General features: G+C 35.3%; 59 protein-coding genes (2 of these 59 cut by a window edge). 45 read left to right on the forward strand and 14 right to left on the reverse strand.

The window, feature by feature from the left end; translation table 11 throughout:
• The 4 genes from J2S19_RS03570 to J2S19_RS03585 all read left to right on the forward strand — a co-directional run.
• A protein-coding gene (locus tag J2S19_RS03570) for a peptidoglycan D,D-transpeptidase FtsI family protein (RefSeq protein WP_307337545.1) crosses the window boundary here: on the forward strand, positions 1-465 show its end. It extends 1,584 nt beyond the left edge of the window; only the last 465 of its 2,049 coding nucleotides appear in the window; its start codon lies off the left edge, out of view; it ends in the stop codon at positions 463-465.
• Positions 466-698: 233 nt separating this feature from the next.
• A complete protein-coding gene (locus J2S19_RS03575; RefSeq protein WP_307337312.1) occupies positions 699-2,822 on the forward strand; it encodes a peptidoglycan D,D-transpeptidase FtsI family protein in 2,124 nt (707 codons plus the stop codon).
• 133 nt (positions 2,823-2,955) lie between these two features.
• The gene (locus J2S19_RS03580; protein ID WP_307337315.1) at positions 2,956-3,126 is read left to right on the forward strand and encodes a hypothetical protein; all 171 of its coding nucleotides are present in this window, start codon (positions 2,956-2,958) and stop codon (positions 3,124-3,126) included.
• A gap of 435 nt (positions 3,127-3,561) precedes the next feature.
• On the forward strand, positions 3,562-5,397 hold the full coding sequence (locus tag J2S19_RS03585; protein ID WP_307337318.1) for a PAS domain S-box protein: 1,836 nt from the start codon (positions 3,562-3,564) through the stop codon (positions 5,395-5,397).
• A 17-nt stretch (positions 5,398-5,414) separates the two neighbouring features.
• Here J2S19_RS03585 and J2S19_RS03590 read toward each other — a convergent pair whose 3' ends face one another.
• On the reverse strand, positions 5,415-6,566 hold the full coding sequence (locus J2S19_RS03590) for an aminotransferase A (RefSeq protein WP_307337321.1): 1,152 nt from the start codon (positions 6,564-6,566) through the stop codon (positions 5,415-5,417).
• 141 nt (positions 6,567-6,707) lie between these two features.
• Between J2S19_RS03590 and corA the strand changes: the two genes are divergently transcribed.
• From corA to J2S19_RS03605, 3 genes are all read left to right on the forward strand, one after another.
• On the forward strand, positions 6,708-7,676 hold the full coding sequence (gene corA, locus J2S19_RS03595; protein ID WP_307337324.1) for a magnesium/cobalt transporter CorA: 969 nt from the start codon (positions 6,708-6,710) through the stop codon (positions 7,674-7,676).
• Between the two features lie 79 nt (positions 7,677-7,755).
• A complete protein-coding gene (locus tag J2S19_RS03600) occupies positions 7,756-7,941 on the forward strand; it encodes a hypothetical protein (RefSeq protein WP_307337327.1) in 186 nt (61 codons plus the stop codon).
• A 200-nt stretch (positions 7,942-8,141) separates the two neighbouring features.
• Complete coding sequence (locus tag J2S19_RS03605) at positions 8,142-8,648, forward strand: DinB family protein (RefSeq protein ID WP_307337329.1); 507 nt, start codon at positions 8,142-8,144, stop codon at positions 8,646-8,648.
• 202 nt (positions 8,649-8,850) lie between these two features.
• Here the strand turns inward: J2S19_RS03605 and J2S19_RS03610 are convergent, their stop codons facing one another.
• The 3 genes from J2S19_RS03610 to J2S19_RS03620 form a co-directional block, all read right to left on the reverse strand.
• A complete protein-coding gene (locus tag J2S19_RS03610; RefSeq protein ID WP_307337548.1) occupies positions 8,851-9,327 on the reverse strand; it encodes a hypothetical protein in 477 nt (158 codons plus the stop codon).
• A gap of 261 nt (positions 9,328-9,588) precedes the next feature.
• Entirely contained in the window at positions 9,589-9,981 is a 393-nt protein-coding gene (locus tag J2S19_RS03615) for a hypothetical protein (protein WP_307337332.1), read from the reverse strand.
• 120 nt (positions 9,982-10,101) lie between these two features.
• Entirely contained in the window at positions 10,102-11,388 is a 1,287-nt protein-coding gene (locus J2S19_RS03620; protein WP_307337338.1) for an NCS2 family permease, read from the reverse strand.
• Between the two features lie 178 nt (positions 11,389-11,566).
• Between J2S19_RS03620 and J2S19_RS03625 the strand changes: the two genes are divergently transcribed.
• Together J2S19_RS03625 and J2S19_RS03630 are read left to right on the forward strand one after the other, a co-directional pair.
• Positions 11,567-12,217 (forward strand): glycoside hydrolase domain-containing protein, encoded by a 651-nt coding sequence (locus J2S19_RS03625; RefSeq protein ID WP_307337550.1) that lies wholly within the window; start codon positions 11,567-11,569, stop codon positions 12,215-12,217.
• A gap of 816 nt (positions 12,218-13,033) precedes the next feature.
• A complete protein-coding gene (locus J2S19_RS03630; protein ID WP_307337341.1) occupies positions 13,034-13,939 on the forward strand; it encodes a chemotaxis protein in 906 nt (301 codons plus the stop codon).
• Between the two features lie 137 nt (positions 13,940-14,076).
• Here J2S19_RS03630 and J2S19_RS03635 read toward each other — a convergent pair whose 3' ends face one another.
• From J2S19_RS03635 to J2S19_RS03645, 3 genes are all read right to left on the reverse strand, one after another.
• Positions 14,077-14,532: a YkyB family protein gene (locus J2S19_RS03635; protein WP_307337344.1), complete on the reverse strand. Its 456-nt coding sequence runs from the start codon at positions 14,530-14,532 to the stop codon at positions 14,077-14,079.
• Between the two features lie 317 nt (positions 14,533-14,849).
• Positions 14,850-16,142, reverse strand: a complete 1,293-nt coding sequence (locus J2S19_RS03640; protein ID WP_307337346.1) for a Mef(A)/Tet(V) family efflux MFS transporter — start codon at positions 16,140-16,142, stop codon at positions 14,850-14,852.
• A gap of 97 nt (positions 16,143-16,239) precedes the next feature.
• Positions 16,240-16,734 carry a L,D-transpeptidase family protein gene (locus J2S19_RS03645; RefSeq protein WP_307337349.1) on the reverse strand — a complete coding sequence of 165 codons (495 nt, stop codon included), beginning with the start codon at positions 16,732-16,734 and terminating at the stop codon, positions 16,240-16,242.
• A gap of 384 nt (positions 16,735-17,118) precedes the next feature.
• Here J2S19_RS03645 and ppx point away from each other — a divergent pair, with 384 nt between their 5' ends.
• The 4 genes from ppx to crcB all read left to right on the forward strand — a co-directional run bounded on the left by ppx (position 17,119) and on the right by crcB (position 21,933).
• Positions 17,119-18,648: an exopolyphosphatase gene (gene ppx, locus J2S19_RS03650; protein ID WP_307337352.1), complete on the forward strand. Its 1,530-nt coding sequence runs from the start codon at positions 17,119-17,121 to the stop codon at positions 18,646-18,648.
• A 260-nt stretch (positions 18,649-18,908) separates the two neighbouring features.
• Positions 18,909-21,023 (forward strand): RNA degradosome polyphosphate kinase, encoded by a 2,115-nt coding sequence (locus J2S19_RS03655; protein ID WP_307337355.1) that lies wholly within the window; start codon positions 18,909-18,911, stop codon positions 21,021-21,023.
• 198 nt (positions 21,024-21,221) lie between these two features.
• Entirely contained in the window at positions 21,222-21,593 is a 372-nt protein-coding gene (locus tag J2S19_RS03660; protein ID WP_307337358.1) for a fluoride efflux transporter FluC, read from the forward strand.
• Positions 21,586-21,933, forward strand: coding sequence for a fluoride efflux transporter CrcB (gene crcB, locus J2S19_RS03665; RefSeq protein ID WP_307337361.1), 348 nt, complete (start codon positions 21,586-21,588; stop codon positions 21,931-21,933). Before J2S19_RS03660 ends, crcB begins: the two co-directional genes overlap by 8 nt.
• Before the next feature lie 140 nt (positions 21,934-22,073).
• Here crcB and J2S19_RS03670 read toward each other — a convergent pair whose 3' ends face one another.
• A complete protein-coding gene (locus tag J2S19_RS03670; protein ID WP_307337363.1) occupies positions 22,074-22,940 on the reverse strand; it encodes a metallophosphoesterase in 867 nt (288 codons plus the stop codon).
• Positions 22,941-23,330: 390 nt separating this feature from the next.
• Between J2S19_RS03670 and fadH the strand changes: the two genes are divergently transcribed.
• From fadH to J2S19_RS03685, 3 genes are all read left to right on the forward strand, one after another.
• Positions 23,331-24,098 (forward strand): 2,4-dienoyl-CoA reductase, encoded by a 768-nt coding sequence (gene fadH / locus J2S19_RS03675; protein ID WP_307337365.1) that lies wholly within the window; start codon positions 23,331-23,333, stop codon positions 24,096-24,098.
• Between the two features lie 87 nt (positions 24,099-24,185).
• Positions 24,186-25,406, forward strand: a complete 1,221-nt coding sequence (locus J2S19_RS03680; RefSeq protein WP_307337367.1) for an EAL-associated domain-containing protein — start codon at positions 24,186-24,188, stop codon at positions 25,404-25,406.
• A gap of 604 nt (positions 25,407-26,010) precedes the next feature.
• Positions 26,011-26,250 (forward strand): hypothetical protein, encoded by a 240-nt coding sequence (locus J2S19_RS03685; RefSeq protein ID WP_307337369.1) that lies wholly within the window; start codon positions 26,011-26,013, stop codon positions 26,248-26,250.
• Positions 26,251-26,491: 241 nt separating this feature from the next.
• Here J2S19_RS03685 and J2S19_RS03690 read toward each other — a convergent pair whose 3' ends face one another.
• Entirely contained in the window at positions 26,492-26,728 is a 237-nt protein-coding gene (locus J2S19_RS03690) for a glutaredoxin family protein (protein WP_307337372.1), read from the reverse strand.
• Between the two features lie 344 nt (positions 26,729-27,072).
• Here J2S19_RS03690 and J2S19_RS03695 point away from each other — a divergent pair, with 344 nt between their 5' ends.
• From J2S19_RS03695 to J2S19_RS03740, 10 genes are all read left to right on the forward strand, one after another.
• Positions 27,073-27,309, forward strand: a complete 237-nt coding sequence (locus tag J2S19_RS03695; protein WP_307337375.1) for a YkuJ family protein — start codon at positions 27,073-27,075, stop codon at positions 27,307-27,309.
• A gap of 24 nt (positions 27,310-27,333) precedes the next feature.
• On the forward strand, positions 27,334-27,483 hold the full coding sequence (locus J2S19_RS03700) for a hypothetical protein (RefSeq protein ID WP_307337378.1): 150 nt from the start codon (positions 27,334-27,336) through the stop codon (positions 27,481-27,483).
• A 437-nt stretch (positions 27,484-27,920) separates the two neighbouring features.
• The gene (locus J2S19_RS03705) at positions 27,921-28,439 is read left to right on the forward strand and encodes a ribonuclease H-like YkuK family protein (RefSeq protein ID WP_307337381.1); all 519 of its coding nucleotides are present in this window, start codon (positions 27,921-27,923) and stop codon (positions 28,437-28,439) included.
• Between the two features lie 32 nt (positions 28,440-28,471).
• Positions 28,472-28,660 (forward strand): antirepressor AbbA, encoded by a 189-nt coding sequence (abbA, locus tag J2S19_RS03710; RefSeq protein ID WP_307337384.1) that lies wholly within the window; start codon positions 28,472-28,474, stop codon positions 28,658-28,660.
• A 643-nt stretch (positions 28,661-29,303) separates the two neighbouring features.
• Entirely contained in the window at positions 29,304-29,732 is a 429-nt protein-coding gene (cbpB, locus tag J2S19_RS03715) for a cyclic-di-AMP-binding protein CbpB (protein ID WP_307337387.1), read from the forward strand.
• A 59-nt stretch (positions 29,733-29,791) separates the two neighbouring features.
• Positions 29,792-31,291 (forward strand): MDR family MFS transporter, encoded by a 1,500-nt coding sequence (locus tag J2S19_RS03720; RefSeq protein ID WP_370875038.1) that lies wholly within the window; start codon positions 29,792-29,794, stop codon positions 31,289-31,291.
• Between the two features lie 216 nt (positions 31,292-31,507).
• Positions 31,508-32,377 carry a transcriptional regulator CcpC gene (ccpC, locus tag J2S19_RS03725; protein ID WP_307337390.1) on the forward strand — a complete coding sequence of 290 codons (870 nt, stop codon included), beginning with the start codon at positions 31,508-31,510 and terminating at the stop codon, positions 32,375-32,377.
• A gap of 115 nt (positions 32,378-32,492) precedes the next feature.
• Complete coding sequence (gene dapD, locus J2S19_RS03730) at positions 32,493-33,203, forward strand: 2,3,4,5-tetrahydropyridine-2,6-dicarboxylate N-acetyltransferase (RefSeq protein WP_307337393.1); 711 nt, start codon at positions 32,493-32,495, stop codon at positions 33,201-33,203.
• Positions 33,204-33,244: 41 nt separating this feature from the next.
• Complete coding sequence (locus J2S19_RS03735) at positions 33,245-34,384, forward strand: N-acetyldiaminopimelate deacetylase (RefSeq protein WP_307337396.1); 1,140 nt, start codon at positions 33,245-33,247, stop codon at positions 34,382-34,384.
• A 55-nt stretch (positions 34,385-34,439) separates the two neighbouring features.
• A complete protein-coding gene (locus tag J2S19_RS03740) occupies positions 34,440-34,685 on the forward strand; it encodes a YkuS family protein (protein WP_307337398.1) in 246 nt (81 codons plus the stop codon).
• Between the two features lie 297 nt (positions 34,686-34,982).
• On the opposite strand, the gene J2S19_RS03745 is transcribed toward J2S19_RS03740, so the two are convergent.
• Positions 34,983-35,834, reverse strand: a complete 852-nt coding sequence (locus J2S19_RS03745) for a mechanosensitive ion channel family protein (RefSeq protein ID WP_307337401.1) — start codon at positions 35,832-35,834, stop codon at positions 34,983-34,985.
• A gap of 284 nt (positions 35,835-36,118) precedes the next feature.
• On the opposite strand from J2S19_RS03745, the gene J2S19_RS03750 reads away from it, so the two are divergent.
• The 9 genes from J2S19_RS03750 to J2S19_RS03790 all read left to right on the forward strand — a co-directional run bounded on the left by J2S19_RS03750 (position 36,119) and on the right by J2S19_RS03790 (position 41,888).
• Entirely contained in the window at positions 36,119-36,571 is a 453-nt protein-coding gene (locus J2S19_RS03750; protein WP_307337403.1) for a redoxin domain-containing protein, read from the forward strand.
• Positions 36,572-36,748: 177 nt separating this feature from the next.
• On the forward strand, positions 36,749-37,348 hold the full coding sequence (locus J2S19_RS03755; RefSeq protein ID WP_307337406.1) for a molybdenum cofactor guanylyltransferase: 600 nt from the start codon (positions 36,749-36,751) through the stop codon (positions 37,346-37,348).
• Between the two features lie 31 nt (positions 37,349-37,379).
• Positions 37,380-38,660, forward strand: a complete 1,281-nt coding sequence (locus J2S19_RS03760) for a molybdopterin molybdotransferase MoeA (protein ID WP_307337409.1) — start codon at positions 37,380-37,382, stop codon at positions 38,658-38,660.
• Complete coding sequence (gene mobB / locus J2S19_RS03765) at positions 38,639-39,148, forward strand: molybdopterin-guanine dinucleotide biosynthesis protein B (protein ID WP_307337412.1); 510 nt, start codon at positions 38,639-38,641, stop codon at positions 39,146-39,148. Before J2S19_RS03760 ends, mobB begins: the two co-directional genes overlap by 22 nt.
• Complete coding sequence (locus J2S19_RS03770; protein ID WP_307337417.1) at positions 39,141-39,605, forward strand: molybdenum cofactor biosynthesis protein MoaE; 465 nt, start codon at positions 39,141-39,143, stop codon at positions 39,603-39,605. Before mobB ends, J2S19_RS03770 begins: the two co-directional genes overlap by 8 nt.
• A complete protein-coding gene (gene moaD, locus J2S19_RS03775) occupies positions 39,605-39,838 on the forward strand; it encodes a molybdopterin converting factor subunit 1 (protein ID WP_307337420.1) in 234 nt (77 codons plus the stop codon). Before J2S19_RS03770 ends, moaD begins: the two co-directional genes overlap by 1 nt.
• 2 nt (positions 39,839-39,840) lie before the next feature.
• Positions 39,841-40,602, forward strand: coding sequence for a molybdate ABC transporter substrate-binding protein (modA, locus tag J2S19_RS03780; RefSeq protein WP_307337422.1), 762 nt, complete (start codon positions 39,841-39,843; stop codon positions 40,600-40,602).
• Between the two features lie 9 nt (positions 40,603-40,611).
• Complete coding sequence (gene modB, locus J2S19_RS03785) at positions 40,612-41,280, forward strand: molybdate ABC transporter permease subunit (protein ID WP_307337425.1); 669 nt, start codon at positions 40,612-40,614, stop codon at positions 41,278-41,280.
• Positions 41,281-41,684: 404 nt separating this feature from the next.
• Positions 41,685-41,888: a cold-shock protein gene (locus J2S19_RS03790; protein ID WP_307337428.1), complete on the forward strand. Its 204-nt coding sequence runs from the start codon at positions 41,685-41,687 to the stop codon at positions 41,886-41,888.
• A gap of 165 nt (positions 41,889-42,053) precedes the next feature.
• Here J2S19_RS03790 and J2S19_RS03795 read toward each other — a convergent pair whose 3' ends face one another.
• Positions 42,054-42,359: a DUF6509 family protein gene (locus tag J2S19_RS03795; protein ID WP_307337431.1), complete on the reverse strand. Its 306-nt coding sequence runs from the start codon at positions 42,357-42,359 to the stop codon at positions 42,054-42,056.
• A 652-nt stretch (positions 42,360-43,011) separates the two neighbouring features.
• On the opposite strand from J2S19_RS03795, the gene J2S19_RS03800 reads away from it, so the two are divergent.
• The 6 genes from J2S19_RS03800 to J2S19_RS03825 all read left to right on the forward strand — a co-directional run bounded on the left by J2S19_RS03800 (position 43,012) and on the right by J2S19_RS03825 (position 52,234).
• Positions 43,012-44,277 (forward strand): ammonium transporter, encoded by a 1,266-nt coding sequence (locus J2S19_RS03800; protein WP_307337434.1) that lies wholly within the window; start codon positions 43,012-43,014, stop codon positions 44,275-44,277.
• A gap of 114 nt (positions 44,278-44,391) precedes the next feature.
• A complete protein-coding gene (locus tag J2S19_RS03805; protein WP_307337437.1) occupies positions 44,392-45,381 on the forward strand; it encodes a DUF294 nucleotidyltransferase-like domain-containing protein in 990 nt (329 codons plus the stop codon).
• Complete coding sequence (locus tag J2S19_RS03810; protein WP_307337440.1) at positions 45,378-46,082, forward strand: exonuclease domain-containing protein; 705 nt, start codon at positions 45,378-45,380, stop codon at positions 46,080-46,082. Before J2S19_RS03805 ends, J2S19_RS03810 begins: the two co-directional genes overlap by 4 nt.
• 220 nt (positions 46,083-46,302) lie before the next feature.
• Entirely contained in the window at positions 46,303-50,067 is a 3,765-nt protein-coding gene (locus J2S19_RS03815; RefSeq protein ID WP_307337442.1) for a bifunctional 2',3'-cyclic-nucleotide 2'-phosphodiesterase/3'-nucleotidase, read from the forward strand.
• 115 nt (positions 50,068-50,182) lie between these two features.
• Positions 50,183-50,605, forward strand: coding sequence for an OsmC family protein (locus tag J2S19_RS03820; protein WP_307337445.1), 423 nt, complete (start codon positions 50,183-50,185; stop codon positions 50,603-50,605).
• Between the two features lie 345 nt (positions 50,606-50,950).
• Positions 50,951-52,234: a methyl-accepting chemotaxis protein gene (locus J2S19_RS03825; RefSeq protein WP_307337448.1), complete on the forward strand. Its 1,284-nt coding sequence runs from the start codon at positions 50,951-50,953 to the stop codon at positions 52,232-52,234.
• A 21-nt stretch (positions 52,235-52,255) separates the two neighbouring features.
• Here J2S19_RS03825 and J2S19_RS03830 read toward each other — a convergent pair whose 3' ends face one another.
• Both J2S19_RS03830 and J2S19_RS03835 read right to left on the reverse strand, forming a co-directional pair.
• Positions 52,256-52,879 carry a nitroreductase family protein gene (locus J2S19_RS03830; protein ID WP_307337451.1) on the reverse strand — a complete coding sequence of 208 codons (624 nt, stop codon included), beginning with the start codon at positions 52,877-52,879 and terminating at the stop codon, positions 52,256-52,258.
• Between the two features lie 450 nt (positions 52,880-53,329).
• Positions 53,330-53,695 (reverse strand): carboxymuconolactone decarboxylase family protein, encoded by a 366-nt coding sequence (locus J2S19_RS03835; protein WP_307337554.1) that lies wholly within the window; start codon positions 53,693-53,695, stop codon positions 53,330-53,332.
• Between the two features lie 243 nt (positions 53,696-53,938).
• On the opposite strand from J2S19_RS03835, the gene J2S19_RS03840 reads away from it, so the two are divergent.
• Together J2S19_RS03840 and splB are read left to right on the forward strand one after the other, a co-directional pair.
• Complete coding sequence (locus J2S19_RS03840; protein WP_307337454.1) at positions 53,939-54,196, forward strand: transcriptional regulator SplA domain-containing protein; 258 nt, start codon at positions 53,939-53,941, stop codon at positions 54,194-54,196.
• A gap of 12 nt (positions 54,197-54,208) precedes the next feature.
• A complete protein-coding gene (gene splB / locus J2S19_RS03845; RefSeq protein ID WP_307337457.1) occupies positions 54,209-55,240 on the forward strand; it encodes a spore photoproduct lyase in 1,032 nt (343 codons plus the stop codon).
• A gap of 60 nt (positions 55,241-55,300) precedes the next feature.
• Here splB and J2S19_RS03850 read toward each other — a convergent pair whose 3' ends face one another.
• Entirely contained in the window at positions 55,301-56,161 is an 861-nt protein-coding gene (locus tag J2S19_RS03850; RefSeq protein WP_307337460.1) for a manganese catalase, read from the reverse strand.
• Positions 56,162-56,407: 246 nt separating this feature from the next.
• On the opposite strand from J2S19_RS03850, the gene J2S19_RS03855 reads away from it, so the two are divergent.
• Both J2S19_RS03855 and J2S19_RS03860 read left to right on the forward strand, forming a co-directional pair.
• Entirely contained in the window at positions 56,408-57,097 is a 690-nt protein-coding gene (locus tag J2S19_RS03855) for a 2-phosphosulfolactate phosphatase (RefSeq protein ID WP_307337463.1), read from the forward strand.
• Positions 57,094-57,671, forward strand: the 5' portion of a protein-coding gene (locus J2S19_RS03860; RefSeq protein ID WP_307337465.1) for a phosphosulfolactate synthase. It continues 211 nt past the right edge of the window; the window shows 578 of its 789 coding nt (coding positions 1-578); it begins with the start codon at positions 57,094-57,096; its stop codon lies beyond the right edge, outside the window. Before J2S19_RS03855 ends, J2S19_RS03860 begins: the two co-directional genes overlap by 4 nt.

Genomic DNA, 57,671 nt, shown 5'->3' on the forward strand with positions numbered 1-57,671 from the left:
TATCGTATCCAGCCTAGGGTAGTCACAAGTATTCATTCACCAGTTGAGGAGAATACTCTAGGACCTGTTGCAATTGAACAATTTCCTAAGGTATTAAATAAGGTTGATAATTCACAAGCAGATATTGAGTTAGTTAAACGTGGCTTTAAAATGGTGACATCTGCAGGAGGAACGGCAGCTACCCATTTTGAGTTAGATGTATCAGGTAAAACAGGTACATCTGAAACCCATTATTATGGACCGAAACGTTCGGCTTGGGGACGGAAAACAAATAATTTGAGTTTCGTTGGATATTTTCCTTCTGATAAACCTGAAATTTCCTTCAGTATCGTGGTTCCTTGGGCCGGAACCGAAGGCTATCCAGTGAATAAAAAAATAGGGAACAGAATAACAAAGGCTTATGCAGAGTTACAAAAGAAATACGCTTCATCTACAAATGGAAATGAAACAAACGAGGAGAACTAAACTCCTCGTTTTTCCTTTTTTACAATAAAATCCAGAACATTCAAAATAACCCCCATGTTTATCTCTCATTTTTTTATTTTGATTCATTTTAATCAATAACTATAACATCTTCACATAATTTTCAACTTGAAACACTATGAACGTGCACATGATAATGTTAAAATAAATGTTGTTCTAACATAATATAAATAAGTATCCAAAGGATAAAGATAGAATGAAAAGGAGGGGCCAAATTGACCGAGCAGGGTGCAAGCGCATCAGAGTTACGCAAATTGAAAAAGTCCAGATATTTACGGATTAACATCTTCTTTTTTCTTGTTTTTTTATTGTTCGTTGCCCTAATCGTCCGATTAGGTGTCGTCCAAATTGTACAAGGCGAGGAATTCTCAAAAGAAGTTTCCCGTACTGAATCGGATTATGCAAGTTTACCCGCACCACGAGGTAAAATGTATGACAGGTACAATCGGGTAGTAGTTGATAATGTAAGTGTGCCAGCCATTACGTATACAGTCGACAAAACGACTAAAACTTCAGATAAAATTGATGTGGCGAAGAAGCTGTCACAATATCTTACTTATGACATTAACTTCCTTAAAGAAGAATTAAAAGAACGAGATATTCGTGATTACTGGTTAGCTGCTAATCCAAAAGAAGCGAAGGAGTTACTAAAAGAAAAAGAACTTGAGCTTAAGCCTTCGGAAACGTATAAATTACAAGTCGACCGGGTACCTAATAGCGAAGTGAAAAAAATCGAAGCAAGCTCTGAGGAATTAGAATTAGCATATTTATATAAGCGTTTCTCTTCAGGGTATCAATATGAACCACAGGTCGTGAAGTCCAAAAATGTTCAAAATGACGAGTTAGCTTCGAACTTAACTGATGAAGAGGTTGCCGTTGTTTCAGAGCATTTAGAAGAATTGCCAGGGGTAGATGTTATTACCGATTGGGGTCGTGAATACCCTTATGATTCTCTACAAACAATATTTGGTGGCTTGACATCACCTGAACAAGGAATTTTGCAATCGAGAGAGGATTACTATACAGCTAGAGGATACTCCCGTAATGAGCGAGTTGGTAAGAGTTATATAGAGTACCAATATGAGGATTATTTAAATCCGCGCAAGGCAAAAATTGAATATACATCAGATAAAAGTGGCGGAATTGTCTCGAAAAATGTTGTTGATGAAGGTCAAAGAGGCTATGATTTAAAATTATCATTTGATATGGAACTTCAAATGAAAGTTGAGGAAATCGTCGAAGCTGAATTGCGTAAAGCAAGCGGAGGTCATCCATTAATGGACCGGGCATTCGCGGTCATTATGGATCCAATTAATGGTGATGTCTTGTCAATGGTTGGTAAGCAGTTGGACCCAAAAAACCGAAGTGGGGAAATGCTTGATTATACTTATGGCGCCTTTGCAACGCAATATGAAGCGGGTTCAACAGTAAAAGGAGCAACGGTGTTAGCAGGCTATCAAGACGGGATGCCGTTAGGACAAACATATAATGATACGAAGCTATTATTTAAAGGAAGTAAACCTAAAGGTTCTTATAAAAACTTAGGGATGATGAATGACTTAAGTGCACTAAAGTTATCATCGAATGTATATATGTTCCGTGTGGCGATGAGAATTGCCGATATCAACTATGTGCCAAATGGTTCTATTTATGCATCATCCGAAGATTTTCAAAAGCTAAGAAATTATTTTGCACAGTTCGGATTAGGTGTACCAACAGGAATAGACTTACCTCAAGAATCTGCAGGTCTCATTAGTGACCCAGACCAACCAGGTAAATTATTAGATATTGCGATTGGACAATTTGATACGTATACACCATTACAATTGGCACAGTATGTTTCTGTTATTGCGAATGGAGGCTATAGGGTACAGCCAAGAATCGTAACGAGTATTCATACACCTGTTGAAAGTAATGAATTAGGCCCAATTGCAATAAATAAAGAAACGGCGATACTAAATAAAGTAAACAATTCGAGTGAGGAAATCAAAAGAGTACAACAAGGATTTAGGTTAGTTGTTACCTCCGGGACAGCATCTAGATATATTAAAAGCGATTCAGCTGGAAAAACTGGTACATCGCAAACGAACTATTATGGTCCAAAACGTGATTATTGGGGTAAGCAAACAAATAATTTAAATTATGTTGGCTACTATCCATATGAAAATCCAGAAATAGCATTTAGCGTTGTTGTACCTTGGGCAAGCAATGACAAAGATGCAATCAATAAAAATATCGCAAACCAAATTATTGAAGCGTATAAAGACCTTCAAAAAAAATACATGACGACAACTGAAATAGGTGGCACTAATAGTGCTGATAAAAAAGAAGAGGAGTAAATGCTCTTCTTTTTTTATGTTCGTATAAGAAGGTGTCCCATATATAATAGTTTTGTTTCCACTAATGATTAAAAGAGCTTGCTAATAAAATATGCGAGGTTACACATGATAAGTATGAAAGGAGTGATGATAGATGGCAAAGAAAACGAAAAAGAATGACCCACAACAAAAAAATAAACAAGGTTTTGACTCAAGTGTAATGGATTCAGAGTTTGGCCATGAAATGGGTAGTGCAGATGCGAATAGACTTCATAAAGAAAAAGCTAAAAAGGCAAGGAAAGCAATGGACAAAAGTCAAAAATAAGGGGGCATACTTGCCTCTTATTTTTGATTAGCGCAAACTTCATGTTAGACCCCACTTCTTAATCGCAATAATATTCACCTATAATCACTTCTAGTCCCGAGGTTAACATCTTCTTACTAATCCACCAAACTTACTATGAATAAAGAGAAAATACTACAGTCTTGGAACTATTTTTCAAGTAAATTATTGACAAATAAAAGGAAGCACGTACACTTAATAATACATATAGATGTAAAAAGCACTTTCATGATAATTTTTATTGTTTTTCCCTCGAAAAAAGGATTTTCTCTTTTTAAAGAGAATAAATATCATAGATATTTAAAAACACTTTGTATAGTAAAAAATGGGGATGGTCCACATATATAATAAATAACCCTTGAATTTTTTCAATTTAGTGATATCAAGGTAGTGAAGCTATCGAAAAGGAGGGGAACTATGAATCGCCATGCAATAAATGTGAATCAAGTAATTCAAAATAAGATAGAGGTTTATGCAGTTGTATCTTCGAATGGACGCTTTCAATATATTTCCTCTAATTCAGTTGAACTTGTCGGTTATATGAATAGTGCGATAATTGGAAAATACATTAAAGATTTCATTCATAATGAAGATGTGTTTTTGCTTGAGAGTTATTTTTTTAATGAACATCATATTTATCCATGTACGTTTAGGTTTTTAACTGAGGACGGGCAATATATTTGGCTTGAAGCGTCTTTAGACTTCATACGTAGTACAGTAGGTAAACATGAACAAGAGATTGTCCTAAAAATGAAAGCGTTAGATACTGAATTCTCGGTCAATCAACTTCCAAATAGTAATAGCAAAAGCGACATAGGAGAGACTTTCGTTAATAACCATGTCGACACAATTCTTGAAGATTTGCCAAGTCCCTTATATATTTCATCATACGGAAAGATTCTTTATGTGAATCAAGCGTTCCAAAATCTTTTAGGTGTTACTTCTCGTGAACAATTAATAGGTAAACATACCTTTGATTTTATTGATAGTAGCTTTCACGATATAGTTTGGTATCGCACCCAAAAATTACATAATGGTGAGAAGGTCGGCATTATTGAACAAACATGGAGAACGCTAGAGGGCCATGAAATTAATGTAGAGGTTTCTGCCAGTCTTACAACATTTAATGGGCAACAAGTCGAATTAATTGTATTGACAGATATTTCTTCTAGAAGGAAATTTCAAAAAATTTTACAAAATAGTCGAGAAAGATATCAACGTTTAATTGATAGTTCAATAGACACGATAGCTGTTATTCATAAAGACCGATGGGTTTTTGTAAACGATTCAGGTGTTAAGTTATTTGAAACAGAGGATTATTCAGAGATGCTAGGAAGGAACATATACGAGCATCTCGACCGAAATGACCATGATCGCATGAGGAACTCACTTAACAAAATCCTGAACGGAGAAGAAGATGTATTAGTGACAAATCAATCTTGGAAGATTTCTGAAGAAAGAACAATTTATACAGAAATGGTTAGTATACCTACAACTTATTTAGGAGATGCTGCTGTACAAGTTATTTTACGAGATATTTCTGACCGTAAAAAAACGGAAGAGTTAATGCTCCGTTCTGAAAAGCTTTCGATTGCAGGTCAACTTGCGGCTGGTATTGCACATGAAATAAGAAACCCATTAACAGCTATTAAAGGATTTTTACAGATTATGCAACCAGAATATAAAAAACACCATCAATACTTTAACATTATCTTCTCTGAATTAGACCGTATTGAAGTAATTCTAAGTGAATTATTAATTTTAGCAAAGCCGCAAGAGAAAAAGTTTAAAGAAACAAATATGGTTACATTGCTTCAAGATGTTGCCATGTTGCTTGAAACACAAGCAAACTTAAATAGTGTTTATATTGAACAAATCCATGAGGCTAGTAATTTATTAATATATTGTGACCAAAATCAGTTAAAACAGGTATTTATTAATCTATTTAAAAATGCGATTGATGCAATGCCAAGAGGTGGAAATGTAACTGTACATACATATAAGAAGAATGAAAAAATTGTTATTGTTGTCAGTGATGAAGGTGAAGGTATCCCATCTGAATTATTGGAACGAATTGGAGAGCCTTTTTTAACAACAAAAGAAAAGGGAAATGGTTTAGGACTAATGATTACATACAAAATAATAGAAGACCATAACGGTACGATAGTTGTGAATAGTAAATTAGGAAAAGGTAGTACATTTACAGTAGAATTGCCATGTCTTCCGAGGGAAACTAAAACAACGGCTGAATAGCCGCTGTTTTAGTCATATTATGATAAATGATTTATGTAGTTTTCAATACGGTCCATAGCCTCTATTAGTTGTTCCATTGATGTGGCATAGGATAATCGAACATAACCTTCACCATATTCAGAAAATGCATCGCCAGGAACTAGTGCTACACCAGCATACTTTACGAGAGATAAAGCGAAATCAAAGGAAGATTTATTATACTTTTTTATTGATGGAAATAAGTAAAAGGCACCATCAGGTTTTACCACTTCAAATCCCATATTAACTAAGCGGTTATAGACATAGTTTAGTCTTTCTTCATACGCATTTTTCATGAAGTCAGCATCATTTATTCCTTCGGTTAATGCTTCCAATGCTGCCTTTTGAGCAATTGAAGTTGCACACGAAACATTGTATTGATGAACTTTTAGTAAATGCTTTGATACTTCCTCTGGAGCAAATAATAATCCAATTCTCCATCCTGTCATACTGTGTGATTTAGATAAACCGTTAATCACAATTGTTTGTTCACGCAAGAACCTAGCAATAGAATGGTGCCTCTTACCATACACAAGCTCACTATATATCTCATCTGACAGTATAAACATATCCCGTCCTCTTACTAAATCTGCAATTTCCTTTAATTCATGTTCTTCCAACGTTACACCCGTCGGATTTGAAGGATACGGCAGCACGATAGCTCGAGTTTTTTCTGTTAAATAAGGGGCAATTAAATCAGCCGTTAATTTAAAATAATTGTTCGTTGTATCTATATAAATTGGTTTTCCACCAGCAAGTTTAATAAGTGGCTCATAACCAGGGTAAACAGGACTTGGTAAGATTACCTCACATCCTTCATCAAGCAATGTACGAAACGTACAATCAATTGCTTGACTTGCTCCTACTGTTACAATGACTTCATTACTTGGCGAATAGGATAGACCATACTTTTCGTTCATAAAATTAGCTGCTGCTTCTCGCAATTCTAAAAAACCTGCATTATGTGTGTAAGTTGTGTAGTTGTTTTCTATAGCTGTAATTCCAGCATTTTTAACGTGTGCGGGTGTATCAAAATCTGGTTGACCAATCGTAAGAGAAATAACATCATCATAGTCAGCCACCAAGTTGAAAAATTTCCTAATTCCCGATAGTTCTATATGTTTTACTCTTTTATTGACTAAATGCTCCATCTTAAACCTCCATAAGCGAAATCATATATGAGTTATTTTACCATTTATTAAATGAATTTCATCCTTTCACACAAAAATTAAGTTTAATACTTATCATTAACGGGTATAGTGTATGGGACGATTAGAATGGGGAGTTTATTCGTGATACGAACATTAGCCATCACTTCGGAAAAAGAAGTAGTTTATAACCAACCTTTGAGAAAATTAAATAGAAAAAACTTTGAATGGTTCTGGGTTGATTTTCAAGAACCGACAGCTGAGGAGACTAAGGAATTATCACGGTTCTTCCGTTTCCATCCATTAGCGATTGAGGATTGTTTGGAGTTTGTGCAACGTCCTAAATTGGATTTTTATGATCAATATTTATTTATAGTTGTTCATTCAATCAATCAAGCTACATTAGAAGCAGATGAAGTAGATATCTTTGTCTCAGATAACTATATTGTTACGTTCCATAAAAAACCTGTTAGGGATATGAATAATTTATGGCATCGTGTCAAACAAGACCTCCTTTTACAAGAAAGCCCCTTGCAGATTATGTATCATATCATCGATCACCTTGTTGATGATTATTTCCCACCTGTTTACCGGTTAGAGGATTTAATTAATCAGGTTGAGGCGAATACAAGTGATCAAACAATTAGCGAATTAATGGAGCAAATTTTTGATATCCGATCTCAATTAAATAAACTTAGAAGAACAATCATTCCAATGAGAGATTTATTATATAGGATTATCTCTTCATCACGATTTAATTCATTTAAGGAAAAACACATTTATCTTCATGATATTTATGACCATTTACTAAAATTAGTCGAAATGATTGATGCTAATCGTGAATTATCGACTGATATTAGAGATAGTTATTTATCAATTAACTCAGACCGAATGAATAGAGTCATGATGACATTAACAGTAATATCTTCTATCTTTCTTCCGTTAACGTTTATTGCAGGTGTTTACGGGATGAACTTTGAATACATGCCGGAATTATCTGGGAAATACAGTTATTTTATTATACTAGGAGTGATGTTCGTAATAGGGATTGGAATGGTATTGTTTTTCCATCGAATGGGATGGTTCAGATTTCATAAAGGAACAAAATTATAATAACCGTCATAAAAAAGCCCTTCTTACGAATTATTTAGTGTTAAGACTTTTTGACTAATAAAGATATGAGGTGAAAAGGATGGTTGAGAAGGAGTTATTAACAAAAGAAGAGCAGAGGTTAGTTGATAAATTAGAATCTGAAATGTTTTATGCATCGACTAGGACACATATGAATTTTTATAAAAATGAAATTCAAACAATTCTATCTCAAGCAAAAAGGAGACATAAGCTATTAAAAAATCAATCTCATGTAGCTGCTTATTAATATATAAGTATAGATTTTAGTAAGAAGTTGACCTAAAAGCATTACGATTTCGTTAAATACTTTTACGTGAACTTCTTTTTATTATTTTTTTATTGAATAATAATTCTAAAGTAATCGATCACTATTGTTTTCAAATACATTTCATTTATAGTAACTTCCAATTATAATAAGCATAGTTATTGACAATTGGAGGGAATATGATGATAAATACCATTAATTCATTTGCGTATCATAAGTGGGCAACGTTAAGAATTTTAAATCATTTAAATAGCTATACAGATACTTTTTATCATCAACAAATAAATAGTGTTTTTCCATCAATATACCATACATGTAAGCATATGATTGAAGTAGATAAATTATGGCTTTCAAGACTTACAGGAGATAAACCGAGGCAAACAGAGATAGTGACACTTGAGCAACTATCTCAAGAATATAGTAAGGTCCTTCATGATTATGAGTGTTTTTTGGAGTTAAATAGTGATACAAAACAAATAGCATATACAAACTCAGAAGGTGAATATTTTATTAATACTGTTTCCGAATTAATTACTCATATTGCCAATCACGGTACATACCATCGTGGAAATTTATCTGCAATGTTTCGTCAACTAGGTAAACAATCCATTTCGACAGATTATATTTATTTTTTAAGAGAATGTAAAAATGTAAATGAGAAGAGCGAGACAAATAAACCTTTTAGGTGAAGCTTATCCTTTGTCCCGCACCATAATTGTTTTGCTTATATTAACTAGAAACAGAATTTATAGTGTCAACTTCACCAGTTACTAATGGCGATGATGTTCATTTGATTGGAGCGGGTATTTGACTCTTTCTATAAATCGGACTGTTCGCTTAAAGGAAGTGGCTCTCGCTCCAATCCAGAAACTCTTCAATAAAATGTTACGCTTAACGACAACTAAACGAACGAATACGATTTAAATCAATACCAAAATATTCCCAACGGAATTGATTTCTTCTCCAACGATATCCCGCAATTGAATTTCTGCCTACGAATGTCGGATAAAACCAGAAACCACGTCCGTTATTTAAACGAATGTAAGTGAAACGGTACAAACAACCGCGAATACCTCCGGGGTCTACTGCAAACACACCGAAGCCTGAATTTTGCTCAGCTGGAATCGTACTTGGTGGTGGGCCTGATGGTGGACCGCCTTGACCTCCACCAAAACCGGAACCTCCCCCGAATCCTGGTCCTCCACCAAATCCTGGTCCACCAAACCCGCCTTGACCTCCAAATCCACCTTGACCTACTCCTGGAGGCGGTCCGAATGGTGGTTGCCCTATTGGTTGATAACCAGCCTGTTCCCCAAATTGCGGAAATCCAGGGATTTGAATTGTAAATTGACGATTATAAGGGTTCATTTTCACTTAAATCTCCTCTCCCATCATGCTTCACGTTACGATATGCAACTGACAAGCAATAGGTGATTACCTAATAAAGATGAGTAGGGGATAAAAGAATGAACTCATTGGTTGATCGTTCAAACAGTCATCCTCTTCTACTAGAATTCATAAAAAGGTTCGATTTGGTTACAAACTTCAGTGAAATAACTTGTGTTTACCTTCTACACTTAACCAACAATCGATTTCCCCAATTATATACGTGTTTGCTTTAAGGTGAATCTATCTTTTTAAATGTTTTACCGTTCTTGTTTGCAGGTTGACTAAATACCAGCCTTCGCTTTTTTCATGAGATGCATTTGTCGAATATACATGTACAATGTAATCATTATCCTCGATATGGTCATATTGTACAAAAAGGTCGTCATCTTTTTTTATACCTAGTTTTTCTCGTACTAGTTCCTCCGCCTCTGCTTGATTAAGGCGATTACGGTCATTATCGTCATATGTTTCATCCTTGACTTCAACTAATATTTCATCGGTATTTTTTATATGGTCATCCCCAGTTTGGACAATACCACTATTTGTATCTTTATTTGCTTGGGCATCATTTTGATTTGTATTGTTACATGCTGTTAAAACAAAAAGTATCATTATCACTATTAGAAGTTTCATCTTTAACCTCACCTTAAATTCGATATAGTCTAACTATTAGGTATATTAGGATTGTTGAATATATGTTTAAAACTATTACTAGTTAGTATAAGGAAACAAAATTATATTATGCTTTAGCAGCTAATATTTAGCTGACTGGAATAATATGTTTATTAAAAATAACAGAGAGATGACATATAAAGTAGGCTTGACCTCTTTAAATTTCCCTACGGCAATTTTTAAAATTGGGTAAACAATAAAACCAAATGCCATCCCATCAATAATACTGTAAGTAAAAGGTATGAATGTAATAATTAAAAAAGCAGGGAAGCATTCACTGAAATCCTCCAAGTCGATATGTTTAATGTTTTGCAGCATCAAACTCCCGATAACAATTAGGATTGGTGCAATTGCACCATTTGGAATTAACTTAATCAATGGTATAAAAAATAAGGATAAAATAAAAAGCAGTCCTGTCGTGATTGAAGTTAATCCGGTTCTTCCACCAGCTGTTATACCTGCTGCTGTTTCTACAGTACTAACAGTTGGGCTTGAACCAAAGAGTGCTGAAGTAACCGTTGATAATGCATTAGCTTGAAAGGAACGTTTATAAGAATCAGGCCGATTTATCATATGTACTTGACCATACACTAATCCAATATTTTCAAAGACAATGACCATTGTTAATGAAAAAGTTGCTAGCCAAAATGATAAATCGGTAATCCTAGTAAAGGTTAAGGCTAGGAAAACTTCCTTAAAACTAGCAACGGAATTATTTTCTGTATATTCGACAGAAGGACCTTGTCCGATTAACCAAGCTATTACTGTTCCAAGAGAAATGCTAATTAAAAAATGACCCGGTACATTTTTTGAAAAAAGAATTATCGTAATAAGTAAACTTAAAATTGTAAGGATTACCTCTGGGTTACTAACATGACCAATTGTTAAAAATGTTGAAGCATCTTGAACTACAATTCCGCCCTTTTGAAGGCCAATAAATGTTAAAAATAGACCGATACCAACAGTTATTGCTTCTTTTAAAGAGTGAGGAATGGAGGACGAGATAAACGTTGCTAGTTTAGAGAATGAAATAATAATAAATAAGATACCTGAAATAAAGACAACAGCTAACCCCTCTTGCCAAGTTAGTCCTAAGCCATTCACAATCGTATATGTAAATAATGCATTAACACCCATACCAGGTACGAGGATTAAAGGTGTATTTGCATAAACTCCAACGATGAAGCATCCTGCAATCGATGTCAAAACAGTAGCAATAATTCCTGCCTCGATTGGTATTCCTGCATCTGCTAAAATTGACGCATTCACGATCACTATGTAAACAATTGTAAAAAAAGAAACTGTGCCAGCGAGTACTTCTTTTTTAATGGTTGATTCATACTTTCTAAGTCGAAATAATTTTTCCATAAGTCTTCCTTTCACTTAATCAATTAATGATAAATAATCCTTTTTAGGATGGCACAAATGAAATCAGTCATACATGTGTCAAACATTCAAAGTTATGAATATTGTCAAGTTATATGGTTTAGACAACCTGTTCATACATATAAATGAGAAGAGTATGGATAGAAAGGTTGTGAGGGCTCTGGCACGTAAAATCTGGGGAGTTGACTCAGCAAATCCAGTCGATCAGGAATTATATGAACGTGTAAAAAACCAATTGGGTCTACCAAAATATTGGGGAAGATATTTAACTGGAAAAACAAAAGTATCAACAGGGTTAACGAGAGAAGAAATCCAGTTTATTCGTAATAAAGGGGTAAAAGTTTTACCTATTTACAATGTAATGACAGAAACAATAGGGTATGAAGAAGCACAAGTAGCTGCTAGAAATGCCATTTTTCATGCGCGAAGACTAGGAATACCTAAAAATACAATGCTTTTTGCAAACATTGAAAATGATTATCAGGTTGATGTTAATTGGATTAAGGGTTGGGTTGAGACGATTAATCCTTCAGGTTATCGTTGTGGTTTTTTTCATGACCCGGTTAAAGGAGAGTTTACAAAGGCATATAGTCAGGCTGTAAAAGAAGATAATGAAGTTGCTAATCAATCAGTGCTCTGGAGTGCAGATCCGGAAACTGGTGCATCCTCAGAACGTAAGGCGCCGAGATTTAAACCAACTAAACCTAACTGCAAGGCAAACGTATGGATATGGAAATACGGGAGAGATGCTAAGAAGTGTCCAATTGATACAAATTTAGCTGATGAACGGGTTCTAACGTATTTATTTTAGGCTAATTCGTCAGCGTTTTTATTAATCAAAGTAGTCGTTTAGCGTTCATTTCACTATCAGTGCACTTAAGAAGCAAAAGTAGGAGGTGGGCCTCTCTAGCTATGGAAGCTAACAATTAATTAGCAAAACTGGAGGGGCATCTTCTTACTAAAGCATCAATGACTTTTCGAAGTGCTTTATCGTATTTCCTTTTTACACAGTCGTGAGCTCCCAGTTTGTACAATCGTTTTACCAGCATCCCACCTTAATATTCCTTCGCGAAAACTCCACGTTTCACGAATAATGCCAAAATCTCTCCAATTTACCGTTAGTTTCATTTGGTAGCGAAATAAAGTTCTTTTCTAAGAGTTTTGGTTTTGTACGATCTTTACTAGGGGGGAGCTGATTGCAAGCCTTCTGCAGGCGGTTGCGACGGGAATCGAAAAGCGAAGGCAGCTTGCCCATCGAATAAAGAGTTTAGGAATTACGCTAAGCTGTACAGCAAATCGTAATGATGACTTACCGTTTGGGAGACGACCTGATGTTTTCTTGTTACTGTCACCGGAGATAATCGTCTCACCACTCCTCGCAGAAAGCGTTTACTGCAAGAGGAGACAAAGCCTAAACGACAACTCAGTTAAAAGCGACAATTTTTATGAAAACAGCCTTACGAGTGAGCCCAAATTAAACCAAAGGTAAATCTTAGAACATTTTCAGTCCTAATTGCTCTTGTTGAAATTTTAGTACAGTATAAATATATAATAAAGGACTACTTTAAAAATAAAAAAAATAACCGATATAATAAATACGATAGAGTAACATGGAAGGAAGAAGAAAATGGACCAACAAAAAGGAATCTTACTTGAAAGTGGAACAAATGAATTAGAAATCGTAGAATTTTGTGTTGGAGATAATAAGTTTGGTATAAACGTTATAAAAGTGAAGGAAATCATCCAACCTGTAAAAGTTACGAAAATACCACATGCACATCAGAACGTTGAAGGGATTATAGAATTAAGAGGAGAAATCTTACCCGTTGTAAATGTTGCACAGGTCCTAGGATTTTCAACTAGTAACGACCCATTGGCTGAAAAATTTATTGTAACAGAATTTAATAAGACGAAAGTTGTCTTTCATGTCCATGCCGTTACTCAGATTCATCGTATTTCCTGGGAAAATATTGAAAAGCCATCTGGTATTTATCAAGGCTTGGAAAGTCAAATTACTGGAGTCGTCCAACTACATGGTGAGATGATATTATTATTAGATTTCGAAAAAATTGTTGTAGATATAAACCCTGAATCGGGTATTAATGTTGAGCAAGTGAAAAAGTTAGGGTTGAGAGAACGTTCGACAAAGAGAATTGTTGCTTGTGAGGACTCTCCGTTACTACGTAAGTTATTGCAAGAGACATTAACTGAAGCAGGATTCTCACAAATTGAATTTTTTGAAAATGGAAAAGATGGATTAATGTATTTGGAATCTATCGTTGAATCTGGACGAGCTATAGAGGATGAAGTACAAATCGTAGTTACAGATGTTGAAATGCCTCAAATGGATGGGCATCATTTAACGAAGCGGATTAAGGAACATTCAGGTTTAAGTAAACTTCCTGTCATCATCTTCTCATCGCTTATAACAGATGATTTACGTCATAAAGGAAATATTGTTGGTGCAAGTGCACAAATTAGTAAACCTGAAATAAGTGAACTAGTTGAAAATATTGACAAGTATATTTTATAACAATGAAATAATTTGAGTCTAACAAGTAGTCCCATAAACCAACACTGTCAAGTTGTGTTTATGGGGCTGTTTCGTTTCCTGTTTCTAAAGCCTATAGTCAATTAGTTAGAATATAGGTATTGTAAGTTGTTTGCAAATTAGCGATAACTTTCTCCCAGTTTTTTGAACACCGGTTTTTCGTATGTACGCTTATGTTTATTGTATGTTTTTGAATGTTGTGGGTCCTCATGCACGCCAACATAGTTTTGTAACAATATTTTTGCCTTTGATAAGGACATATGTGTTTTGGGGTTACGATATGTTTGATTCAAAGAGCCTAAGTGTGGAAGTTGGTTGAAGTCATCTTTTGTTGGAGGCATATGAAAGTAGTAGTCTCCAGCTGAAACGAGCACATCGGACTGTTGTTTACTGTATTTTGGATTGTTTGAAAAATGTAGTCCTTCTTTTTTTGCTTTTCCTTCGAGGACAAGCTTAAGTAAGGCTTTCTTTTTTAGAGAGTAAAGAAATTTGGGATTAGGTGCGGTTTTAGCGTGTCTGTTAACAACGTAAATAGCACGTGCGAGGTTTTCGGTAGTGAGTTTCTGGTCGTCCATTGTTTCTCTCCTTTTCAATGTTTCATACTTTTTCTAGTATTTCTGGCATAGGTTAATGTGTGATCAAAATCGACTTTACCTGAGAGTTCAACTTGCTTTTCACGATAGCGTCTCAAAAATCTGTGCCAATAGTATTAAAAACAATACTTACCTATATAAAGCCTTATATAAATTATAGCTCCTATAGATGAAAATGCAACATTTATTAGGAATATTCCTTTTCAATTAACAAAAGGCTATCCAATCATATGAACCATTATAAACAAACCTACAATAACCCTGAAAAAAAATAAAAGAAGAGTATTAGCACTCTTCTTCTAAACTGATTTTATATTGGGTTGGTTTTGTTCTTGTCGCTTTAGCTTTTTTTCTTTCAAATCAAATGCCTTGCTTAGTTTTGGTAACGTGAGTGCATAGAAAATAAAGACGAGTAGGATTATCGCGGCCATTCCGTAATATAAATAATCAATATCAACCACAAATTGTGGGAAAATAACAGCTATGATTCCTAATGTCAAAGATTGAGCTAACATCATTAATGGGTCAATCCATCCGCTAACCCGCCCCATTAATTTAGGGTGGACAATCTTAGGTAGCCATCCGCCAATGGCAATATTTATTGGACCTAGACACATTCCAATAATAAACACTACTGCTAAAAAGACCGCAACATTACTAGTAAAGCCTAGAAAGAAAATAAGCACTCCTGTTATTAAAATGGGGTAAATCATTAATTGATGTGGTTTAAACTTGGACGCTATTAGCGTTCCAATACCACTACCAGTTAGTAGTCCAAACCCTAATGAAATTGCAAAAAAGGATGCGTACCATTCATAGTTGTTTGGTGATAATTCATACTTCATAGTGAACATTGGTAAGACGGCAAAAGCTCCATTTACAATCCCGAAAATAAAAAAACCAAAGACTAAAACCGCTAATAAACGATTTTTAATAATATAGATAAAACCGTCCTTAAAATCCCTCAAAGAAGACTTAAAACTCATTTCGTTCCATTTGACCTTACCGTTTGGAAGTCTTGCTGAAGTTGGAATATTACATGATCGAATCAGGAAGGCTGAGATAATGAAGCTCAAAAAGTCTACGATAACGGCACCGTGTATACCAACAGTTTTGTAGATTGCAGCTCCAATTCCTACACCGAAAACCATAAAAATGCTAAATAACATCTGATTTAGACCAGCAGCTTGTGCATACTGTTCCTTCGTTAAAATGCCTTGTACAAGGCTATTTTCTGCCGGAAAGAAAAATTTCGTTACAGCACTTCGTAGAAACAGAATGAAAAAAATTAAAGGAATAGAATTTAAAAACAAAGAACCAAACAAAATGACGGTTAGACCGGCACGAATCCAATCACAATTTTCAGCAACTTTCTTACGGTCAAAACGGTCAGCAACAACTCCAACAAGAAAAAATACAAGTATTGTTGGTAATGAGTACATAAGCTCCGCAAAAGTTGCATAAGAGGGTTGATTGCTAAAATGGTCTAACAGATAAAAGGCAAAAGTCATATTTCCTATTGTCGTTCCCATTTGTGAAAATAAAGCTGCATAAAATAGCTTTACAAAATTTTTATTTTGAAAGATTTTCATTTGTACGCTCCTTAAATACTAGGTCCATTACTACATTTGTCATTATAAGGGATTTTATATATGATTTATACGTAATCAATGAAATCTTAATAAAATCTTAAGGTCTAATAAATACTCTAGTCCCATTAGGAACGAGTGCGGCTAAATCATTTACATCTTGATTATGCATTCTAATACAACCGTGTGATACAGCTTTTCCGATAGATGATGGATTGTTCGTACCATGAATGCCATAATGCAGTTTTGATAGGCTTAACCACATCGAACCATATGGACCACCGGGATTTGGTTGGCGATTGACAATTACAAAATCACCAATCGGGGTTGCTGTAACCATGCTGCCAACTGCAATAGGGTAATCTTTTATTACTTGTCCGCTATGTTGCAATACTAGGCGGCGGTTCGAGACAGAAATATGGATAGTATAAGGAATCATTTCCGGATCAGGTAATGTTGGAATGGTAATTTTTTGACCTACATATAACATGTTTAGATTTGAAAGCTGATTTGCTGCCACTAGTTGTTGTATTGGAATTCGATAATTTGCTGCAATAATCGTTAGCGTTTCACCTTGACTCACTGTATGAATCATTTGTTGACTCCTTTCTGGGAGTTTTTTTCTAAAAAATGTAGCTTTTTGCATTGACTTTATCAAAGGTTGGTTGGAGCTGATTGCGAGTTTCCTGCGGGATGCGTGCTATCAGGATGCTCACCATCCACCCCGCGGAAAGCGAGTACTGTAGCGGAAAAACCAACCCAATTACAACTAAGTAAAAAGCAACAATGTTTGCGAAAACAGCCTTGTAAAAAAACGTAATTAGATGCTACTAACTTATATATGAAAAACACAGTATATGTTATGTTGAATTGTGTTATAATGTACCTTATTTTGAAAGCAGATTTACTAAGGGTGCGAAAATAGTGATTATTAGAAGTGACAGTAATATTTGAAATTTTTTGTTAGGGTGTGGATGTTATGGAACAAGATAAATATGGAATCGTTGATATCGGCTCAAATACGATGCGTCTTGTCATATATTTACGGGAAAAAAGTGGCAGATTAAAGGAAATTGAAAATGTAAAAGCTGTTGCAAGGCTACGTAATTATTTAACAGATGACCGAGTATTAGAAGCAAAGGGTGTTAATTTATTAATTGAAACTCTTCAAACATTTCAAGAAGTGACAAGACATTACGAGCTTTCAGATGTTAAATGTGTTGCTACAGCAACAGTTCGTCAAGCAATTAATCAACAAGAGGTAATTAAGAGAGTAAGTGAAGAAACTGATTTTACTATTCGAGTTCTTTCTGAATATGAAGAAGCTTACTACGGATATTTAGCTGTTGTTAATTCGACTTCAATTGAAAGCGGAATCACGATCGATATAGGTGGCGGGAGTACAGAGATAACATTCTTCAAAAATCGGCAATTAGTAAATCATATAAGCTTTCCCTTTGGTGCACTGTCTTTACGAAAACAATTTGTTCAAGATGAAACTCCTACTGAAGAAGAGATTGAAGCTATACGATTGTTTTTAGATGAGCAATTTAAAACATTAGATTGGATCCGCAATAAATGTTTACCTGTAATCGGAATAGGTGGTAGTGCAAGGAATCTTGTTCAAGTACATCAAGAATACATAAATTATCCACTGTCTGGTGTTCACCAATATATGATGAATGCAGCTGATGTTCAGTTAATGAGTACATATTTACAATCACTCTCCTTTGATGATTTGCAACGCGTTGAGGGCCTTGCAAAAGATCGGGCAGATTTAATTATTCCGGCGATTGAAGTGTTTAAAATGATTATGGATATTGTTCAGACTGATAAGTTTGTCCTAAGTAGGAAAGGTTTAAGAGATGGTGTGTTTTACGAAGAAATAACAAAGGATTTTGGGTTTCCTTATTTTCCTAATGTTATTGAAGAAAGTTTTTATGAATTAGCAACAGATTATCAAATTAATGTCAATCAAGTATTCTATGTGACAAAATGTGCCTTAATTATTTACGAACATTTAAATAAGTTAGGTTTAGTAACTATTACTAGGGAGGACAAGCTTTTATTACGACGCGGTACATATGTGTTTAATATCGGTAATTATATCGACAGTGAGTCTAGTAGTAAGCATACATTTTATTTGTTAACGAACCGGACAATAGATGGGTTAATGCACCGTGAACGTATGATTATTGCATTAATTGCTTCTTTTACTAATAAATCATCATTTAAACAGAATGTTACATTATTTAGTCAATGGTTTACAAAGGATGAGTTAACGAAATATCGGTTATTAGGCTCCATCATCAAGTTTGCCTACAGTTTAAACGCAACAAATCGGAATATTATCGAAAGGATAAACCTTGAATTACAAGATGAAGAGACACTTATTTTTTCGATAAAATGTAGGAAGGATTGGAAGCCTGAACAGTATCAAGTTGAAAAGCAAAAAAAGCATTTAGAGAAGGTACTGAAGAAAACAATAACTGTAAAGTTTCACTTTTAATTATTTGAAAACTCAAACTAGTTTTTAGCTAGCCTATCTGATTTATATCCTGAAGGGGATTAATTTTCTTCACTTTTGTAACGCAACATTATATCTAAATCATCACAGTTTTGATAATAATCATTAAGGCTATGTTTTCGGAATATTCTTATTTACAAAAATATAACAAAAGATTTACAATAAATTTACAATTGGGAAAAAGGTAAATGTTAAAATAAATCTATTAATGTAAGATATTGTCGATAAAGGATGGCTAAAGGATGAATATAACAGAGATAAATAAAAAAACTGTAGAACTAAATAATCCATTGTATTATAACAACAGGGAACTCAGCTGGCTTGCTTTTAATGAACGTGTATTAGAAGAAGCACTTGATGAGCGCAACCCTTTGTTGGAACGATTCAAATTTTTAGCTATTTTTAGTTCGAATTTAGATGAGTTTTTTATGGTTCGTGTTGCGGGGTTAAAGGATCAAGTAAAAGCAGGCTTTAATAAACCAGAGAATAAAGCAGGCTTAACACCAAAAAGACAATTAAATGAGATTGGTAAGAAAACTCATAAACTCGTAAACTTACAATATAATACATTTAATCAAGTCCTTTTACCTAGGTTAAAAGAAGAACAAATCGAGTTTATTAGTATGAAAGAATTATCACGTGAAGAATTGGGAAATATCGAAACGTTTTTTGATGAGCATATCTTTCCAGTTTTAACACCGTTAGCTATCGATGCTTACCGTCCTTTCCCGATGTTATTAAATAAAAGTTTAAATTTAGCAATTGTGATTGAAGATAATTTATATGAAGAAAATCAGCTAAAAACTGCAATTGTTCAAGTGCCGGCTGTCTTAGAGCGGTTCGTGAAAATCGAGACAGGTAGCGGTAAAGTTCAATATTTACTCCTTGAAGATATCATTAGTCATTTTATTCATAAATTGTTTAAAGGATATAAAATCTTGTCTGTATCCATATTCCGTATCACAAGAAATGCCGATATGACAATTCATGAAGAAGGTGCCCGTGATTTATTAAAAGAAATAGAAAAAGAATTGAAAAAGCGTAAGTGGGGAGCAGCTGTACGATTAGAAATCCAAAGGCAAGGCTTCGATGACAGAATATTAAACTATTTAACACAAGAATTGGAAATTCATGAGGATGATGTTTACGAAATTGATGGTCCATTAGATTTAACATTATTATTTGGTTTCTATAAGGAAATAGCTAAGCAAAGAGATCATCTAATCTATGAAACACTCATCCCACAGCCACCGCGAGATATTGCTTCAGATGAAAATATCTTTGATAAAGTATCGGAACAGGATGTTTTTCTACACCACCCTTATGAATCATTTGAACCAGTTATTGATTTTGTGTCAGAAGCTGCCGATGACCCGGATGTATTAGCGATAAAACAGACACTGTATCGTGTTAGTGGCGATTCACCCGTCATTGAAGCATTAAAACGAGCAGCTGAAAAAGGGAAACAAGTAACCGTATTAGTTGAGTTAAAAGCAAGATTTGATGAAGAGAATAATGTACAGTGGGCGAAGGAACTAGAAAAGGCCGGTTGTCATGTTATATATGGAATGACCTATTTAAAAACACATAGTAAGATAACACTTGTCGTTAGAAGACGAAATAACCGGATTGAGCGCTATGTCCATTTAGGAACAGGTAATTACAATGATCAAACAGCTAAAATTTATACGGATATGGGATTGTTAACATCAAAACGAAAATTTGGAATTGATGCTACAAACTTTTTTAATTATTTAAGTGGTTACACCGAGAAACCTGAATTCCATCATTTGTCTGTAGCACCTTTTGATATAAGGAAAGATTTTATACGTTACATTGATGATGAAATTAAGTTTCATAAAAGGTATGAGAATGGTCGGATTATTGCCAAAATGAATTCGTTGACAGATAAGGTCATTATCATGAAGCTATATGAAGCCTCAAATGCAGGTGTAAAGATAGATTTAATTGTTCGAGGAATTTGCTGTTTGCGTCCAGGTATTAAAGGTGTTAGTGAAAATATAACGGTTCGGAGCATTGTTGGTAGGTTTTTAGAGCATAGTAGAATTTACTTTTTCCATCATAATGGGGAAGAAAAGACCTTCTTATCGTCAGCAGATTTAATGACAAGAAATATGGTGAAACGGGTGGAAATTTCCTTTCCGATATATGATGGTACGATAAAGAAACGAATCAACAGTATTTTAGCTTATGCGTTAGCAGATAATGTAAAAGCACGTGAACAAGATGAATATGGTGAATATCATTATGTTCAAAGGGATAAAGGTGACCCGGTTATTGATAGTCAATGTCTCATATTTGACCGTGCATATTCCGTTATGGATGATGAAGAATAATCCTTTGAGAAGTTTGGCTTGAGCCTGCTTCTCTTTTTTTGTCTTGCCTATAAGTAAAGCTGCTTAAGTTGATAAGGCAGTGTTTTTATCGATCTTGTCAATAATGAAAAATAACTAGATAATGGAGTAAGACTATTAAATATAAATATGCACAATGTTTAAGCTATGTTGTTTGCATAAAAAAGAGAGAGGATGTCAATGAGTAGATTATTGGATTGTCTTTTAGTTGCAATTGGAGGTGCTTTAGGCTCTTTTTTTCGATATGTCCTCTCAATCACACTTCATTTAGAAGTTGCTTCAACACTAGTAGTGAATATATTCGGTAGTTTTTTATTAGGGTTTATAACTATATACTTGAATGAACCTGAACAAAGATGGAGGAAATTAATGATTGGAACTGGATTTTGTGGAGGCTTTACAACTATGTCAACTTTTAGTTTAGATGTAACAAAATTACCTGTTAATCTAGCTATATCATATATGATCGCTACGATTTGTGGAGGTATTGCAGTTGCATTTTCTGGAATGATTGTGGCAGTACGCTTAAACGCGAGGAACAGCAATGATTGAGGTGTTGATAGGTGGCGGGCTTGAGGCAGCGTTTAGATATATCATATCAGAGTATTTTAATAGCCGACATCGCCATAATAAAATCCCGCTAGCTATAATGTTTATCAATTGGTTAGGCTCATTTTTATTAGGAATATTTGTTACGATACCTCTAGAAGAACAGTTTCTTTTATTACTTGCTACAGGATTTTGTGGAGGCTTTACTACTTTTTCAACCTTCTCTGTTGAAGCTGTTCAGCTTATACAAAGGAAACAATATAGGCATTGCTTCCTTTATATAACGATGACGGTTAGTGGCAGTATAGCAGGACTCATGCTTGGGATGTTATTGTTTTATTAGAGGTAAAACACGGATAAACGGTTTAAATCGTGTATAGCAGGTGCTTTTTCGGCTATTTAAGCATGTTTCGTAATGTTCAATACCTAGTCAAAAAATCATAATACCTCTTCAAACAACCCATTATTTTGGAAAGCCTTCTTTTAAAGTATTTCCTTATTAGAAAGTGTAAAAGTTGTAATCTCGGGAGTTGATAAAAAGCGAAATGGTAGTCTAGTAGTTCCTAAGCCTCTATTAACATAAAGCCGCATTTGTCCAATTTCATACATCCCTTCATGATAGACGGAAGCATAAGGGGGTGTAATGAGTGGACCATAAAATGGCAATTGGATTTGACCTGCATGACTATGACCAGATAGTTGTAAATCAACATGAAAGTAATTAGACTCGAGTGCTGCATCTGGTTCATGTGCAAGTAATACGTTAAATTGGTCCTCATTCAAAGTCCCAAGAGTAGATTGATAATTTGGCTTTCCGAGCATTAAGTCATCAAGGCCCGCGATAGCTATTTTATCCTGGTTTATAACAATATTTTTAACAGAATTCTGAAGCAGGGTAAAGCCTGCGTTCGTAATGACATCCTTATAAATATCTGTACCGTAGCCACCATGGTCGTGATTCCCGTAAACAGCAAATTTTCCTAGACGTGCATGTAATTTTTGCAAGATAGGTGCCACTTTGTTTACCTCATGATATTGATTCGGTTCATCCATTAAATCACCAGTAAATAAAAGAATATCTGGAGATAGTTGGTTGATTTTTGTTACAATCGTATCTAATCTTTCTAATGTAAAGTAATCGGATAAATGTGTGTCACTAAACTGAACAATTTTTACTCCATTAAATGAGTTTGGGATTTTCTTATGTACAATTGTTTTATCTACAATATCAAGTAACGCTGGCTCAATATGTCTAGCATATATATATCCGCCGCAAGCTGTTAACAAACTGGCAAATGAGATAGAAAAGAGTCCTTTTAGAAAAGACCTTCTTGAATATAATTTAGTCATGATTACTTACCAATCCTCGAATTATTAAGTATATTTACTTCTATATGTCAAACTTAATCTTCGTTTCCCGCAGAGGTCTACGCACTATACAATAGTATGAAAATAACTTATCTATTAGTAGGTGTTTATAAAAAAGAATATGTCTAGAAATATTTTTTTAGAAGCTAACTGTTCTAGTATAACATGATTTATTTTAATGCCTATACAATCTAGCAAAATGCAATTAATAAAAATAAGTGTTTACTAGTTAGTATTATTGGCAATTTCATCTCTTTTTCATATTCACTAATAAATGAAAATATGATAATGATAGACTGCTTTCTAAATGACGATTTTTTAAGATTTTAAAAGCTATTGGAACAAAGTCTTACTATAATAGGAGGGGATAAAGTGAACAGTAAAGTTATCCTGATAACAGGTGGAACAAGCGGGATTGGAAAGGCGATAGCTGAGAGATTTGCAAAAGAGGGACTAAAAGTTGCCATTATCGGAAGAACAATTGAAAAACTTGAGCAAACAAAAAGGGAGCTTGAATCCGCCTATTCTGTTGAAATTTTACCAATTCAACTTGACGTACGCGATTATCCTAAGGTTGAAGAAATGGTTAAACTTGTTGATAAGCAATTTGGGCACATAGATGCCTTGATTAATAATGCAGCAGGCAATTTTATTTGTCCTGCAGAGAAATTAACAGTAAATGGTTGGAACTCAGTCATTGATATTGTTTTGAATGGAACCTTTTACTGTAGTTCAGTTGTCGGGAATTATTGGATAAAAAATAAACAAAAAGGAAATATACTAAACATTGTTGCTACTTATGCATGGGATGCCGCTCCGGGTGTAATTCATTCAGCTGCAGCGAAAGCAGGAGTTTTATCAATGACAAAAACATTGGCTGTTGAATGGGGTGGGCAATATGGAATTAGAGTAAATGCAATCGCACCTGGTCCAATCGAGAGGACTGGTGGAGCAGATAAATTGCTACTCTCTACGGAAGCCGCTAATAATACACTACAAAGTATTCCTTTAAAAAGGTTTGGAACACCAGAGGAAATAGCAGGTTTAGCATCTTATATTTTATCCGACGAGGCCTCATATTTGAACGGAGAATGTATTACGATGGATGGTGGTCAATCGTTACGACAATTCCCTTTTTAGACAATTATTAATAAGTGATGCCAATAATAATTTCATGACATTCATGGTATAATCATTCTTACTTATATAGATAAGTGGGGGGATTTCATGGATCCATTAGATATAATGTCAAATATGGAAAAAATCATTCCACATTATCAAGCAATATTTAGCGCTGACGAACAAAGGGTTATCGGTTATGAAATCCTAGGTAGAATTTTGCTTGATAATGATGAGTTCCATAGTTTAGGTTCTTTTTTTCAAGATGATAATATACCCGACGAATTCCGAATTGAAGTCGATGATTGGCTGGTCAAACGCGCGATAGATGAATTTATAGAACTAAATGATTTGGAATTGCTTCTTTTTATCAATCGTGATGCGAATCTCCTCATGCTTGATCATGGAGAAAGTTTTTTGCAAATTTTACTTAAAGGTCAAGAAAAAGGTTTGCAGTTAACTCAAATTGTTATTGAGATAACAGAATACAACTTCAAAGGTGATATTAGTCAACTTTATCACCTTCTTCAATATTACAAAACCTACGGGATTAAAATAGCAATTGATAATATTGGGAAAGCAAGCAGCAATCTGGATCGAATTGGCCATTTGTCTCCAGATATATTAAAAATTGACCTTCAGCCGCTGCGCTTAACTTCTCCATTTCAATCGTATTATGATGTGCTATTTTCAATTTCGCTACTAGCGCGAAAAATTGGTGCAACATTATTATACGAAGACATAGAGGTAAACTTTCAGCTTCAATATGCTTGGAAAAATGGTGGGAGATATTATCAAGGTTATTTCCTCGATAAGCCTAAGCGACACTTTATTCATCGGGATGAACGTAAAGAGTTACTTATTAATGAGTTTCAACACTATATATCTTCAGAGAAGAAAAAATTGCAAACAGTATATTCCTTTACGGAGAGTTTCCATAATCGGATACACCAGCTAATATTAAAATATGGTAAACATTATGAAGATTATAATGACCTGTTAAAAGAGTTAGCGATAGAGTTGGATGATTGCTGTTTTCGTATATACATATGTGATGAAGATGGATTTCAACAATCGGTAAATGTTTATAAAAATATTGAATGGGAAGTACAACCAGAGTATTACATGAAAAATTGGAGTTGGCGTCCTTATTTCTTAGCGAATATTGTAAAAATGAGGTTTGATAAGAAAGGTTTTCTGAGTGATGTATATAGTGATATTGAAAAGGGAGTATTAATTCGTACTTTCTCATATCCACTTAATAAGAGCCATTATCTATTCCTTGATTTATCATATGATTTTTTATATGAACAAGAAAGTTTATTATAAGAATGTTTTGGAATGTTATTTTCGGAAATTTTATTGTTTTACCAATAAATCGTATATGCTGATACAGTGAGGCTGAGACAAAAGGTTTTAAAGATAGGCTGTTTTCGCAAACATTGTTGCTTTATACTTAGTTGTCGAATTGGTTGGTTCCTCTTGCAGTACTCAGCAATAGTGGGGTGGGTGGTGAGCCTCATAGCTCCTTGTGGCTACGTGCTACCAAACTTCAGGTCACCCTCTCCCTACGATAAGTTATCATCGATTCAACCAAGGACTCTTCGTGATTGCCTTTGGTCTTAGTCGATGCTCGTCTGAGTTTGTACGTCGATGGGTAAGCCGCCTACGCTTTTTGAACTCCTCGGCGTAAACGCATGCATGAGTCTCAGCTCCCACACATCTCGCATGAGTCTCGCAATCAGATTCAACCGACCTTGGCAGAATTTTTAACAAATGTTCGTATATTTAACTAGGTTGTTTTTTGTTATGTCCGAGTCTCTTCATTGAAAAAAGCATTAAAATGAAAATTTGTAACCATCTGAAATCAGACTTTAAATAAGAGTATATTCCTAGTCATATGTGGAATCTTAACATTAGAGGTGACAGGAATATGAGCCATTTTTCAACTATATTATTAGGCCTAGCAGTTGTTATCGCTGTAATAAGTTTAATTTATACGTTTAGAGTAGGCAGAGATATTAGTGCAAGAAGAGCCAAATATGATGGACCAATCGATGAGAAAGTCCAAGAACATCCATATATTAGAAACCCGATATTTTTAGCATGTCTCATTGCTGGGATTTTTTCTCTGGCATACATTTTCTATTTAGCTTATACAATCTCTTGGTAAAGCAGCGTTAGCGCTGTTTTTTTATTAGCAATAAATTCTTTAACATTACCAAATGCTTCTACATTAATTTGAAAAAAAAGTTGACAATGATACTGATAATCATTATCATTATAAATGAGAACGGAATTCAATTTCTATTTATAGATATTGATTAGTCAGTAAGCTCTCGATTTTCCCCAAACCCCTTTTAATAATATGGAAAAAGCTTGGCTGGTCACCAAGCTTTTTCTCGTTTAACATATTAAATACCTAACAAATTCTCTAACCTCTGTAGATCAAATCCTGTAATGACATGTTCATCAACTGTAATTGTAGGTGTCGAAGTAGACGATAGTTCATTTATTAGTGTATTCCTCGCGTTATTATCAACACTTATATCCTTTTCGATATATTCAACATTGTGGTGGTCTAAGAACTGTTTGACAATTTTACAAGGTGGACAGCTTGGTTGTGTATAAACGATGACTTTTTTAGACATATTTCTCTCCTCTTACTTCTTATTTTTCCGATACAAAAAAAGATACTTTGAATAACATGTATGAAAGCAATGTATGTTACAATATAAAGGCTAAATGTTTCGATTGCATTTAAAAGTAACGTATGTCGCTTTTTGATCCTTTACATAATGGCTTATCTTTTAAAACTACGGTATATTTTCAATTTTATTTGGTAATCCCTACATACATAGTGTAAAATTGAAAAGGCACAAAGTAAAGATACTTATTTTTGAATGTTGTTTAGTGGATAGAATCGAAGGTAGAGTCAAACAATATAAGTACAGGAAACAGTTATACGTTAACTCTTCCGGAAGGGGGATATGAAGTGTCACAGTTATTAGGTATTATTACAAGACTACAAAGTTTACAGGAAAACTCAGGTTCAGGCGAGCCTTTACAACGCTTTTTCGAGGTTGAAGGAGAAAAACGTTGCAGTGTTAAATATTTTGACAAGAGTAATACGTTTGAACTAGAGGTTTACCAAAAAGGGGAAAAACCCCAATCATATCAATTTGACAATATTGATATGATCGCAATGGAAATTTTCGACTTACTCCAATAACCAAGAAAATTTGGAGGTGGCATAATGAGAAAAGAACCAACAGTTATATGTCCATTTTGCATGGAACATCAGCCACTCACAAAAACGTTAACAGCACAATCTAATCAAAACGTCATCTTTACGTGTTCTCGTTGTGAAACATCAATCCGAAATATTGAGACAAGTAAAGGCTGAAGTTACTTGAAGGTCAGACTTTTTCGTACACAATCGATAGACGAGCTCGATATTCATCTATTGATTGTGTTTGCAGAGTCTGACCTTTTCGTTTTTTTGAATATTTATGTTAAGTCTCTCCGTAAACGCATGAGGATCCTTACCTCTCCCACACCCTGCAATCGTGTCGTAATTCAGCTACAACTAATTACAGTTATTATAGTGCAAAGACAACAATCTTTTAGAAAGTAGTCATATTTAAAGACATAAATCCTATCGTTTCCTACATATAATGGATTGTAATATAGATAATTCGTTTACTACGTTAGAAGAGAACACTTCAAAATCCATTTAAACATGTAACAATAAATAGAATCAATGATTTATTTTAATAACTGATTAAGAAATATGTATGTGAAAAAAACTCCAAAAACATGTTTATAGTGAGGAGTAATACTATGAACGAGACCTTCACCTTTTATAATGTTTCCGAGAAACAGATGTCATTTCAAACAGTAATTGAGCGTATGAAAGATTTTTTGTTGAAAGACCCACGTTCTGAGTACGTATTATCGATTGGGACAGATTCGCATGTTCATCAGCTGCAAACGAAGTTTATTACAGCGATTCATTTACATCGGAAAGGAAAAGGTGCATGGGGTTGTTTAAAATTATATGAAATAAAAAGACCTGTATTAAGTTTGCGTGAGAAGATCACGATGGAAACAACACTCAGTCAAGAAATTGCGACATATTTTACCACTATCTATTTAGAGGACTTAACAAATGTGTTGATTCCTTTTGCTTATGAAGGTGCAGATTTGTTATTTGAAATTCATCTCGACATTGGCAAAAAAGGGATGACGAAGGAGTTAATACAAGAGATGACGGGGCGGATAGAAGCAATGGGAATTGAGGCTAGAATTAAACCTGAAGCCTATACCGCTTATAGCTATGCAAATAGGTATACAAAATAATGCGATATTAAAGGGCATTTGGAGGAAATAACATGGAAGCGACTTTGAATAAGATAACATTAGATGAGTATCGGTTATTAGTGGAATTACTTATTAGTCAACAGTATGCAATTGAAATTATATGCAGTGAGTTAAACGATTATGAAATTGGGGCAAAGACGATGGAGTGGGACCGGTATAAAAGACTTATTGCCCTGTATGAAAAGTTACGTATTACGTAAGAAATTCATGCGACAAAACCTTAAAACTTATGTTTATAAAAGTGATCGTAAAATCACTTTTTTTTATAAATTTTTCACTTGTATTTTAGAATGTCATTACATATGAAAAACTATTAAATCACTTAAACCTTGATTTTAATATTTAAGTTTAAGGCTCTTATCTAAAAGATTGTTGCTATTAGGACAAACTTTACGAAGGGTTGGTTGGAGCATAAGTGCGAGACTCCTGTGGGACGTGGGAAAGGTGAGACGAGAGCAGGCGTTTTACGCTGAGGGGTAAGAAAAGCGTAGGTGACATGCCCATCGAGACGTACAAACTCAGAGGGGCAACGACTAAGACCAAAGGAATCAAAATGAGCCGTATGGCGATTCGATGATGACGGAAATGACCTGAAATGTATAAAGCAACGACGTCTACGAAAACAGCCTAGTTAAATCAGAAAATAATCGAATTGTGCTACATAAACAAAAACGACAATATGTTATCATAGAAATGGGGAACTCTATTCTTATTTCAGTATAAAATAGTGTTGTTTCATTACTTGATTTAATATCAAAATGCTAAGCTGAAGATATATATTTTCATTCAAGATATCCATTCGTTTAATTATGGGAAATAATGTGTAGAGAGGAAGAAACAGACATGATTAAATTCGAAAATGAAGAGTTAATGAATATTTCGATTCAACAATTAATGATACCAGGTGATAAAGTTGCACATGTTCAAATTGGGAATAATCTTGAACATGCACTTCTTGTCTTAACGAAAACAGGGTATACAGCAATTCCTGTATTAGACCCTTCATTTGCACTCCATGGTTTAATCGGCATGAATTTAATTATGGATAATATATTCGGATTAGAGCGTATTGAATTTGAAAAGTTAGAGGCAATGAAAGTAGAAGATGTAATGGATACAAACATACCAAGACTATTTTTAGATGATACATTAGAAGTAGGGTTGGATTTATTAGTCAATCACCCGTTTGTCTGTGTACAAAATAGTGAAAAGATTTTTGAAGGTATTTTTACAAGAAGAGCGATTTTAAAGCGCTTACAAAAAGGTACATGAGAATAAGTAGGTCTTAGTAGATTAATACAACAATGTATTTGAAAAGGAAGTGAAGAGCTTTGGGACAAGCTCTGCAAAAACAAGCTGCTACAAAAAGAACAAATAGGCCACTAGTTCTAGCAACTGTGATGCTTGCAATGTTTATGGCTGCAATAGAAGCTACAATTGTAGCTACGGCAATGCCGGCAATTGTAGGCGAATTAGGTGGTTTCTCACTATATAGCTGGGTGTTTTCTGCCTATTTATTAATGAATGCTGTGACAGTATTAATATATGGTAAATTATCTGATTTATTTGGTAGAAAGCCAATCTTATCAATTGGGATTGTCATTTTTCTAATTGGTTCGTTATTATGTGGTATTGCGACATCAATTGAATGGCTTATTTTGGCAAGATTTGTGCAAGGATTTGGTGCTGGTGCGGTTACTCCTATTGCAACAACAATTGTTGGTGATATCTACACAAAGGAAGAACGGGCAAAAATACAAGGGTACTTATCAAGTGTCTGGGGAATTTCCGCGATAATGGGACCTGCTCTAGGTGGGATACTCGTTGAATTTGTCAGCTGGAGGTTTGTTTTTTGGTTAAATCTCCCACTAGGAATTCTTGCACTAATCGGTTTGCATTTGTTTTTACAAGAAGAAATCGAGAAAAGAAAACCAAAAATTGATTATGTAGGAGCAATTCTCCTTACCCTTGCGATATCATCATTCATGTACATACTTGTTGAGGGAGGAGTTCGCTTTGAATGGAACTCATTACCTGTTTATATATTGATTGGAATAGCAGTTTTATCAATGTGTTTATTTGTTATATTAGAACGTAAAGTTGAAGAGCCGATGATGCCATTTGAACTATGGAACGAACGGTCCATTTTAGTAGCTAATCTTACTTCACTTACAACAGGAATCATACTTATCGGCCTGTCAACTTTCCTACCTACATATGTGCAAGGTGTCATGGAGGAAAAAGCAATCGTTGCTGGGTTAACATTAACAACGATGTCTATCGGGTGGCCAATTGCATCAATGATTGCAGGAAAAGCTATATTAACGATAGGATTTCGGACAACCTCAATAATCGGTGGTGTCTCATTAATACTCGGAGGCATAATATTTGTATTACTGAGTGAAATTAACAATCCATTATTTGCTGCTAGTGGCTCTTTTTTAGTTGGGGTAGGAATGGGCTTAACTTCAACCGCCTTCATCGTTTCTATACAGAGTAATGTGCCTTGGCATAAACGTGGGGTTGCTACCGCAACGAATATGTTTATGAGAAATGTAGGAAGTACGATTGGTGCAGCATTACTAGGGGGCATACTTAACAGCAAATTGGCTCAATTTTATCAAACTCACGATCCGTCAAATGAGATGACAATTGATTCAACGACAACTTTATTAGATTCGGAAAAACGAAGTCAGTTAACGGAAGATACCATTCTCTTGATACAAAACGGACTTGAGTTTTCCTTACATCATGTCTTTTGGTATATACTTTGTTTTGCAGTATTAAGTTTCATACTAATTGTGTTTTTACCAAAAACAAAAAAAGTGTGATATAGGTCTGACCCTACAGTGATATATAGGATGCAAGCTGTAATTTTATTCTATATATTTTTTATGGGGGTCAGACCCTTTGTTTTTGAAAGGCCCTTTTCTAAATGATTGTTGTTTTCTGCAGCGGAAACCAACCCAAAACGACAACTAAGTAAAGCAACAATGTTTGCAAAAACAGCCTTTTGAAATGATATATTATAGATGGAGGGGATAAAAGTGCAGCTCTCAGAACTTAGAATTTTAGTTGTTTTATCAGAAGAAATGAATATGAGAAAGGCATCAGAACGATTATTTGTCACGCAACCAGCTTTATCACAACGTCTACAATCGATAGAAAAATCTTGGGGCTTCCAAATATTTATTCGCTCTCCAAAAGGGTTGCTACTAACCCCTGCAGGTGAAAAGGTGATTACTTTCGCAAAAGAAGTTGTTGATAAGGAGGAGAAGGTTCGCGAGCAAATCACTGATCTTGAAAATGAAGTACATGGTACATTAAAGTTGGCAGTAGCCTCGATTATTGGCCAACATTGGTTGCCGGAAGTATTAAAAACATATGTAAATACATACCCACATGCTAAAATCTCACTTATTACCGGATGGAGCAGTGAAATATTAAAAAATATGTACGATGATCATGTACATCTTGGGATAATAAGAGGAAACACTGACTGGAAAGGAATAAAAGAGCACCTCTTAACAGATACTTTATATTTGGTTGATACTGAAATTGAGAAAATAGAAGATGTATTACAAACAGAAAGACCGTTCATACAATTTAAAAGCGATTCGAGTTATTATCAAGAAATACAAGACTGGTGGCATAGACAATTTAAAACAACTCCAAAACGAACAATTGTTGTTGATCAAATTGAAACGTGTAAACAAATGGCTTTTAATGGTATCGGCTATGCCATTTTACCTTCAGTAACATTAAAAGAAGAAGAAACAGGAGTATTTAAAATACCTCTGCTTGGTGATGATGGTAAGCCAATTGAACGTGATACATGGTTATTGGGCTTTGAATCGTCAATTGAGTTAAAGCAAGTAAGAGCATTTATTGATGTTGTAAAATGTTACAAAAAGTAGTGGCGGTTTTCCCGACGCAAAAAGTAAAAAAATCTAACATGATTCTTGTCAAGTGAATCGACCTTTGGTACAGTAAAGTATGGAAAAAATGATAGCACATGGAGGAGTAATACATATGAAAATGATGGATGCAAATGAAATTATCTCATTTATTCAAAACAGTAAAAAATCAACACCTGTTAAAGTTTATGTAAAAGGTAACTTAGATGGAATTGAGTTCGGTGAGTCTGCTCAAACATTTATCACTGGAAATACTGGTATAGTATTCGGTGAATGGTCAGATTTACAAGAAGTGTTGGAAAATAATAAAGAGAAAATAGAAGACTATGTTGTTGAAAATGATCGTCGTAATTCAGCAATCCCATTACTCGATCTAAAAGGAATTAAAGCACGAATCGAACCAGGTGCAATCATTCGTGACCAAGTTGAAATCGGCGATAATGCTGTAATCATGATGGGTGCTTCAATTAATATCGGTAGTGTAATCGGTGAAGGAACAATGATTGATATGAATGTTGTACTAGGAGGACGTGCAACAGTCGGGAAAAATTGTCATATCGGGGCTGGTTCAGTTTTAGCGGGTGTTATTGAGCCACCTTCTGCTAAACCAGTTATCGTTGAAGATGATGTTGTCATCGGTGCTAATGTCGTTGTGTTAGAAGGAGTAACAATAGGAAAAGGTGCTGTTGTCGGTGCAGGAGCAATTGTAACAAAAGATGTTGAGCCATATACAGTAGTAACCGGTGCACCAGCAAGAAAAATTAAGGACATTGATGCAAAAACGAAGTCGAAAACAGAAATCATGCAAGAATTAAGACAATTATAAGACAGGGGCGTGGATTATATCCGCGCCTTAAGTATATGGAGATGAGGAAGTTGGAGAAAGAAGAGTTATTAAAAATACGTAGAGACTTACATCAAATACCAGAACTCGGCTTTCAAGAGTATAAAACACAGCAGTACTTGCTTAATATAATTAAGCAATTTAAGTCAGAACACTTGAAAATTGAAACATGGAGAACCGGTATATTCGTGTTATTGGAAGGTACTAATCCAAAGAAGACAATCGGATACCGAGCCGATATCGATGGCCTACCAATACAAGAAGAAACAACCTATCCGTTTCAATCAAAGCATTCGGGCTACATGCATGCTTGTGGTCATGACTTTCATATGTCGATTGCATTAGGAATTCTCTCACATTTTATTGACAATCGAATTGAAGATAACCTGTTATTTTTATTTCAACCTGCAGAAGAAGGACCGGGTGGCGCTGAACCGATGTTAAATAGCGAAATTGCAGGGAAGTGGAGACCTGATTTAATTTTCGCTTTACATATCGCTCCTGAACTTCCGGTAGGAACAATTGCCACAAAACCAGGCCTACTTTTTGCAAATACGTCAGAATTGTTTATCGACTTAAAAGGCAAGGGGGGGCATGCGGCATATCCACATACAACGAACGATATGGTTGTAGCTGCAGCAAACCTCGTTACACAAATGCAATCAATCGTTTCAAGAAACGTTGATCCGTTAGATAGTGCAGTCGTTACAATCGGGAAAATAACAGGTGGAACAGTTCAAAATATTATTGCAGAAAATGCACGACTTGAAGGAACAATTCGTACACTTTCAGTCGAATCGATGGATAAGGTGAAAGAAAGAATTGAAGCAATAGTAAGAGGTCTTGAAATAGGGTACAATTGCCAAGCTGCGATTGATTACGGTGCAATGTATCATCAAGTTTATAATGATGAGGCCTTATCAGAAGAGTTTATGTCATATATTTCAGAACATACAGATTATGACGTTAAGCTAAGTACTGAAGCAATGACAGGTGAGGATTTTGGGTATATGGTTAGCAAAATACCAGGATTTATGTTTTGGCTAGGAGTTGACTCGCCATTTGGACTTCATCATGCGAAATTAACACCGAACGAAGATGCGATCCAAGTTGCTGTTGATGTAATGAGTAAATACATTGAATTTAAATCGAAATCAAAATAATAAAAGTATAGAATATCCCCCTCTGTACACAATACATGTAGGAGGTGGATAAACAATGCCAAAAATCGGTGTAGAACAATCATTGTCAGATGTAACTGCGGCCCTTAGCCAAAAAGGGTATGATGTTGTCCAACTGAAAAACGAAAGCGATGCACAAGGCTGTGATTGCTGTGTCATTACTGGACAAGATCAGAATGTAATGGGAATAACTAATGCTGTAACTTCTGGTTCAGTTATTAATGCAAGTGGTTTAAGTGCAGAAGAAGTTTGTCAACGAATCGAATCAAAAGTGAATCAATAATATTAAAAGCTGGAGTGGTCATTCTTTCGAGAATGATCACTCCAGCTTTTTTACGGAACATGTACAGGGGGTGTCGGAGTGTGTCAAATGACAGATTTTTTGCCAAAGTTGACAGATTTAAGGGGAAAGTTGACAGATTTTCTGGTAACTTGACAAATAATCGATGAAAGTTGAGAGATTTTCACCCTGTAAATGGGTTTCATAAACGAAAAAAGTGTCGCACTCCACTAAAACTATCAACATAGCTATTATGGAGTGCGACACTTTAGTTTTATTAGCGTTGATACATAAAGTTTTTTAAGCGCGCCTAGTTTCGCTTTCATTTTTATGAATATAGACTTGATGCGGGAATGGGATTTCAATGCCGTTTGCTTCCAATGCTTCTTTTAATGCTTTTCTCAAGTTTCGTTCAACGGCCCATTGCTGCATATTTTCAGTCTTGGCAATTACTCGAATGATAACTTCAGAAGAACCTAAAGCTTGTACACCGATAACATTGGGACCTTCAACAATTGTTTCGTCTGTTGCCTGGTATTTTTCGCAAGCCTCTTGTAAAACGGTAATTGCTCGGTCGATATCATCGTTATACGATATACCAATATCAACGAGTGCTCTCATATTACCCCTTGAGTGATTACTTACATTTGTTATTTCGCGATTAGGTACATAATGGAGAGTACCGTCAAAGCCTCGAATTTGTGTTGTACGTAGTCCAACTTGTTCAATAATACCATCAAAACCAGCGATAGTAACATAATCTTCTACATCAATTTGCTTTTCTAATAATAAAAAGAATCCTGTGACAACATCGCTAACTAATCCTTGTGCACCAAACCCAATCGCGAGTCCGACAACCCCTGCACCAGCAAGTAAAGCGGTAGCATCATAGCCGAAGATTTCAAATACCATCACGATAAACATAAATATAAGAAAATAAGAAAATAAATTTAACGAGAGACTTTGAAGTGTAAGTGTGCGTCCTGCTGATATATTTTCGCGTTCTTGAAATCGTTGAAACAACTTCCTTATGACTCGGTTACCAATCGCTTTTACAATAGTAAAGGCAATAATAATTCCAATTAATTTTAAAACAATTAGTCCTGTATTTGTAAGCAATCCAGACCAATCAATATTAGGTAAAATATCCATTCTAATATAACTCCCTTTCGACAAATTCTTTAAAAGTTGACACCCTTATTACATTCCCTATTCCAAATCTGTCAAACATAGTATCGTTTTTATTCAGATTATCATGTATTGACTACAAGTATGTCAACTTTCATACAATTATAACAAAAGGTTTGTCATATCATACTATATATTGACTATCCGTGCAGCTTAACCTATAATTGTCACAATATAAAACGATGAAATCTGTATACGGTAATTGTATTTGACTGTTAGTTTAAGTGACATGTCTTGGAGGGTATAGGATGAAGCTTCGTGAAATGATGCCAGAACTGACTGGTGCTACGGAATGGTTAAATAAAGAAGTGACAAGAGAGCAGTTAATCGGTGAGATGCCAACTTTTATTCATTACTGGTCTGTTAGTTGTCATTTGTGTAAAAAAGCAATGCCACAAGTAAATCAAATTCGCGATACATATAAAGACCAATTAAATACCGTTGCAGTCCATATGCCTCGAACAGAGGAAGATAGTATTTTGGACAATATTAGAAAGGTTGCTCTAGAGCACAATATTGTTCAGCCTATATTTGTCGATGGTAAAAGCCAATTATCAAATGCATTTGAAAACAAATATGTACCTGCCTATTATGTCTTTGACAAGGAAGGGAAGTTGCGTCATTTTCAAGCAGGTGGAAGTAATTTGAGAATGATTGAAAAACGCATCATCCGTGTATTGGCTGAAAGTGAAAGGTCTTAATATTATAGATAAAAGGGTCAGTTGCCAATTTGGTTACTGTCCTTTTTGTTTGACTTTGTGAATTTTTTTTCTTGTACTTATATACTACAATACGTATTAGCGTGATTTTTGTATAAGTAGCATTATCAAGGACTAAACTTGTAATTACGTATAAAAAGCAGGGAAGTGAAAGGTGAAATGTTAACGATAATCGGTGTGTTATTAGCAGGTGGTCAATCAAGAAGGTTCGGGACACATAAAGCTTTTGCACAATTGAATGGGATGTTCTTTTGGGAGTCTTCGATGAATGCAATGAAACGGCTTACAGATCAACAAGTAATTATTAGCCACCCGGAGCTGGTTAAGGTGTTTCAGCAATATGAATCATACTTTGTTTGTACTGATGACGATAACGTAGTCGGAAAAGGTCCTTTGGCTGGTATGTACACAACGATGAATCATATAATGGGAGAATGGTATATTTTTTTATCATGTGATATTCCATTTATTTCAGAATTAGTTATCAAACAGTTATTACGTGCAAGAAATAATAAATATTTGGCAATTATTCCCCAGGTAGATGGTAAAATCCATCCGCTCATAGGTGTGTACCATCGTAGCAGCTTTGAGTACATAACAAGCCAACTTCAGAATAATGAATTGAAATTGAGCGCGCTTCTTCAGAAAATGCCGGTTAAATATATGTCGATAGAAGATATGGGGGTGGAGCGGAAAGTTTTTTGTAACATAAACTCACAAGAAGATTATATAACCTTACAATCTAATGATAAAATATAACATCCTTGATAAGTGAATGTGGAGTGATTTGATGATTGAAAGAAGAATTCCTATAAAAGTAATGGATGCAGTTAACAAAGTTTTAACCTTTTCTAAACAGGGGGAGAGCGAAATTATCCCTTTACGTGAAAGTTATTCACGATTTTTAGCAGAAGATCTAGTAGCCGACCACCCTGTACCACCGTTTGACCGTTCCCCATATGATGGTTTTGCGATAAAAGCCGAAAGTTCTGCGACTGCAAGAGCTGATAATCCAATTGAATATGAAATCATCGATGAAATTGGAGCGGGTAGTGTAAGTGAATATACATTAGGTGAGTTTGAAGCGATAAGAATAATGACTGGTGCTCAAATACCTACAGGTTGTAATGCGATCGTAATGCTTGAATTGACAACTGTTTATGAAAGAAATGGAAAAATGTATATGTCTATTAAACGGCCATTTAAAAGTGGTGATAATTTATCACTTAAAGGTGAAGATACACGACAAGGTGAAATATTAGTTAAGCGAGGAACATACATAACACCAGGTATCGTTGCTCTTTTGGCGACATTTGGATATGAAAAAGTTACTGTAGTAAAAAAACCTACACTAGGTATTATTGCGACGGGTAGTGAGTTACTAGAAGTAGGAGAGGAGCTTATTCCTGGTAAGATTAGAAACAGTAATTCTTACATGATTGAAGCGCAAGCAATTAGGAGTGGTGCAAAGCCAGAGTATATAGGAAAACTTGCAGACCATCTAGACGAATGTTACGAAGCGATTAAACGGTCAATTGAGAAGGTTGATTATTTAATTACAACAGGCGGTGTTTCAGTTGGTGATTACGATTATTTACCGGAAATATATAACCGATTAGGTGCAACGATTTTGTTTAATAAAGTAGCAATGCGTCCAGGGAGCGTGACGACTGTGGCTGAATATAACGGAAAGCTTTTGTTTGGGTTATCAGGTAATCCTTCTGCCTGTTATGTAGGCTTTGAGTTATTTGTTCGACCGATAATTCGTTCTTATGTCCATTCTTCAAAACCGCATCTCCAAAAGGCAGTTGCTGTTCTAGGTAAGGATTTTTTAAAGCCGAACCCTTTTACTCGCTTTGTACGAGGACATCTTACATTTACTGATGGGAAACTATATGCTACACCTGTTGGTTTAGATAAATCGAATGTTGTATCATCCCTTGCTGAAGCAAATGTTTTTATCGTGCTACCAGGTGGGACAAGGGGCTATAAAGAAGGAGATTTAGTTGATATCCTTCTCTTAGAAGACCAGACAGGAAGTGATACATCTTGGGCAGAATCCTTCAAGTAGTTGGTTATAAAAATAGTGGAAAAACAACTTTTGTTTCGAATTATATTAAGCAAATGAAACAGCTTAACTTAAAGGTTGGGACGATAAAACATCATGGGCATGGTAAACTAACTCCACATGATGACGAAACAGATACAGGAAAACACCGTCAAGCTGGGGCTCTCGTATCTGTAGTTGAAGGTAACGGTTCGATAATGCTTAATACAGATGCATTATCACTGTCACTTCCCCAATTAATCACTATATATTCACATTTTAACTTAGATTACATTATTGTTGAAGGATATAAAGATGCGCAATATGAGAAAGTTGTCCTGCTACATTCAAATGATGATTTGTTTTTATTGGATACACTTCATCGTATTTACTGTGTTGTATCACGAGTTGAGCTGCCTATAGAGATAACAAAAAAATTTCGTGTTTTTTATGATGATAAGAAATGCATTGAATGGCTAATAGAAAATCAAGTAGGTGATAAAATTGAGTAGACCGCTTTATGAAATTGTAACCGAGCCTATCTCGGTTGAAGAAATTACAAGAAAAGTAATTAGGAGAGAAGCTGGTGCTGTTACGACGTTCACAGGGACAGTTAGGGAATTTACAAATGGTAAGAGGACGTTGTCTTTGGAATATCATGCATATGAAAAGATGGCTGTAAAGATGCTTGAGCAAATAGGTAATGAAATTATCTCAAAGTGGAAGGATGCCAAAGTTGCTATAACACATCGGATTGGAAAATTGGAAATCTCCGATATAGCTGTTGTAATTGCTGTATCAACACCCCATCGAAAAGATGCTTATGAAGCAAATGAATATGCGATTGAGAGAATAAAGCAAATCGTACCAATTTGGAAGAAGGAACACTGGGAAGATGGTAAAGCGTGGATCGGCGACCAATTAGAAAAGGTGGCATATCCAGAAGGAAAACCAAAGGAGGTACGTTAATGATTACAGTATTATTATTTGCGCACTTACAAGAACAAGCAGGGAAAAGTAGTACTAAATTAGATGATAAAAATTTAACGGTTTTGCAAGTAAAAGAGAAAATTGCCAAAGAGTATAAGCTTGGTGATTTAAGTCATGTAATGGTTGCGATTAATGAAGACTATGCATTAAATGAGGACATTGTTCGTGAAGGCGATGTTGTGGCATTTATTCCACCTGTAAGTGGTGGATAAATATGTTAAAAGGTAGAAGCATCCTCTTTATAGTATTTATTCTATTAGTAGGCTGTTCATCTGCAAAAGGTGGATCTAATCAGACGGAGCTCACAATATCTGCTGCAGCTAGTCTGAAAAATGTACTTGAAGAAATTATAGCGGAATATGAGAAAAATCATCATAATGTCCAAATAAAATTAAATGTTGCTGCTAGTGGTACATTAAGTAAACAGATTGAGCAAGGAGCACCTGTCGATTTATTTTTCTCGGCAGACATAAGATATTTCGATACTCTCGTTGAAAAGGGATATATTATAAAGCAACAATCCCATACATTATTGCAAAATGAACTAGTCGTCATCGCTTCTAAACAATCAAATGTACATTCAGGTACTGATATCCAAAATGTACAGAAACTTGCGATTGGAATGCCCGACACGGTTCCGGCGGGAAGATATGCGAAAGAAACCTTAGTAAATCTTAAGTTATGGAATCGTATGATAGACAAAATCATTACGGCAAAAGATGTTCGTCAAGTTTTATCATATGTTGAAACAGGCAATGTTGATGCTGGTATCGTCTATAAGACTGATGCACAAACCTCTAGCAAGGTTAAAATAATAAGTGACATTAATCCAAACTTACATACGCCAATTGTATATCCTATTGGGGTTGTTACCAAATCAACTAAACAAAAAGAATCTGAAAAATTTTATACATATTTGTTAAATGAACAATCTAAAAAAGTTTTTGAAAAGTATCGGTTTACGATTGCAGAATGAGGGGTATAGATGGGTACAGAGTTGTTTGAACCAATTTTTTTATCATTACGAATTGCGATAATAGCGAGTGTTATTGTGATGGTTTTTGGAACTGTTACCGGAAAATTGATGGCAAATCGTACATGGAGAGGCAAAACAATTCTTGAAACATTTCTAATACTACCATTAGTATTACCGCCTTCTGTAGTAGGATTTCTCTTACTTATATTCTTTGGGGCAAACAGCTCACTTGGTAGATTCATAGAGTTCATGTTTGGTGCTCCAATCATTTTTACTTGGTGGGCAGGAGTTGTGGCTGCCGTAGTGGTTGCTTTCCCATTAATGTACCAAGTGTCAAGAGCGGGATTTGAAACGATAGACCGTCAAGTTGAAGAGGCTGCTCGTGTAGATGGTGCGAATGAATGGGCAGTCTTTCTTTTTATCACACTACCACTTACGATGAAATCAATATTGACAGGATTTATTTTAAGTTTTACGAGAGCGTTAGGAGAATTTGGAGCGACGCTTATGTTTGCTGGGAATATCCCTGGGAAAACACAAACAATTTCGACAGCTATATATGTTGCAATCGATAGTGGGAATATGAAGGATGCATGGATTTTAGTAATTTCTATTTTGATTATTTCAACTAGCTTGCTAGGCTTCGTACAAGTTTACCGTAATAGAACGTATGAATAACACCTAGAAGAATAAATGAGAATGATAAATGAAAGAAAGTGCTTACATTGACAATTTTGTTTGTTTCGATTATACTTACTTAGATGCTTATTAGAAGAGCTTCACTTTATAGTGCACTGTGAATAATGTATCGAGTAAGGTACGATCAATTCACACTGGCACGGTCTAGGAGCCGTAAGGACGAAAGAGAGGTAGGGCTTTCGTTGTTTTGAGTTTTGTAATTTCAATAAATAATAGATAAAAATAAATGATATTTGTTTGTTTTTCAAAATATGGAGCTATATAATTCACATATTATAGAGGTTATCTACTCCTTACTTTTGATAGTTTCTATAATATGTGAATACTATTTTACCGTGTAAATATAGAGTAACATATTAATAAATCTTTTGGAGGTTTCTCTCATGAAAACGACTGGTACTGTAAAATGGTTTAATTCTGAAAAAGGTTTTGGGTTTATCGAAGTTGCAGAAGGTAACGATGTATTCGTTCACTTCAGTGCTATTACAGGTGAAGGTTTTAAAACTTTAGATGAAGGACAGAAAGTTGAATTCAACATTGTTGAAGGAAACCGTGGTCCACAAGCTGAAGACGTTGTAAAATTATAAGCATACGATACAAGATGCTAGGCTCTAGTAACATGAGCTTAGCATCTTTTTTATTGTCTTTGGAAATGGCAGACCTATAATAAACTTCATGTTACTGACATAAAGGTTAAATTCGCCATAATTAAATCATTTTTATTATGAATGTTCCGAAATTAATGATGATGTTTATTCTTCTTCCTCAGCAGAATATTGATCATAAAGTTTCTTACAATAAGCTTCGGTTTCTATTATTTCTTCATCCTCTAATGCAAAATCTAATACTTTGTTCGTCTCTTTTTCAATAAAATCATATTGAACGATTTTTGCATCAGTTTCTTCAACAGCGTAGATGAGCTTAAGTAGCGTTCCGTTTTCGCTATACAGTTCATCATCTTCGTTAATTTCAAGCGTTAAAACTATTTCAAAACGCTCTCCAGATAAAATTCCGAATGGGTCTTCAAGTTTTTCGATTGTTGCTTCAATGATTTTCAATTTTCTTTCCTCTTTTCTTATGCTTCTTGTTATGTATTCTATCCTTGCCAAGCATATTATAGCCTTTTTTATTAGGACAGCCAACTCATTAGGTTGTTTTCGTAAACATATAAGCAGCTTACTTGGTTGTCGTATTGGGGTGATTACAGCTTGAGTATTCAGTAAGAGGGGGGTGGGTGCTGAGCTTGTCTAACTACTTTTTCGGCATCAACAAACAAACTCACATCTCCCTAAGAAAGTCAGCATTGATTCATTCAAATTCATCATGATTTCGAATCTATAGTCGATGCCCCTCAGTTTGTATGTCAATGGGCAAACTGACTCCGCATTTGGAAAATCTCCGAGTAAACGCCTGTATAATCTCACAATCAGCTCCAACCAACCGATAATGAATTAAACGGTAATGAGCGAAATGTTTTAGAAAATAGTCTATAAATAATAGAATATCCCAAATTGTATAGAAGAGCATCTTGTGAATTCAAGTTTCAACTTACATTTTTAACAATGTTTGTTAGATTATCTGACAAACAATTTTCAGAAATTTTGAAAAACAGGTTGACACGCGATGAAAATCGTATAGAATAGTAAACAAGAACACAATGTTATATTTTCTAACATCATATGTTAAGAAAACACAAGGGAGGAAAAATGAATGGATCCGATTTTTTTAATGAATAGCCTTTGGGTTATGCTAGGTGCAATTTTAGTTATCTTCATGTTAGGTGGATTTATTTTATTAGAAGCAGGATCAACAAGAATGAAAAATGCTGGTCATATAGCTGGTAAAACAATATTTACGGTAGGTCTTGCATCATTAGTGTATTGGGCAGTTGGTTATGCTTTCACTTTTGGGGGGAATGGTAATTTCCTTGTTGGATTAACAGACTTCTTTTATTCAGGAGCTCAAGCAGAAGATGCGGGACTTTCAACAGCAGTGTTTTTTGTATTCCAATCTGCATTTGCATGTATCTCAATTACGATAGCGTTAGGTGGCTTTGCGGAGCGAGCTAAATTATCAGTATATTTAATCTTTACGATTTTATTCTCAGCACTCGTTTATCCGGTCATTGCACATTGGATTTGGGGTGGCGGCTGGTTAGCGGAACATGGTAAGCAAGATTTTGCAGGTTCAACGGTTGTACATTTAACAGGAGCAATGGCTGCTTTTGCAGCAACAATTATTTTAAAACCTCGGATAGGAAAATACAATAAAGACGGTTCTGCTAATAATATTCAAGGTCATAACCAAGTATATACAGCACTAGGTGTTTTAATTTTATGGGTAGGTTGGTTTGGTTTTAATGCTGGTAGTACAGTAGCGGTAGATGAAGGGTTCTTTGGATTTGTTGCATTAAATACAAATCTTGCTGCAGGAGCAGGAGCGGTAGCAGCACTTATTATTTCATGGTTAGTATTAGGAAAATCTGATGTTCCGACAATGTTAAACGGTGCATTAGCAGGTCTAGTAGCAATTACAGCATCTTGTGCATTTGTTGACACATGGGCTGCAGTCTTAATTGGCTTCATTGCTGGAATTCTCGTTTTCTATAGTGCAAGATTTTTTGAAAAGAGAAAAATTGACGACCCAATTTTTGCATTATCTGTCCACGGGGTTGCTGGAATTTGGGGGACATTGTCTACAGGATTCTTCGCAACACCAGAGTTAGCATCTGTAGGTAAGCCTGGATTGTTTTACGGTGGCGGCTTTGAACAGCTAGGAGTACAGTTCATGGGTGTAGCAGTTTCAGGACTATATGCATTTATTATATCATTTGTCATCCTAGCTATATTAAAAAAGGTGATGAACGGCTTACGTGTAACGGAAGAAGAGGAAGTTATGGGTCTAGATATGAGTGAGCATGGTAGCTATGGTTATCCTGAAGTTTTCGCTTCAAAAAACCAAAATGTAGGTTCTTAATAAATATTTAATATGATATATTAATAGGCTATAATGAATCCAATACAAAATTATGAAAGAGGAGTATGTCATCTGGCTACTCCTTCTTTCTATATAAATGAGGGAGTGCCTCTCATGTTAAATACGATTAAAACGTATGAAGCGTTAATAAAATGGAAGGAAGCACATCTTTTTGAGTATGTGAACGATACAGCTTCATTGAATCAGTTCCATGATGAAATCATGATACAAGCTTGCAACATTGCGGTTGAGAAAGTGAAGAAGGTAATTGGAAAACCACCGTGCAACTTTGCATGGTTTTTAACTGGAAGTGGTGGACGGGAAGAACAAGGGGTAATAAGTGACCAGGACCACGGAATTGTATTTGAAAGTGATTTTTCTGAATCTCAAATATATTTTAAAAAACTCGGAAGCGAGTTAGCTGATGGACTAAAATTTCTCGGTTACCCGTATTGCGATGGGAAAATAATGAGTTCAAATTCGTTATGGTGTCAATCAATTGATGGTTGGGAGAAGCAACTTAAGACGTGGATGCATGAAATGAATTGGGAAGCGATCAGGTATTTACAAATTTTCTTTGATTCGAGAACAGTAGTAGGAAACGACCGTTATATCCATCAATTAAAGAAGATGATCGTTATTCATGCCAATCGTAACGGGCAACTATTGAAAAGATTCCAGGAAAATATGCAATATTATAAACGTGCTATTGGACCGTTAGGACAATTATTTGTGCAAACGAGTGGTAAGTATGAGGGATGTCTTGATGTGAAACAAACAGCCTTTTTACCTTATGTCAATGCGATTAGATTGTTAGCGATTAAAGAAGGAGTCATGGAAACTAGTACAATAAATCGATTAAATAACTTAGTTAAGCAGCAAATTTACAGAGAAAGCCTTGATGAAGTTCGTAGTCAATTTGTGAAATTGTTAGATTTACGGTTATCAGCACCAACTGCAATTGTAGAATATGATGATGGACATTATTTAAATGTTAAAACGCTAAGTAAAGCTCAAAAAAAAGAACTGAAAAAGATATTAAGAGTAGGAAAATTTGTTCACCATTATGCACAAGCGTTGATAGAAAAAGGTGAGGTAAAATGACGTTTGATCCGCTATTTTTTCTGAAAGGACTACAGGCGAGAGGGTCAACTGCACAAAGTGGGCAGCATGTTGCCTATTTGAGACAGTTACAAAGAGAAATGCGGGTTGAGGAAACACTGCATATTCCTTTAACTAGCTTAAATGTCATCGTTTTGGACATCGAAACGACAGGATTTTATCCTGATAAAGGAGACCAGATTATATCGATTGGTGCGATAAAGGTAAAAGGGGATAAAGTGCTAGAAGACGATTCCTTTTATTCCCTTATAAAAATAGACAAACCGATACCTCAAGCAATAAGTAAGCTAACAGGTCTAACAGATGAGCAATTAATGGATGCACCTCCATTATCAGAGGTACTTTTTGAATTTCTGAAATTTGTAAAGGATTATACACTTGTTGCTCATCATGCAAATCACGAAAAGTTGTTCCTGCAAAACGCCTCTTGGCAATTATATCGAGCTCAATTTAAACATCGCCTGATTGATATGTCCTTTCTATATCGAATTGCCGAACCAAATGAAAACCTTATTACACTTGAGGAGTGTTGTAAACATAATGGTATTGAGATTAAGGAAAGACATCATGCCCTATATGATGCCAAACTGACAGCGGCGTTATGGTGTGTATACATTAATAAATTAAATGAGATAGGGTGTACTACACTAAAAGACTTGTACGAACGGCTGACAATAGAATAATGGCAGTGAAGATATTAGGACAACGTGAATAACCCTCTAGTGAAAAACGACTATCGTTTCTTTACTTGAGGGCTTTTTTGCTTATCACACACCTTTTTCGTAAACGATGACTCAAATCTACATTTCTTTACAAAAAATGTACAAAATCTTGCAAGTATCTTTACACAGTCTTTGTACAATAAATGTGTTGGAGCATATAAAAACGAAAGGTGGAAAAGTAATGAGGAGAAGGATTCGACGGAATTTGAAAAGAAAAATGCTTTATAGTACCTTCGCGACTGCACTTGTAGTCTCGATAATGCCATTTCAAAGTTTTGCAACAACTAATGCTAAGGCAACAGAACCTGTGAAAATGGATGTTAGGCTGTTAGAAACAACCGATATTCATGCTCATATTATGGATTATGATTATTATGGTGATAAGACAAATTCAAATTTTGGGTTAGTAAGAACTGCAACGTTATTAAAACAACGCCAAGCAGAGAAGGAAAATACGTTATTAGTTGACAATGGTGATTTAATACAAGGAAATCCATTTGGTGAGTATGTGTTTAAAAATGGATTGAGAGATGGTGAAGTGCATCCTATTATTGCAGCGCTGAATCTACTGAACTATGATGCTGCGACTCTTGGAAATCACGAGTTTAACTATGGTTTAGATTTTCTAGATGAGACAATGGACGATGCAAATTTTCCTGTAGTAAATGCGAATGTATTTCATGCAAATAATGAAACGGATTATTACTACAAACCATATGAAATTGTTGAGAAGGATTTCGTTGACAGCAATGGTGACATACATAAGGTGAAAGTAGGGTTTACCGGTTTCGTAACCCCGCAAATTAACGTTTGGGATAAAAAGCATTTAGACGGAAAAGTTGTCACAAAAGATATTGTGGAATCAGCAAAAAGGGTAATCCCTGAGATGAAAGAAAATGGCGCAGATTTAGTTGTAGTTATTGCACACTCAGGTGTAAATACGAGTGAAGGTGTTGCAGGTGCAGAAAATGCAGTTTTTGATTTAACGAAACAAGTTGCAGATATTGACGTTGTAGTTTCGGGTCACCAACACAATACTTTTCCAGGTGATGCCCGTTTTAACGGTGTTGCTGAAATCGACAATGTAAAAGGAACAGTAAATGGTATACCAGTAGTCATGCCTAAAAATTGGGGAAGTCATCTTGGGATCATCGATTTAGAATTGCAATTACTTGATGAAGAATGGGAGGTTGTCGATTCCCAAGCGACTGCAGAGCCGATTACAGCAGTTTCTGAGCGTGATAATGAAATGGTAGAAGTCGTAAAGAAAGCCCACAATTCAACATTAGAATATGTTAGACAAAGTGTCGGCTCTACGACAGCACCAATTAATAGTTTCTTTTCTTTAGTTCAAGACGATCCTTCTATTCAAATTGTAACAGATGCACAGAAATGGTATGTAGAGGAGAAGTTGAAGGGGACTGAATATGAAGGAATGCCATTATTATCGGTAGGTGCCCCATTTAAAGCTGGTGGTCGGAATGGCGCTGACTACTACACGAACATACCAAAGGGGAATTTAGCGATAAAAAATGTTGGTGATTTATACTTGTATGACAATACGATACAAGTCGTTAAAATTACGGGGGCAGACGTAAAAGACTGGTTAGAAATGTCTGCAGGTCAATTTAATCAAATCGACCCATCGCAAACAATGGAACAAAATCTTATCAACAATGAGTTTCCTACATTTAATTTTGATGTTATCGACGGTATTACGTATCAAATTGATGTAACAAAACCTGCAAAGTATGATACGAGCGGAAACTTAGTTAATAAAGATTCTTCTAGAATTAAAAATATCATGTATGAGGGAAATCCTATCGACTTAAATAAAGAATTTTTAGTTGTTACAAATAATTACCGTGCATCAGGCGGAGGGAATTTTCCAGGTGACTTACCTTCAAAAATTATTGCTCAATATCCTGATGAAAATCGCCAAGCCGTAATGAATTATATTATTGAAAAGGGTGAAGTGAATCCTTCAGCTGATCAAAACTGGTCAATTGCTCCGATTTACGGGGATGTTACTGTTACTTTTGAATCGTCTCCAAGTGCAAAAGCGTTTGCTGAAGAAGCCGAACAAATTAACTTTGTAGAGGATTTAGACACAGGTTTTAGTAAGTATTCCTTAAACCTTTCTTCAAATGAATGGGATTTAAAAATCATGCACACAAATGATACACATGCTCATCTAGATAATGTTGCAAGAAGGGTGACAGCTGTCGAAGAAGCACGTGCATCTGTAGAGAACTCTATATTATTAGATGCAGGAGATGTTTTCTCAGGCACATTATACTTTAATCAATATTTAGGACAAGCCGATTTAGAATTTATGAATAAGATGAAATACGATGCAATGGTACCTGGTAACCATGAATTTGATAAAGGTCCATCTGTCTTCGCCGATTTCATTAAGAATGCTAAATTTCCTATTGTTAGTTCAAATATCGATTACTCAACAGAAGCTTTATTAAGTCCGCTATTTAAAAACGAAATAGGAAGCTCTAAAAATGGTGGAGCGATTTATCCGGCTAGTATTATAGAAGTAAATGGTGAAGATATAGGTGTTTTAGGTTTAACGACAGAAGATACCACACTATTATCCAATCCAGGCGCGAATCTTGTATTTGAGGATTATATTGAAAAGGCTAAAATGACGGTTGAACGATTAGAAAGTGAAGGAATAAATAAAATAATTGCCCTTACACATCTAGGCTTTCATTACGATAAAAAACTAGCGGAACAAGTTGACGGAATCGATGTGATAGTAGGTGGTCACAGTCATACACTACTTACTGAACCGGTTGTCATCGATGAGGATTCTGAACCTACAATTGTCTTGTCTGCTCATGAATATGGTAACTATTTAGGAAATGCAGATGTAACTTTTGATAAAGATGGCGTGTTAACATCTTGGAAGCAACAATTAATTGATATTAATGCAAAAGATGAGAATGACAAATATGTCATTAGTGAGGATGCAGATACAGCAAATCGTTTAGCGGAGCTAGCAGCACCAATTGAAGAACTGAAGCAGCAAATTGTTGGAAAGACTGAAGTATTTTTAAATGGTGAGCGAAATGACGTACGTACAAAAGAAACGAATTTAGGAAATCTTATAACTGATGGAATGCTTTGGCGAGCTCAAAAACAAAATACTGGTGCAACAATTGCAATTCAGAACGGTGGCGGAATTAGAGCTTCTATAGAAAAAGGAGATATATCACTAGGTGATGTTTTAACAGTACTGCCATTCGCAAATACTTTAGTTACGTTAGATTTAACTGGACAGGAAATAATTGACGCACTAGAGAATGGAGTGAGTCAAGTCGAAGATGGTGCAGGTCGCTTTCCACAGGTATCAGGAATGAAATTCGGTTTTGACCCGGAAAAACCTGCTGGCAACCGTGTACACAGTGTGTTTGTGCAAACAGAGTCAGGGTACGAAAAAATCAATGTTAACAAAATGTATACTGTAGCAACAAATGCCTTTATCGCTGATGGAGGTGATGGTTATGAATCATTTAAAGCAGCTAAAGACGACGGAAGGCTTACTGAGTTATTTATACCTGACTTCGATGTATTTCAAGAGTATTTACAAGAAATTGGGACAGTAACGATAACTGAAGAAAATCGAATTACAATAGGTGTTGCACCAGCTGAAAGCCCAGAAAAACCTGGCAATGATGCTGGAGAAACACCGGTGAATGATACACCAAATGTCGATGACAAAACGAATGATAAACCAGCAACAGAACAACAAAAAAATACAACACCTGAAGAATCAAATACATTTGGAAACAAAAATAATGTTAAATTTGGTCAATCGTTACCAAACACTGCTACAAATGTATTTAATCTGATTGTAATTGGTGCAGTTGTCATAATAGGTGGAATAGCCCTCTATTTGATAAATCGAAAGAGAAAACAAGCTCAGGCTTAACTAATAAACAACATGTGACAAAAACACTAATTCATATTTTTCATGAGTTAGTGTTTTTCTATTCTCATTTTAGGGGAACATTATGTATAGAAAACAGTAAAGGTAGGTCAGAAAAATGAATTTAACAATTGATTGGAAAGGGAAGATGGGTTTTTCTAGTATTACTCCTTCTGGACATGAAATAATAATGGATGCATCGGAGGAAGTTGGTGGTCTAAATAGTGGTGCACGTCCAACTGAACTTCTGTTAAATGCTGTTGCAGGTTGTACAGGAATTGATATTATTTCGATTTTACAAAAGATGAGATTAGAGCCAGCATCATTTCAGATAAGTGTTGAGGGAAATCGAGCAGATGAGCACCCGAAGAGATTTACAACTATTCATATTCATTATGCCTTAGAAGGTGATTTACCAGACGCTAAGGTGATCCGCGCAATTGAACTTTCTAAGGACAAGTATTGCTCTGTTTCTCATTCATTGAATGCTGAGATAACAGTAAGTTATTCAATAAATGGAGTAAAAGGACAAGACATATAGTTTAATTGATGTAGGTAAAGGTTACCTAGCTAAACTAAAATGCATGCGAAGTTAAACGCATTCGTTCGTTTAGTCACTAGGTAACCCTTTTTCATTAATTGTGGTTTGTTGCGAGACATAAATTCAAACTGTTATAAGCGAGAATTGAAATCATTTGTCTTGTATAGTCGCTTACTAGGGACTTATGGTATCTTCAACTCATAGTTGCTTGCAAATCCTTACAATCATTAATTGTCTAACTTTTGTGATAAAAGTCTTAGGGCTCTCTTCTATTTTTTAAAAATAACGTGTAATATAGACAGTATATAGTCTTAAAGTAATGATATTGATTGTGAGGGAATAGCAGTGAGCGAAAAAACGAAAGAGAATATAAAAAAGTTTGGTTATTATTCACTGAATACAGCTTTTCAAGGAATTATTTCAGGAATTATTATTACAGTTATCTTTAGTTTGATTAGTGATAATCAAATCCTTTCATTCACTTCACTATTACTAGTGCTACTTATTACTGTAAGTTCAGTGCTTACTGGTGTATTTAATTTTCTTTCTTATGCAAAACCATTTCATGAAATCCAACTTTTTGTTAAGAAGGTTAGTCAAGGAGACCTTACGTATTCAGCGAATGAGGATAACTTAGGACCGTTAAAAAGTATCAAAGCTCCACTTGAATATATGAGAATAGGTTTACAAACCTTATTAAAAGAAGTCCAGGAAACTGGAAAAATAGTTAAAGATTATTCAACAAATTTAGAAGCAAAGATTTATAGTACCAATGATCATCTCACAATGATTTCTAATGAATTGCAAGATATTAAAGACACAATCGATATTCAATTAATATCAACAAGAGAAGTATCAGTGACAATGGAAGAAATGTCGGCAGGGATTGGAAAAACTGCAGAAACTTCAAGTATAGCAAATGAATCATCCAACCGTGCCTTTCAATTAGCTAGTACTGGAAAAAATAAAGTGAATACAGCTGCTGAACAAATGGGGAGTATTCATACATCCTTTTCTGATTTGCATACAGTAATTAAAGAGTTAATTTCCGGTACTGGTAAAATATCTGATATGATTGCCGAAATAAGTCATATTGCCGGTCAAACAAATTTACTTTCATTAAATGCAAATATAGAAGCAGCAAGAGCAGGTGAACATGGGAAAGGTTTTTCGGTTGTGGCACAAGAGGTGGGTAAATTAGCGAATCAAACGAATATTTCAGCAGCATCAATCACATCTATTATCGATGATATTCAGGAAAAAGCTGACAAGGCACTGAATGCAATGACAATTACAAATAATGATGTCGATAGTGGACTACATTCGATTAATGAATTAATGAATTCATTCAACAATATATTAGCATCGGTCGAAGCTGTCAATTCACAGATTACTGATATAACAAGCGTTGGTCAACAAATGGCTGCAGGGAGCGAAGTGGTAACTGCAAGTGTCGGAGGCCTTTCAAGTCAATTTACAACGGTAAGTTCAAAATTAATTGAATTTACGAGAGAAATAGGCAACCAAGTTGAAGAAATGGAAACGTTAAAGCACGCTGCAACAGAACTAAATGATAAATCAGCAAAGCTGGAGGAATTATTACGTAAATTTCAGATTGGGACTGTCTAGATGACAGCCCCTTTTTTGATCCTAATGAAAAGTAACAATTTTTTCTAATGGGAACCTATGATGTTCATAACCTTCTGCTGCTTGACGTCCAAATGGTACCATAGCTGCAAATTTAACATGCTCGGGGAGTGATAGGATTTCTTTTACCTTTTCATGGTCGAAACCAAGCATAGGAACACTAGCATAACCAAGACCTTGGATTGCTGTTAAGAGAAACCCTAATGCGATATTCGTTTGTGTAAGCCCCCATTGACCACGTTCCTCTATACTCATACCAGCAAAGAATGAGGAAAGGTTAGCAACTTCCTCTTGCTGTCTTTCAGGTGATAGTCCAGGGTGAACGACTTCAGGTAAATTAGCGATAACATCTTCCATATCACTATACACTAAAACAACAGCCGGAGCGGATGTGACTTGTTTTTGTCCGTATGCAGCATCCTGCAGTTTTTCCTTTAATTGATGATCAGTCACAACGTAAAAGCGCCATGGTTGAAGGTTCCATGCACTCGGAGTTAGTCGGACTAATTCAAAGATTTCCGTGAGGTTTTCCTTTGAGATGTCCTCTTGTTCAAACTTTCTGATACTATGCCTTGATTCTATTGCTTCTTTAACAGAAAGTGTTTTTTCAACTGTTTGTATATCCAAAAGAACCTCCCCTTTCAAAACATGTAGAAAAACTACAAGGTTAGTATGACCATTAGCTTTACATAATCCTGATGGAAAGTCGTGCTAAATAGGAGATGTTATTGTAATTGTGGTTGTTCAATTGACAATAAAAAGAGGCTGGGACATAACAAAAAATCCATAGTTAAATACGAACATTGTTTTTAGGGGTTCAATGTTCAAATTCTGTAAAGGTTGATTGGAGCTGATTGCGAGACTCCTGCGGGATGCGTGGAGAGGTGAGACCCCACAGGAGTTTACTCCGAGGAGGCTCACCACCCACCCCGCGGAAAGCGAGTACTGTAGCGGAAATCAACCAGAACGTCAACCCTGTAAAAACAACACGAAGGTTGTATTGAAATCTCATCTAATAGTTCGTATTTTTCTTGTCTTTAAAACCTTTTGTCTCAGCCTCAAAATATATTAAAAACGTTACTGTTTTAATTGATTTAGTTCTTGGATGCATTCTTGTACTAAAGTTACCGCTTGACTCATTGTTGCGCCACCACCAAATGCAGCTGTAACACCTATTGCTTCGAGAATTTCTTCTTCTGAACAACCTTCATCTAGACAACCTTTTGTATGATAAATAATACAATACTCATCTTGAGAATATAAACTAATTCCTAGAGCAATTAATTGTTTTTCTTTTTTTGAAAGACGACCATCCTTAAAACATTCTTCAGTGAAATCGTTAAATTTACTAGCTAGCTCTGGCATTTTTTTCGTAAATTGTCCTAATCCAGCTTTATAGTGTAGCAGAGCAGATTCTGTTGAATTTCTCGCATCCATTTCCATTTCCATTTTATTCATCTCCATTCTCATATTTCAAAAATCCATCGTTAGTATGAGCTAAAAGTTACATCATTAAACAATGGAAAGTACAGGATGAAAAATAATCATCTTTTTATTGAGCTTGGGCAATTTCCATAATCATGTCATTATAAAAAATATCGTTTGAACGAAAAATGAGAATATAAAAATAGCTATATCTGTCATTTTTATATAGGCGGAATAATAGCAAAATGAGGTGCTAATTGAATGGAAATATCGAATGATTTATCAAATGAAATGGCTCAATATCAGGCGGGAGATATCGTCTATGTATTTTACCGCAATCCTCACACACAAGATGTGGCGAATATTCAAGAAGCTGCAGTTGTTAATAACCCTGATAATCCAGGTGAGCTCGCATTGTTCTTGTATGAAACATACTATCCATTAACAAATGAGCTTGCTGTATATTCAAGTGAAGTAGAGGCAAAAGAAGCATATCAACATTATTTTGAGGGTATGTAAAGGAGATAAACAATGAGTAGACCACCTTTTAAGCCACAGTTAGTCTATTTTGAACCAAAGGCTCTTGACTATCCATTAGGGCAAGAATTAAAAGAAAAATTTGAAAAGATGGATCTTGAAATTAAATATACGACATCACATAATCAAATCCGTAACTTACCGGGTGACAATGATTTTCAAAAATATCGAGTTGCTAAATCAACCCTTGTTGTCGGGATTCGGAAAACATTAAAGTTTGATACGTCAAAGCCATCTGCTGAATATGCGATTCCATTCGCAACAGGGTGCATGGGGCACTGTCATTATTGCTACTTGCAAACAACGATGGGGAGCAAACCATACATCCGGACATATGTAAATGTAGACGAAATATTAGATGCTGCTGATAAATATATGGAAGAAAGAGCTCCGGAATTTACGCGATTTGAAGCAGCGTGTACATCTGATATAGTCGGTATTGACCATTTAACACATACATTAAAGCGTGCAATAGAACATTTCGGACAATCAGAGTTCGGGAAATTACGATTCGTTACTAAATTTCATCACGTCGATCATCTATTAGATGCGAAACATAACGGTAAAACAAGATTTAGATTTAGTATCAATGCTGATTATGTCATTAAAAATTTTGAACCAGGAACATCATCATTAGCAGACCGCATTATAGCTGCTGGTAAGGTTGCTCGAGCAGGCTATCCGCTTGGATTTATTGTTGCGCCTATCTACCTCCATGAAGGATGGGAGGAAGGCTATCATCATATGTTTGAAAGACTAGATGCTGAGTTACCCGATGATGCGAAAAAGGATATTACATTTGAATTTATTCAACATCGGTTTACAAAACCTGCTAAAAGAGTAATTGAAAAAAATTATCCGATGACAAAATTAGAATTGGATGAGTCTGCAAGAAGGTATAAATGGGGAAAATATGGAATTGGAAAATATATTTATCAGAAGGATGAAGAAGAAGATATAAAAACTCATTTATATTCGTATATGGAGAAATTTTTCCCGAATGCAAAACTAGAATACTTTACGTGAATAAATAGGGAGACAAAATAGGTTATCTAATCTTTTTTTGTCTCCCTTTCTACATGAGGACTATTTCATATTTGGAGGAACAAGTCCTTGGTTGTCTTTAAGTACTGCTGGTGGAGTGTCATGAATATATGGTGGTGCTGGACGTAATACTGGCTTTTTAGCAAGAGGCACAGGATTTTCAACATAATTGAATTGTCCTAAACCATCCATACTTGGACCATGAGCCCAACGACCTTCCGCACTTTGATTTCCTTGGGATAAGTTGAACAGCGTATATGAAACTTCTTGTTTTTCCAGTTCTATAGGGAACGTGCTTGGCACAACAACATTTTCTTTTGCTTCAAGCTCTTTTATTGCAGCGATCCACTGGTTTTGGTGCATTCGGTCACGTGCTATTAGCCATGATAGCATATCTTTTACACCGCGGTCATTCGTTTCTTCATATAAACGTACGGCTTGAAGGCGACCTTGAGACTCTGCATTAAGGTTTGCTCTAAAGTCTGCTAATAAATTTCCACTAGCGATTATATAGTCAGCAGTCCAACGGTTGCCAACACTATCAGCAGGCATTGCACCAAGACCTGAAACAATAGCATGTTGTGGATTCATTCCGCCTAATATTGCGCCAATAACAGGGTCCTTTGCTGCTGTTTCCAAGTCCCCTACAGGTGCTCCATCGAGGAGTCTTGCTATCATAGTTGCAAGCATTTCAATATGAGCTAGTTCTTCTGCACCCGTATCCATTAATAAATCTTTATATTTACCGTTACCGCGAACGCTCCAGCCTTGGAAAAGATATTGCATAGCGACAGATATTTCCCCGAATTGTCCACCTAATACTTCTTGTAATTTTTTTGCAAATAAAGGATCAGGTCTTTCTGGCTTTGCATGATATTGTAATTCTTTAACATGATAAAACAAAGAGCTCACCTCATTTTTTTATTTCTGCCTATTCGCTTCATCGTCATTATATTGCTACATGCCTATTAGGTGTCTGTCCAAACAATTTATTTATTAATCACTTTTGTAATGCCGTAACTGTTTCGGAAAGTTAGCCCATATTCTAGCGCTAATACTCTCTTTATTAGGCACAGAATTTTTAGCATTGAATATACTTTTTGTGACACGTAGGGATGCTTTTAAGATGCTAACATTTGAGGTGAAGCTATGGCTGTTGAAATTTATCAGGGGAATGACCTCTCGTTACAATCAAGTGACATAACGGTAGTAATTGATGTTATAAGAGCATTTACTGTTGCTCACTATGCTTTTTTTAATGGAGCTGAGAAAATAAAGTTAGTACGTACAGTTGAGGAAGCACAATCATTGAAAGAACCTAATGTACTTTTGGCAGGTGAGATAAACGGACTTCCAATTGCTGAATTTGATTTGGATAATTCTCCTGCTCGAATAAGTACAATAGAATTATCTGGGAAAACACTTGTTCAAAAGACAACAAACGGTGTGAAAGCAACACTAAATGCACTAAATGCAATGGAACTATTTGTGACAGGATTTACAAACGCAAAAACAACTGCACTAATGATAAAAAGGAAAATTGAGCGGGAACATGACATGCCCCTTATTCATCTTATTGCTTCACATCCTAGTGGTGATGATGACTTAGCTGTTGCTCAATACATGAAGGATATTATAGAAGGAAATAACGAGATTTCAGTTAAAGAGGTAGTGGATAGAATCATTCACTCTCATGTTGCTTTAAAGTTTTTTGATGAAAATCAACCAGAGTTTTCACCAGAAGACATCTCATACTGTGTAAAGGAATTCGAAGGAGAGTTTGTCATGAGAGTTAATAAGAACGAAAAGATCCCGACAGTTGAGAGGTGTCTAGTTTGAACCTTTCTGGATTACATTTACCACAAAGACAAGAAAAACCACGACAGCATGGCCTTACAGTACTAATTGATAATGGTATTCCTCTCCAACATTTTAAAGACACAATTTGTAGCAATAGTCCCTACATTGATTTTGTGAAATTCGGTTGGGGTACTTCGGTTATATCATGTCAACTAGACCAAAAAATTACATGTTTAAAAGAACAGCATATTGATTATTTTTTTGGAGGAACGTTGTTTGAAAAGTTTTTATCCCAAGGAAAAATTTCAAAGTACATTGAGTATTGTAAACGATATGACTGTAAATATGTTGAAATCTCTAATGGTACAATTGATATAACAAATAAAGAGAAAACAGTATTTATAGAGGAGTTTGCACGAGAATTTATCGTGTTTAGTGAGGTTGGCAGGAAAGATAGCGACCTAAACGGCGAAAATCCTTTAAACTGGGTTGATTGGATTAAAGAGGATATAGCTGCAGGAGCACATAAAGTAATCACCGAAGCAAGAGAAAGTGGAACGAGCGGTGTTTGTCAAACAAATGGGGATTTACGTATTGACTTAATAGATGGGAT

It is taken from the genome of Metabacillus malikii, from assembly GCF_030813355.1.
Classification (GTDB): domain Bacteria; phylum Bacillota; class Bacilli; order Bacillales; family Bacillaceae; genus Metabacillus; species Metabacillus malikii.

Bases quoted from the DNA above. Each gene is read 5' to 3' on its own strand.
- J2S19_RS03590 (WP_307337321.1), bottom strand. From the start codon at position 6,566: ATGGAGCATTTAGTCAATAAAAGAGTAAAACATATAGAACTATCGGGA.
- J2S19_RS03750 (WP_307337403.1), top strand. From the start codon at position 36,119: ATGAAGCTTCGTGAAATGATGCCAGAACTGACTGGTGCTACGGAATGG.
- J2S19_RS03630 (WP_307337341.1), top strand. From the start codon at position 13,034: ATGGACCAACAAAAAGGAATCTTACTTGAAAGTGGAACAAATGAATTA.
- J2S19_RS03835 (WP_307337554.1), bottom strand. From the start codon at position 53,695: ATGGAAATGGATGCGAGAAATTCAACAGAATCTGCTCTGCTACACTAT.
- J2S19_RS03805 (WP_307337437.1), top strand. From the start codon at position 44,392: ATGTTAAATACGATTAAAACGTATGAAGCGTTAATAAAATGGAAGGAA.
- J2S19_RS03705 (WP_307337381.1), top strand. From the start codon at position 27,921: ATGAACGAGACCTTCACCTTTTATAATGTTTCCGAGAAACAGATGTCA.
- J2S19_RS03660 (WP_307337358.1), top strand. From the start codon at position 21,222: ATGAGTAGATTATTGGATTGTCTTTTAGTTGCAATTGGAGGTGCTTTA.
- J2S19_RS03800 (WP_307337434.1), top strand. From the start codon at position 43,012: ATGGATCCGATTTTTTTAATGAATAGCCTTTGGGTTATGCTAGGTGCA.
- splB (WP_307337457.1), top strand. From the start codon at position 54,209: ATGAGTAGACCACCTTTTAAGCCACAGTTAGTCTATTTTGAACCAAAG.
- J2S19_RS03840 (WP_307337454.1), top strand. From the start codon at position 53,939: ATGGAAATATCGAATGATTTATCAAATGAAATGGCTCAATATCAGGCG.
- J2S19_RS03620 (WP_307337338.1), bottom strand. From the start codon at position 11,388: ATGGAAAAATTATTTCGACTTAGAAAGTATGAATCAACCATTAAAAAA.
- J2S19_RS03600 (WP_307337327.1), top strand. From the start codon at position 7,756: ATGGTTGAGAAGGAGTTATTAACAAAAGAAGAGCAGAGGTTAGTTGAT.
- modB (WP_307337425.1), top strand. From the start codon at position 40,612: ATGGGTACAGAGTTGTTTGAACCAATTTTTTTATCATTACGAATTGCG.
- J2S19_RS03645 (WP_307337349.1), bottom strand. From the start codon at position 16,734: ATGATTCATACAGTGAGTCAAGGTGAAACGCTAACGATTATTGCAGCA.
- J2S19_RS03610 (WP_307337548.1), bottom strand. From the start codon at position 9,327: ATGAACCCTTATAATCGTCAATTTACAATTCAAATCCCTGGATTTCCG.
- J2S19_RS03685 (WP_307337369.1), top strand. From the start codon at position 26,011: ATGAGCCATTTTTCAACTATATTATTAGGCCTAGCAGTTGTTATCGCT.
- crcB (WP_307337361.1), top strand. From the start codon at position 21,586: ATGATTGAGGTGTTGATAGGTGGCGGGCTTGAGGCAGCGTTTAGATAT.
- modA (WP_307337422.1), top strand. From the start codon at position 39,841: ATGTTAAAAGGTAGAAGCATCCTCTTTATAGTATTTATTCTATTAGTA.
- ppx (WP_307337352.1), top strand. From the start codon at position 17,119: ATGGAACAAGATAAATATGGAATCGTTGATATCGGCTCAAATACGATG.
- J2S19_RS03655 (WP_307337355.1), top strand. From the start codon at position 18,909: ATGAATATAACAGAGATAAATAAAAAAACTGTAGAACTAAATAATCCA.
- J2S19_RS03670 (WP_307337363.1), bottom strand. From the start codon at position 22,940: ATGACTAAATTATATTCAAGAAGGTCTTTTCTAAAAGGACTCTTTTCT.
- J2S19_RS03790 (WP_307337428.1), top strand. From the start codon at position 41,685: ATGAAAACGACTGGTACTGTAAAATGGTTTAATTCTGAAAAAGGTTTT.
- J2S19_RS03760 (WP_307337409.1), top strand. From the start codon at position 37,380: ATGATTGAAAGAAGAATTCCTATAAAAGTAATGGATGCAGTTAACAAA.
- dapD (WP_307337393.1), top strand. From the start codon at position 32,493: ATGAAAATGATGGATGCAAATGAAATTATCTCATTTATTCAAAACAGT.
- J2S19_RS03755 (WP_307337406.1), top strand. From the start codon at position 36,749: ATGTTAACGATAATCGGTGTGTTATTAGCAGGTGGTCAATCAAGAAGG.
- J2S19_RS03690 (WP_307337372.1), bottom strand. From the start codon at position 26,728: ATGTCTAAAAAAGTCATCGTTTATACACAACCAAGCTGTCCACCTTGT.
- J2S19_RS03680 (WP_307337367.1), top strand. From the start codon at position 24,186: ATGGATCCATTAGATATAATGTCAAATATGGAAAAAATCATTCCACAT.
- J2S19_RS03740 (WP_307337398.1), top strand. From the start codon at position 34,440: ATGCCAAAAATCGGTGTAGAACAATCATTGTCAGATGTAACTGCGGCC.
- J2S19_RS03580 (WP_307337315.1), top strand. From the start codon at position 2,956: ATGGCAAAGAAAACGAAAAAGAATGACCCACAACAAAAAAATAAACAA.
- J2S19_RS03605 (WP_307337329.1), top strand. From the start codon at position 8,142: ATGATAAATACCATTAATTCATTTGCGTATCATAAGTGGGCAACGTTA.
- moaD (WP_307337420.1), top strand. From the start codon at position 39,605: ATGATTACAGTATTATTATTTGCGCACTTACAAGAACAAGCAGGGAAA.
- J2S19_RS03815 (WP_307337442.1), top strand. From the start codon at position 46,303: ATGAGGAGAAGGATTCGACGGAATTTGAAAAGAAAAATGCTTTATAGT.
- J2S19_RS03810 (WP_307337440.1), top strand. From the start codon at position 45,378: ATGACGTTTGATCCGCTATTTTTTCTGAAAGGACTACAGGCGAGAGGG.
- J2S19_RS03635 (WP_307337344.1), bottom strand. From the start codon at position 14,532: ATGGACGACCAGAAACTCACTACCGAAAACCTCGCACGTGCTATTTAC.
- cbpB (WP_307337387.1), top strand. From the start codon at position 29,304: ATGATTAAATTCGAAAATGAAGAGTTAATGAATATTTCGATTCAACAA.
- J2S19_RS03735 (WP_307337396.1), top strand. From the start codon at position 33,245: ATGAGGAAGTTGGAGAAAGAAGAGTTATTAAAAATACGTAGAGACTTA.
- J2S19_RS03745 (WP_307337401.1), bottom strand. From the start codon at position 35,834: ATGGATATTTTACCTAATATTGATTGGTCTGGATTGCTTACAAATACA.
- J2S19_RS03640 (WP_307337346.1), bottom strand. From the start codon at position 16,142: ATGAAAATCTTTCAAAATAAAAATTTTGTAAAGCTATTTTATGCAGCT.
- J2S19_RS03615 (WP_307337332.1), bottom strand. From the start codon at position 9,981: ATGAAACTTCTAATAGTGATAATGATACTTTTTGTTTTAACAGCATGT.
- J2S19_RS03855 (WP_307337463.1), top strand. From the start codon at position 56,408: ATGGCTGTTGAAATTTATCAGGGGAATGACCTCTCGTTACAATCAAGT.
- J2S19_RS03585 (WP_307337318.1), top strand. From the start codon at position 3,562: ATGAATCGCCATGCAATAAATGTGAATCAAGTAATTCAAAATAAGATA.
- abbA (WP_307337384.1), top strand. From the start codon at position 28,472: ATGGAAGCGACTTTGAATAAGATAACATTAGATGAGTATCGGTTATTA.
- J2S19_RS03820 (WP_307337445.1), top strand. From the start codon at position 50,183: ATGAATTTAACAATTGATTGGAAAGGGAAGATGGGTTTTTCTAGTATT.
- J2S19_RS03700 (WP_307337378.1), top strand. From the start codon at position 27,334: ATGAGAAAAGAACCAACAGTTATATGTCCATTTTGCATGGAACATCAG.